The sequence below is a fragment of the Paenibacillus sp. FSL H7-0918 genome (assembly GCF_038007025.1).
GTDB classification, from domain to species: Bacteria; Bacillota; Bacilli; order Paenibacillales; family Paenibacillaceae; genus Paenibacillus_AQ; species Paenibacillus_AQ odorifer.
Genome location: NZ_JBBOWJ010000004.1, coordinates 461,374 through 519,044 on the forward strand (window position 1 = coordinate 461,374; position 57,671 = coordinate 519,044).

Sequence of the window (57,671 nt, forward strand, 5' to 3'; positions counted from 1 at the left end):
GTAATCATAACCTTTATAAGAACTATTTAATGGATGAAGAATAACGGTAAGTTTAAGTCCTGCTGCATGTGCTTTTTGTGATAGGTTTTTCACAAAAGCATTGTAATCCGCTTGCACCTTCGCCTTATCACCGGTTAGACCTAGGCCCTCCAGATCCAGGGTAATGCCTTGGAATCCTTTTTGCGTTGCAAGATCTACGATTCCAGTAATTGTCTGTTCTTGAAGCTGCTTATCTTCCAGGTTCTTAGTTAACTCTGATGCGGTGTCTCCAGAGAAGACCATCAGATAAGGAGCTGTTCCACCTGCCGCTGCATTCGTGACAATTGATTCTGGTGTTACGTCACCAGCCGCCTGAGGCCATTTGAAATCAGTCCCCGTTGTGGTGAATTGCCCGCTTTTATCAATCCCACTCCAACCGAAGGCCACAGCATCAAAATTAGGAAGTAAGGAAATCTCACTATAAGAACTCAGCGCATAGAAACCAAGAGTGTACAGCTCAGTCTTCGGCGAAGTAATAGATACGGTCTTCGTGGATTGATTCCAAGCTACACCCGCACCAAACTGCTGGCCAAAGAAGCTAAGGGGAATCATCGTTGTATCCCGGATCGTCTGCGGAGCAACTCCTAACTTCACAACCGCGCCGTTAACACCTGCATTTTTGCTGCCAAGGGTCAGGGTTACCACTTTGGTCCCTGCAGTATCTGTTTTGGTAGCCGTAATTTTCTTCTGCGCTTGATTCCACTCGACATTAATTCCCAAAGCTTCAGATATAGCTCGGAATGGCACCATCGTTGTTCCGCTCATCACAACAGGTTCTACTGGAAATGGTAGTGGATAACCATCCAGCACAATACTAACTCCACCAGCTGTGGCTGCCTGTGTAGTATTTTGGAATAACGCCGTGGTGCCTCCTAGCGAAATAGCCATACATAATACTAATTTACCGATTCGCTTATTCATGAATGTTAAGTCTCCCTCTTCTATGATATGCAGTCTAATCTTGTAAACTCTTATATGTCCTCTACCATTTTACCAAAGATTATCCAATTGTAAAATTAATAGATTGTCATCTATGAGCTGCGAAATTATTTGTCATATTAGAAGAGGTCGGCAAAATTACATAAACACGCTCAAAAAGGTTCCCACTGCTCGTTCAACATCTACATCCACTGCAACTTGTATGGGTTTACCCACTTTTGGCTGAGCCCGCAAGTCCGCTACGACCATTCCCGATGTAAACTCACCTTTGTGCTCCACACGAACATTCATCTCTTTGTAGGTTACTAGATCTGGTTGCAACGCAACCATAAGTGCGAGTGGATCATGCAGCGGTGCGCTGTTGATCAAAAAGTTCGCTTCACGATAGAAATTAAAATAATGAGTAAGCGATTGTTCCATAAACGAAATGATCGCTTTATTTTCTTCACGTCCAAAACGTTTTAATAAATCGATATGCTCTTGTGTAATCCGCGTCTTAAGCGTAACGTCTAGACCCACCATCATAACAGGAAGCCCAGATGTAAATACATGATCAGCAGCTTCCGGATCCCCGGCAATATTCGCTTCCGCAACCGGTGTTCTATTGCCGGGACTGAAGATCGTACCGCCCATCACCACTACTTTTTTCAAAGTATTCTTAATACCAGGGTCCATATCAAGCGCCATTGAAAGGTTGGTTAGATGTGCCAGTGTGACTAATACAATCTCTCCGGGATTCTCATTAGCCATCCGAACAATAAACTCAGATGCAGTTTCGCTAATGGGACGCTGGCTGGATGGAGCAATTTCCACATTGCCAATACCGTTCTCACCATGCACATGAGTGGCGTAGCCTGAGTGTTCACGAACAAGCGCCTTGGATGCTCCGATCGCTACAGGAATCTCATAACCGGGCTTAGCAAGCTCAATTAGCCGCAGTGAATTGTCCGCCGCCTTTTCGACCTCAATATTTCCAAAAACGGTTGTAATTCCTTCTACAATTACGTTTGGAGCACGTAAGGCATATAGAATCGCCAGTGCATCGTCAATACCTGTATCTGCATCAATAATAATTCGTGTTTTGCTCATTTATGTTCTCTCCCATTATGTTTTTTTCATAAAAGCTATCATATCACGGCCAACGAGGGTCGCTCAATTTTTATTCAATTCCTGTTCTTTAAAGGCTTCAATAAACCGCTCAGGATCGCACTCTATCAAATAAGCATACACGCCCTTACTCGTGTGGAGATAGAACATGCCGCCCATATCCCCCATTGAGCGATAAGACATATCGAAAATATCTTTTAGCGGGAATTCCCGATGACGTGTTACAATTCTATCTTGATACAGATACATTAGCCGATTGGAAGCAACACTTCGTTGTTCTCCATCCCTAATTTCTCGTTGTATCTTATAATACGGAAGCTGAGCTACCCATTTCATTTGCAGTCCTCCTGCTTGTCGTAATGGACTCCATTTTATTATTCTTTTTACCCTATTGCAAAATAAAGAAGCTTAACGATCCCATTAGCGGAATCATCAAGCTTCAGTAATCACCGTTTATTTCGTTGTATAAGCTGCGGCTGCCTTGCAAAAGCGTTCCAATGCCTCAACTAATGTGGATCTCGGACAGGCCAGATTAATCCGCAGATGGCCTTTGCCTTCTGTTCCAAAAACAGAACCTTCATTAAAAGCCACTTTAGCCTCTTTGTACATCAGCTGCTTCAGACCGTCTATTTCCAAGTTCAGTTCGCGGCAATCCACCCAGAGCAGGTAGGTTCCTTGCGGCTGCATCACATGAACCTGTGGTAAATGCTCCGCCAAATAGCTGACCGTATAATCCACATTATCTGATACATATTGTAACAGCTCATCCAGCCATTCTTCTCCGTCATTGTAAGCGGCTTGTACCGCTCCTTGCGCGAAGAAACTAGCCATATGTAAGCTCAAGGCTTTCATTTTTTGATCAAATTTACGTTTCAATTCCGGATTCGAGGATACGATAAAAGAGGATTGAAGCCCCGGAAGATTGAAGGTTTTGGTCGCGGCAAGGGTGGTTAACGTAATATTGGCAATTTCCTCAGACAAGGATGCAAAAGGAATATGCTCATAACCTGGAAGCGCCAAATCACAATGGATCTCATCAGAGATAACTGTCACTCCGTGACGCAAGCACAGTTCACCGAGCTTCAACAGCTCTTCTCTTTCCCATACTCTACCGCCTGGATTATGCGGACTGCATAACAGCAGCAGCTTCGCTCCACCCAACATCAACCCTTCCAATTGCTCATAATCCATCTCAAAGCGCCCATTACGGACGATAAGCGGATTCTTGGCAACCTTCCGGTCATTCATCTGGATGACATCATAAAAGGGATAATAAACTGGCGATTGTAAAATAACCTCGTCCCCAGGCTCAGTAAACAGTTCAACAGAGAGGCTTAAGGAAGTTACAATTCCGGGAGAATCTGAAATCCACTCCGGTTTGATCTGCCAATCATGCCGTCTTTTAAACCATGACGTGATGGCTTCTTTATAAGTATCACTAGGTACACTGTAACCGTAAACTCCTTGTTCTGCGCGGCGCAGAATGGCTTCCTTCACTGCGGGAGGACTTTCAAAATCCATGTCTGCCACCCAAAGCGGCATAATATCCTTCTCACCAAACAACTTCTCGGATTGGTCCCATTTGTAAGAGCTAGTATTACGGCGGTCAATTACGCGATCGAAATCATACTTCAACTAAAGTCACCTCATCCTTATAAACTTATCTTTTATTGTATCATGAGGAAACCGATATGGCATCTTAAGATAGAATCAAAAGAATTCACATAAATAGATGATGAATTTTAAGTTGTTAGACGATAGAAAAACAATAGAATGTTAGCATCACCTTGATTAAAAAATGAACTTGTTCGATTGCTGCTTTTTTGAAAGCCAGTAAATACTCTGAGTAAAGAGGAAGACCTTCGTTCGTCCTCCTCTTTACAATAATCATAAGTAAAATCACCAATATTAAGATGACCAACTTATCTATACGAAATACACCTTGTTACGCTAATTGTGTAATAACGAGATGTGCTGAAACAGATCTTGTTCCTCCAGCGAGAGGAGTAATAGTAAGTGCAGTAGAGTTACCAGCAGGATTCCGAACGGTCAGGATGGTGTTAATGACCGTTGTTTGCACTATAGCCATTTCTACGATTTGCGATGTACCTGTTGCGCGTCCAACTACGGTATAAGCGAGATCTGCGCCATTAAGAGTCAAGATGAGTTGTCCCGCTTCGGTTACACTAACCTGAAACAACACCTGATAAGTCCCTATTGCCGCTAAATTAAAAGAACTAGGACCTGTTCGTGCTATTGTTGTCCCGCTAGTAGGTCCGTTTTGAGGAAAACTTACGTCTGTGCCCGGTGCTACAGTTGCTGCATTATCAGGAGGCATTAGGGCAAAAAAATCAGCAAAACCTAATACGCCTCCTGTTGCCCCGGTTGCGCCCGTTGCTCCTGCTGCTCCCGGTGCTCCGGTTGCTCCCACGGCTCCTGCTGCCCCCGGTGCTCCTGCTGCTCCCGGCGCCCCGGTTGCTCCCGTTGCTCCTGCTGCTCCCGGTGCTCCTGCTGCTCCCGGTGCTCCGGCCGCTCCCGGTGCTCCTGTTGCTCCAGCTACTCCCGGCGCTCCCGGCGCTCCCGGTGCTCCTGTTGCTCCGGTTGCTCCCGGTGCTCCTGGTGCTCCCGGCGCTCCGGTTGCTCCCGGTGCTCCTGGTGCTCCCGGCGCTCCGGTTGCTCCTACAAAACCTTGTGGTCCTATAGCTCCTGCAGGACCCGGTAAACCTTGCGATCCCTGAGGACCTACAACTCCTTGGGCACCCGGAACGCCTTGCGCACCCTGAGGACCAACGGGGCCCGCTACACCCTGAGGACCAATCGCTCCCGCTGGCCCGGGTTCACCTTGAGGTCCTTGGGGTCCCGGAGGGCCGCCTGCAGGTCCTTGAGGTCCTTCAGCTCCTTGGAGTCCTCGTGCTCCTTGAGCTCCGGGAATGCCTTGGGCCCCTTGTATTCCTTGGAGTCCTTGTGCTCCTTGTGGCCCTTGCGGTCCTGTAGCACCAACGACTGTGGGAGTAGTAACATTCACTTCTGGTGGAGGACAGGTTACTTTTACAATCTTCTTAATAACCTTTCGGCGATGTTCTTTTCTTTTTCTTTTCGAAGGAAATACAGTGGCGACTTTTTTCTTATGACACTTTTTATCGTCTGGACAACTCAATGCGTACACCTCCCTATAAAGATAGTTCAGTGTACGCATCTTATTAATTTTAGACATGGACCAATAACTAGTTTCTATTAGACTGGAACCTATTTTTATAAAAAAAGGCTAATAAAATAGGAGGTGGCCCTTAAGCACATTACAATGTCCACACCATTTTAATTTACTTTTCGTATTTTATGATTAGGACAACTGACACTTCCCTATTAGCCCAAATCATAGATTTGGGTCTTTTTTTATGAGCATATAAAAAAACAACCCCCAAACCACGGGAGCTGCTAATCATCAACTATTATATTGTATCAACAGGCTTACGAATGGTGTTGCCTACCTTCGTAAGAATATCCGCCATTGATGCCGAATCATTCACGTCATAATCATCAATGTTCAGTCGGAGCACTGGGCAAGCTGTAAACTCATTGATCCATTTCGAATATCTGCCATGCATATGCTCCCAGTAGGACACGTCCGTTTGAATTTCCATTTCACGGCCACGTTCATTAATTCGCGCTAAAATAGAAGGAAGACTGCCTTCAATATAAATCAGTACATCAGGGTGCGGGAAATAGGGTGTCATAACCATAGCTTCATACAAGCTTGTATAGGTTTCATAGTCTGTCTTAGACATCGTGCCTTGATCCGCATGCATTTTAGCAAAAATACCAGTGTCCTCATAAATCGAGCGATCTTGAACAAAACCACCGCCCATTTCGAACATTTTCTTCTGTTCTTTAAAACGTTCGGCTAGGAAATAAATCTGTAGATGAAAACTCCATCTCTCAAAATCATGATAGAATTTTTCAAGATAAGGATTATGATCAACTTGCTCCAGCGAGGTTTGAAAATTCAACCTTTTAGCCAAAGCACCTGTTAAAGTGGATTTCCCCACCCCCACGGTTCCTGCCACGGTAATTATGGCGTTATCTGGGATGTTATATGGATTCATTTCATTAGCTCCTTTAGGTGAGAGGCAATTTCGACGAAGTGTTCTGGGTTCTCCACGAAATCGACTGCATTTCCATCTATGGTAATAATAACGGTAGACGGCTCTTGAATCGCTAGAGAGGCCATCGCATCATCATAATCTTCTATCAATTGCTGCAAATACGCAGTATCCATATCCCCTTCAAAAGGGCGTCCGCGTTTGGCAATTCTTTTTAACAAGGTATCGAGATCCGCTTTTATATAGAGAATAATATTTGGCTTCGGCAGGTCATCCGTCAGCACATGATAGATTTGTCGATACTTTTCTCGTTTCGTTCCCTTCAGCGTTCGTTCCCCAAAGATAAGGTTCTTATAAATATGATAATCCGAGATCACCGGTTTACCTTTATCTATGTATTGAGTTACTGTATCTTCAAGCTGCTTGTACCGATTACAGAGAAAAAACATCTCCAGTTGAAAGCTCCAGTCATCCATGTTCTGATAAAATTTAGCTAGAAACGGATTTTCATCAACAATCTCCTTAATAATCGGTAAGTTTAATTCCTCTGCAAGCATCGAAGCTAATGTTGTTTTTCCAGCCCCGATCGGGCCTTCCACTGCAATAAACGGTGCATGTTTCATTGATGCTGACTTCCTCCTCAGATACGGACCCTTCAATAACTATTTTTAAAAACAGACTAAATTATTGTATCACATGAGACCTTACTTGTGAGCGGCTAATTATGAAGAAACTTTTCCAGTAATACAAGTATCCAACTGTAAGATAAACCCAATATCAAGAGAAGGATCCCTATGAAAAAACGGTTCGATATCTATCTTCTCCCCACGAGCATGAATCGGACCGAGGAGATTCTATTTCCAAAAAATCGGCTGTTTCAGCATATGATCGGACTCAGTTGCAGCTATTCTACCAAATGCGCCCTAATTATAGTCATTATCCGACCAATAAGAGCTATATAGTCCATAACCTTAGCTAAACGAGCTTATAAACACCAATAGTTGTCATACGGTCCTTTAGCATCACTTCTCTTTTCCTAGATGTAATCACGCTTTCAAAGGACTGGAACTATAGCAAAAAAGGTGTCCCTGAAGGGACACCTTTTTAGATCATTCTATTAAGATAAACGTCCGCTGAAATCTTCGAAAGCGAACTGTTTGATTACTTTAATTCCTTCTTCGTCATTGTAGCTGACGATAGCTGGCAGATTCACGCCGTTAAACATATGGTTCTTCACCATAGAATAATGCGCCATATCTAGGAATACGAGTCTATCGCCGTATTTCAAAGGCTCCTTGAAGGAATAATCTCCAATAACATCTCCGGCTAGGCAAGTCATTCCACCTAATCTGTACGTATAAGGATATTCCCCAGGTTGTCCAGCATCGATAATGTTCGGACGGTATGGCATAGCCAGTACATCTGGCATGTGGCATTCAGCCGAAGTATCGAGAATCGCAATGTCCATTCCGTTATGCATAACATCCAGAACGGTAGCTACCAAATATCCAGTATTAAGCGCAACGGCCTCACCTGGCTCCAGATAGATTTCCACACCGTAAGTCTCTTTCATATGCAAAATGCAGCGGACAAGGGTCTCCAGATCATAATCGGGACGTGTAATATGATGACCGCCACCAAAATTAAGCCATTTCATCCCTTTGAGATAAGGTCCGAACTTCTCTTCGACTACCTTGAGCGTACGCTCCAGTGTGTCTGAATTTTGTTCGCACATGGTATGGAAGTGTAATCCATCAATCCCCTCAAGCTCTTCAGGTCTAAAGTTAGGGAGAGTTACTCCCATTCTGGAATAATTGTAGCATGGATCATACAGCGGAACTTCGATCTCGGAATACTCCGGATTCACTCGAATGCCGCAGCTGATATGCTTCGGTGCATTTTTCACACGATCCTTGAATCGATTCCACTGGTCAAAAGAATTGAACACAATGTGATCGGAGTATTCAAGAAGCTCATCGAATTCACTGTCCACATAAGCTGGTGCGTAGACATGAACCTCTTTGCCCATTTTTTCATAGCCAAGTCTGGCTTCGAATAAGGAGCTGGAAGTTACGCCATGCAAGTACTTGCCAACTAGCGGATACAAGGAATGCATAGAGAAGCCTTTTTGCGCGAGCAAAATCTTAGCTCCTGTACGTTCTTGTACAGAATTCATAATCTCAAGATTGCGGGTAAGCAATCTTTCATCTACAAGGTAACATGGTGACGGGACAACGCTGATATCAATATCCATCAATCGCGCCTTAGTCTAGCAGCGTTGGCGAGAAATCTTCTTGCCAAGGCAGACCATGTTTATTCAAAGCTTCCATGAATGGATCTGGATCGAACTCTTCTACGTTGTACACGCCTGGTTTCTTCCAGATTCCTTTTATAATTAACATTGCTCCGATCATTGCAGGAACGCCTGTAGTATAGGAAATGGCTTGGGAGCCAACCTCTGCATAACATTCTTCATGATCGCAAACGTTGTATACATAATAAGTTTTTGGCTTACCGTCTTTAGTACCTTGGATGATACATCCAATGTTAGTTTTACCTTTTGTTCTTGGTCCCAGGGAAGCTGGGTCAGGCAGCATTGCCTTCAAGAATTGCAAAGGAACGATCTCTTTACCTTCGTACATGATAGGCTCGATAGAAGTCATACCCACATTCTCAAGCACTTTCAAGTGAGTCAGGTAGTTCTGTGAGAAAGTCATCCAGAATCGGATCTTTTTCACGCCCTTGATGTTAACAGCCAAGGATTCCAGCTCTTCATGGTACAAAAGATAAATATCTTTAGGTCCAATTTCCGGAAGATCGTAAACTTTCTTCTCAGAAAGTGGTGCAGTTTCAATCCACTCGCCATTCTCGAAATAACGGCCATTAGCTGTAATTTCACGAATATTGATTTCAGGATTAAAGTTTGTAGCGAATGGATATCCATGATCGCCAGCGTTGGCGTCAACAATATCAATGGTATGGATCTCGTCAAAATAGTGCTTTTGCGCGTAAGCCGTGAATACGCCAGTTACTCCTGGGTCAAATCCACTGCCGAGCAAAGCGGTAAGGCCAGCTTTCTCAAATCTTTCTTTGTAAGCCCACTGCCAGGAATATTCGAATTTCGCTGTATCTTGTGGTTCATAATTGGCAGTATCCACATAGTGCACTCCTGTTGCCAGGCACGCATCCATGATCGTCAGGTCCTGATATGGGAGAGCGACATTAATAACGACATCCGGCTCAAAGCTCTTGATCAGTTCAATGACTTCGTCCGTGTTATCTGCATCGAGCTGAGCAGTAGAAATCTTCGTGCGGCCTCCGGCTAATTTATCTTTCAGAGCGTCACATTTCGCGACAGTTCTGCTAGCAATGCAGATCTCTTCAAATACATCCGGGTTCTGGCAGCATTTATGAACAACAACACTTGCTACGCCGCCAGCGCCAATAATTAACGCTTTTCCCAAAATAAAAACCTCCTAAAATTCCATTTGCAAAATCAACAAGGCTGATTATACATAATATTTTTGAATAAATCAATAAAAACCGACAAAAAATGATGTGTTTTGTGTAAAATCTCTAAGAAATCTTGTTAATACTCTTAAATGCTCATATTTCCTCGATTATCCACGTGTATAGATCAGGTGTTTTGCTGGAACAGAGTGGATTTTCAGAAACTAGGGCAACTAGATTATTCTATCACAAGAGGGTTATACTTCATACGATTTATTTTAAAATCAATGAAAAATCTCACCACCCTTTCAACTCCGCCTAAAGAAGTTCGGTTTCCACACATTCCAATCAACAGCACTGCAGCAAATACAAAGAGGCCGTAATATATACTCTTACCCGTTTTTGTCCCAATATTAATCGTTGTTGCTATGCCCATCCGTTTCGCGCCCATAATTGAACGATCATTGGGATAATTATAAGTTGTCCCATTTTTCCAATATTCATCATCATCCATATAAAGAATCCTCGAAAAGATTCCCGCACACATTCTTCAAAATCGCGTACGCTTTGTTTACGGTCATTGCATATCCCCCTAAATCTTCTGCCTTCCACGCAAAAAAGCTGAGCTCCCCTGAAGGAGAGTTCAGCCTAAAGCTTCTAATATATAGTCAACTTATTTATTGGAATTTATTCGAACGGCATAAGCATCTGCATCCCATTCTACCTGCGCCCCCAACATTTCACTTATCAATCTGAGGGGTACATAAACGCTATCATTAATGAAGACCGGTTTTTGATCTGTTGCGATAATCTTTCCATTAACAGTCGTTTGTCCAGTTACCGAATTCAAGATCAGCGTTGTAGATCCCTTCTCAGCAACCACAGCTCTCGATGGAACATCCCAACGAACATTAACTCCCATCTGCTCGAAGACTCCTCTTAAAGGAACATATGTCGAATTATTGATTAGTAACGGCGGCATAGTCAGTTCCATTTCATTCCCATTCAACAACACTTGAATAGATTTTTTCACCAGCTGAGGCGTACTCACCTCGATCTCTCTGACCCCTAGACCCGTCTGTCCAAATTCATTTGCCCCCCAGGCAAGGACATGACCATCTTTTAAGAGTACATAATGATTTCTGCTCCCTTTAGAAATGGAAACTGCATTCTGGATGCCTTTAGACTGTGTAACATTAATCTTGTTCTTATCGCCAACCGTCCACTGCCACACGGTTCCATCCGCCTTCACTGCGGAATCTGTTGTCAGCGAAATGACGTCTGTAAGTCCTGGAACCTGAACAGGCTTTAGAGCTTCTCCCAGATATGGATCTATGTAATTATTCCAAATCCATACTGTACCATCCCATCTCAATGCCGCCCCATAAAGTCCATAGGCTCCATCCATATCAACCGCTCTATATTCTCCGCTTCCTTTAATAAGCGTAGGCTTTAAGATTACGCCCTTCTGAGTTCCCAGCGGTTGCTGTGATCCCCACACCCATACCTCTCCGCCGTTACCAAGAGCCACTGAATTATTCGATCCCGCTGCTATAGACAGGACGGAGGGTAGTCCCTTCACCTGCACCGGGGTTAGCTTGTTTTTCCGCGAATCGTCACCGAGTTCTCCTTGTTCATTGCCTCCCCACGCCCAGACCGTTCCATCTTTAAGAAGAGCTAAGCTAAAGGTGCCCCCTGCAGAAACAGCTTTCACATCTGTTAGCCCTTGCACTTGAACAGGCTCTGCAAGAATCTTAGAGGACTGTGTTCCAATGCCAAGTTGTCCATGCTCGTTCCCCCCTACCGCCCACACTGTTCCATCGTCCTTCAACATCAAGTTATGGCGATAACCACCTGAGATTTGCTTTACATGATCGATATGCATTTTGACAGGAGTATACGCTGGTGTGGTCGCCCCATTACCAATAGAGCCATACCCACCACCCCACGCCCAGGCTGTTCCATCCGCAGTGACGGCATACGCACTTCTGTCACCAGCGTCCAGTTGGGTGATGCCAGACAATAATTTCTTTTCTTCAAGTGAATTCACATTATCTGCTGCTGCCACTAAAGGTGAGACCATAGTCAGGCAAAGAACAGTCCCGACAACAACTCTACAAATCCGACTTACCTGCACTTTTGACATCAAACTTTGTTTAAACACTTGAGATCACTCCTTTTATTAAAAAATAGATAACGCAACAACTCACGGTCCCGTTCCAAAACCTCCAATCTTCCAGCCGTTAGCGTGTTTGGTCAACACTGCGAAGCGAGTCTCCCGGCCATCTGGGGTATTGAAGACGGGATTTAGTGATTTCATATACAGATCGACCACAATATTTAACGTTGTGCGGTCACCGATGTCTTTAATTTCTGAGCCAGTATCATAATCCATCACTTTATAAGAGGTAGGCTTAGCCTCAACAATACTTTCACTGAGAGCATTTTCACCACCAAAACCCGGGTTATAGAGTTGATGCGCTTGACGGTTAACCGTCAATGCAGTGAGGAAGGCATTAGGATTCAAACATGCGCGGGCACGGGTATGATTACCATCCTGAATAGCCTGAAAAAAAGCATCCAGCAGCTCGAAATGGTCTAATGAGGCTAAGTCACTATTCTCTCCTTCCTCAGCAAACAAACCTTCTCTCTCCGTCCACTCCTCAAATGTAAGTCCTGTAATGTCAGTCAAGCTACGCTTCTTAATAGACGGGCCGATACTTTGAATATTAAATTCCAGCCACGCACCAACGGTATTCCCTGATTGCACAAGCAAAACGAGGTTGGAGGGATAAGAAAATTCTTTTTGTTCGCCAGAACCAGGTAAACCATCGACTAAGGAATACCGCTGCACCTCTACCGTGGTCCCCTTCAGCAGTGTCAAATCCAATCCTGCATCTTTAGAGAACTCATTCGCTAATTGCCAGTAAAGTCCCACTGGATACTCCCCCAGCTTAACCCCCCAGTTCTGCGGTACCTCAACTGCAAATGCCTCCGGATGGCTCTGAACTTTATAATCCAGTGTTTGCAAAAAGTCTTCGGGAATCATAGTTACTTGAGCAGATGTTGGCGTTACCTGTGGTACAGACGTTGAAGCTATAGAGGCAGTAGGTTCCACACCTATGGAGTTCTCCCCTTGATTACATCCAGAGTTTAAGAGTACAAAAAAACAAATCGTTACCATCGTTACAAACTGCCGCTTAGTCATCTGATTCCCGCCTCTCTAATCACTCCTCTATATTTAGACCGAGGAATATTATACAAAGTTGCGGGATACTGGAAATTATTAAAATCATTTTATACGCATAGGACCCTGTAGTTTGGGATTGGCGTTGATTTTACCTACTTATGCGGCATAAATCGCCTGTTGCTTCGCTCTAGGGCTCTCGTCCACCTTTTGACACTTGTTAACTTCGAGAGCATAATAAGCTTCGGCATATTGCAACGGATTTCCATGAAATACAGGTATATGCAGGACCTTGGTGTAATTGCATCAGAGAGGATGATAACGAGTGAAAAAAGATTTTGATATAAAAAATAAACCCTTCCTAGTCTTTAGCTTCGTCCTGCTGCTAAAATGCGCAGTGGCCTGGTTCGTAGTTTTTAGCGACGGTCCTAACTGGAGCATGCTGCTGACAGAGATCCCATTTTTCTTTATCGTATTTGGACTCATAGAATGGATGGCTTCCAAACGAAAGTTTCTGTATTACATGATAGCCAACCTATTGATTTCAGTCATATATTTTGCCGTGCTAATGTATTACAAATATTACGGTGTAATTGCTACTTATCATGCCTTAGAACAAGCAGATAAAGTAACTAAGGTGGGAGAAAGCACATACTCATTGCTGGACCCTTACTACTTGTTCATTTTTGTGGATATTGTAGTTTTCATGTTTTTTATGTTCCGTCCGAAATATATTGCGATCTGGAAAGAAAGAGGTATGAACCGCCGCATGAACCGGACTGCTTTGTTTGGAATCATCAGTGTTTCTTTGGCGGTCTGTGTCTTTAATGTTTGGCCAAATCATGCCAGTATGAACGAGAACAAAAAAGCGGAGAGTATGGGGATTCTTAATTACGAGGTCTATACTATTTTTGCCGATACAAGGGAAACAGAAGAAATAATCGACAGCAAAGAAATCACGCAACCATCCATTAACGAGACCAAAGGGATTACAGAACCTGTCTCACCGAAGTACTGGGCGGCAGCTCAAGGTAAGAATCTAATCGTGGTACAAATGGAATCTTTTCAGAACTTTTTGCTGGGCCTGAGCATTGACGGGCAGGAAGTAACACCCAATCTAAATAAGCTTTTGAAAAGCGAACATTATTTCAATAACTTCTATACTAATGCCGGGCAAGGAACAACTTCGGATGCTGAATTTGTAGTGAATACTTCGTTGTACGTTCCTCACCACGAAGTAGCCACTTCATCCAATTATATGGATAAGGCGCTTCCGAGCCTGCCTAAGTTAATGAAAGCTAATGGATATAACACAGCAACCTTTCACACCAATAGCGTAGAATTCTGGAACCGCAAAACCCTATACAAAGTTCTAGACTTTGATAAGTATTATGATCAAGCGTTCTATGGGGATGATGATCATATCGCATTCGGTGCTTCAGATGAGGTACTCTATGCCAAGACTGTTCCAGAATTAGTCAAAATGGATGCTAAAGATGATCCTTTTTACGCGATGGTCATTTCTATGAGTGCTCATCACCCTTATAAAATGCCAGAGTTAAAAAATAAAATGACACTGCCTAAACGGTATGAAGGCAGCCTAGTTGGCAACTATATTCTAGCTCAAAATTACGCAGATTATGCAATGGGACAATTCCTGGATCAATTAAAGTCCAGTGGTCTATGGGATGATAGCGTCATTGTCTTTTACGGTGACCATCAGGGTGTATCGCTATATTCCCTTGATGGCAACGAGAAATCGTTAATGGAAGAAATGGTCGGCCACGAATATGGTTATACCGATATGTTCAATGTTCCTTTCATCGTTCATGCCCCTGGTGTAGGTGAACCTGCCGTGTACAGCCAAACTGGCGGCCAAATCGACATTATGCCAACTGTAGCTAACCTGTTAGGGATTTCAATGAAAGACCAGCTCCACTTCGGAGAAGACCTGATGAACCAACAGACCAACATGCTGCCTGTCAGACACTTTTTGCCTACCGGCTCTTTCATTAATGACACAAGCATGTATTTAACTGGTGTCGATTACGACGATGGAGACAACTTTAATCTAATCGATGGCTCTGAAACAGAGGGCGGTTCGACAAAAGAACAATTTGACGCCGTTCAGCGGCTTCTAAATATGTCAAACAGCTACATTCAACAACTGCCGGATTTACCTTCTACGGATGATGCAAAGTAACTATAAAAAGAATGCCCCTCAGCCAAATAGCTGAGGGGCATTTTTGTTTTTTTTATAAGAATCTAAAACTTAATTAAGCTTCAACATCCTATCGATAATCACTGCTGCTTGAGCACGGTTGGCAATGTTTTTAGGACCGAAGGTATCCGCAGTCAGACCTTGCACAATACCTTCCTGAGTTAGTAATGCCACCGCTTCTTTACCGTAAGCAGCGATTGTTGCCTGATCTTTAAAGTTAGCCAAAGCGGCATTTGTATCACTTACCGACTTGCCTTTAAATTTCTTAAGTGCATTGGATACAATGATTGCCATTTCCTCGCGTGTAATCGCACGGTTAGGATCAAACTTTCCATTGCCTACACCGTTAATCAATCCGTTCTTGACCCCGGATGCAATGTATCCGTAAGACCAGTCAGAAGCTTTCACGTCACTGAAGGCAGCGGATGATTTCACATCAAGCAGATCAAAAGCTCGCACGATCATGGTAATAAACTCGGCACGCGTCACCTCTTTAAGCGGAGCAAAGGTATTATCGCTCACCCCTTGCAGAATCCCTTTTGCCGCCAGCTCTTTAATCGCCGATGCTGCCCACGCCACCTTACCTAGATCCGTGAAGTTAGAACCTATTGGGGCTGGTGTCGCAGACGGCTGCACAGTTGGAGTTGGAGTTGGAGCTGGCGTTGGTGTTGCAGACGGCTGCACGGTCGGTGCAGGTGTTGATGTTACAGATGGCTGCCACGGTGTCGAAGGTATTGTTGGCTCTTGTTCATTCACCCCGTTATCCATACCATCCTCTTCGGTCGCCGCTGGAGCAGCAGCATAGATTGAATTGGCAAGCAATCTGAATTGATTTTGCGGATGATATTTATTCATCAGATCATTCGCAAATAACGTCACATGAATGTTGTCTGTATTGTAAGTAAGCGCCAATACTTGGTCTTGTGCAGCCTCGTTATTCGGCCACCAGCCTGCTTTGAAAAAGTCAGCTCCTGATCCGTATTTCGCCAAGATCTCTGCGCCTTCAGGCACTTTTGTAATATAAGCCGCGGAAACCGTGTAGAGGTATTCGCTATCGGCATAAGGCGCTGTAATTACATTGTCCTGAGAGACCTCAGCCTTAAACAATCCCTCATGAGCATCTTCTTTGCCATCCTTATTGACCGGAGTTGAATAGTCCAGTCCAGGGAGGACCTTAAGCCCTTTAACAGTTTTCAGCATCGTTCTTCCATAACCGATAAATGGTTTACCTGTAGCAATCAGATTCGTTCCCGAATTGATTAGAACATCTGCTGCCACTGTATCCGTAGTTACGTTAAATCCAAGATCCTTCAGCATAAATGCAGTCGCTCCTGCAATAGCTACCTTAGGAGCCTTAAGCAATTTACCCGTTCTGTTCTCTGAAGCACTAAACGGCACAATATCCAGCAGATATTTAGACGATACCGTTCTAAGGTTGGATCTGGATACAAGGAAACTTCCCTTCTCGTAACCCGTCCCCCCATTCTCCAGCAGTGTCACTGCCTTATGATTGGCTAGCAGCTCATTCACAGCTTTTATCGCATCATTGTTGCTGTTTTTAATCACATAATTTTGCTCGAACGGAGATTGATCCAGATTCGTACTAGGGATCGTTACACTGCTAACCTGTTCTGTTTTCCCAGTGAATGCTCCAACAGAACGGCTAATATATCGGTCAAAACCACGCATAGCCGAGAAATTCTGTACCGTATCTGAATACATCTCATTAAAATCCGAGACATCTAGTCCATCATACAAGACAAGATTCGCATAACCTCTTTTGGCTTGATGCATATTCACCACATAGGTTCCAGCCGGATAGACTACAGAATCTACAGTTACACTGGCTGTTGTCCGTTCTACTTTCACATTGTTACGCAGTAGGTACTGAACCATTTTGTAGGTTTCCAGATCATTTTTTTGCAAATCTTTTGCAACCGGAAGAATGTAATACTCAGGGAAGAAATTCGTATTCTCATCTACCCCTGGACGTCCAATGGACTCATTCTGTGCATTGATTAGATAATCTTTAACAGCAGCATTAGTATTCTCATTTTGGATACCCCGTTTGAAGATTTCCAATTGATTCAGGAACAGTTCCTGCTTGTTGTTGATCACATAATCGGTTGCCCCCAAAGCCGCATAATAAAAGGCATCCAGTGAATCTTCATTCAATTCAGGCACTTCAATCGTATGCCCAAGTGCTCCTTGATGCATGGCATATACAGCTGTGTAGGCTGGTGAAGCATCATCCCAACCTGTTGCATTCGTTCCTTTATAGTTCGGATCCTGTTGTGTTTTTTCGTATTCTTCATAAGGGATATGGTAGGAATCATATTTAGTATTAGCAATTCCCGCCTTCCCCATGGCATTTGCTTGCTCAAGCATACTTGGCATTACAAGATCATATTCAATGTTAGGATCATGAGGTGGTGTGCAAGGCTCAATCAAGAAGCCACTTACAAATCCATGCATGTCCAAAAAGGTAAGCGGCGTCCACTTAGCAATTTGTGCAGTTACCGCTTGTGTCTCAGGCTGGGTCTGGTAAGAGTTGTCCCGATTTGGATCAAGCAGTGTTGAAGTTTGACGCGTGTTTAACGCGCGACCGTCAGGATTCTCTACATAATCAAGCAGGAAAATCACATGGTCAAGCGCTTCGTCGATGTTCAGAACTACCTTTTTCGGATTTCCATTCTCATCAGTGGTATCATAGGTGACAATTTGCTGTGTCATCAGCGTATCCAAAAACTTAATGATTACATCGACACCATTGGCTTCATCGGCATGAATGTTGTTCAACCAGATAGGTACCTTATAATCCTGCAGATCCCCGTCGTTAATTTTCTTTTGCAGGGCTTCAGGATCATTCATCATAAGCGGTAAGGTCTCGTTCAAATATTGATCTACTGAGGACTTATCCTTAGCAACAATAGAGAAATGAATGGCACGACCTTGAGTTGAGGTCCCAATTTGCTGATACTCTACATATCGATCATATTTATTATTGCTTTCAGCAGTAATCCTATCGATCGCCGGTTTAATCTCATCATATGTATGATAGGTTTCATATGGATTTAGTTTGACTTGCTGCTCTACCAGCACATCTCCAGCAGGTAATGTCCCGATTAGATTATAAATTCCCACTCGTTTGACGTACTCTGCACGTATACCCGTTAATGAAAGATTCTCTCCGTACAGCAAATCAAAATGAATTAAAGCCTTTACTTTTGAACCTGAGATCGGCTCATAGGTCACTGTTACGAAAGGATTACCTGAATAATCTTTCGCATCTTTATTCCATTTCTTCCACTCTGCCAGCGGCTTCATCTCTTCCGCCGTTCTGCCAAAATTCCAGATGATATCTTGAGGCGATGCCCCATCAGGAAGATCTAAAGTCAATTCTAATGTTCTAGCTTCCGTCATAGAAGCTTTGTATACTTCTGTGGAAACTGTCGCCGCTATTTGTTCATAGACAGCAGTCGCTACCGTAGTTTGTTCTGAAGAAAGCACCGCTGGATCAGCTGTGTTCTCCGTAGAAACCGGAGCAACAACCGCCTGCGGGTTAATTTCGGTTGCAACTTCACCTGCATATGCAGCTGGAAGCAGACCCGACATCATAAGTGTAAAAGCTAGTAATAAAGATAGTATTCTCTTGGACATTTTTTACCTCCTATAATTTTGTCTACTTTCACCCCAAATTGAATGAATATACACTTATATGAATCTGTATTCATAACATAATATAGTATTCTATTAATTTTGGGAACAAAAATAATAGAAAAAATAATATTTTTATACGACTCGCCTAAGTAAGCGCATTCATTTTGTGCAAGAGCCCTACACTACCGCAACAAAAAAAGCGCCCGGATAACCGGACGCTTTGAATTACAATGAATATATTAAACGGTTTCTGGAAAAGAAGCTTCACTTACCTCTTGTACAGGTACAAGTTCACTGCTACCCTCTTGCTCTACAGGTGCGTTAACCAGCATATACACACGGGACTCGTAAGGCCGTAATGCGACAGTCTCAATCGGCTCCGCAGGATCAACCTCATAGTTATGCAAGAGCAATTCACTAGTATCAAACTCCAAATCAAATGGAAGGTCAAACAGCGCTTCCTCTGCTGTCAGGTTAGACATGACCAGCAGTTTTTCATTTCCAAGCGTCCGCGTATAAGCATAAATACGTTCGTCTTCAGGCAAAATGAGATCATAAGTCCCGTAAACAGTAACGGGATTAGCAGCCCGAAGAGCGATAAGCTTTTTGTAATGATGATAGATGGAATAAGGGTCCTGCTTCGCCCGCTCCACATTGATTTCCGTATAATTCGGATTCACCTTCATCCATGGCTTGCCGCTGCTGAAACCAGCGTTTTCAGAGTCGCTCCATTGCATTGGTGTTCTAGAGTTGTCCCGACCGTTCTTCCAGATTACCTCCATGACTTCCTCATGTGATTTACCGGTTTCAGTCTCCAAACGATACAAGTTCTTCATCGCCACATCATCGTAATCATCCATTGATTCAAATCTTACATTGGTCATCCCAATTTCTTGACCTTGATAAATAAATGGTGTTCCCTGCATCAGGAAATACATCGTAGCCAACGATTTAGCTGACTCTTTCCAATACTGGCCATCATTTCCCCAAGTAGAAACTGAACGCGGCTGGTCGTGATTTTCGATGAACAATGCGTTCCAGCCTCTGCCCTCAAGACCTTTTTGCCAACGGGAGAGCGCTGATTTTAACTGCAGAACATCCAATCCACCTGTCACACTCTTATTCCAAAGAGCTAAATGCTCGAATTGAAAAATCATATTAAATTTGCCTTGCTCTTCACCCACCCACGACTCCGCCTGATCAACATTTACACCACTCGCTTCGCCAACTGTCATGATGTCATATCGGTCAAACGTCTCCTGCTTGAGCTCCTGCAAGAAATCGTGAATCCCTTCACGGTTCATGTGCCCATCGCCAGACGGAACATACGGAAGATTCTGTGGATTCGGCAGATCGGGATGTCCGGTGATTTTTTTAATATGTGAAATGGCATCCACCCGGAAGCCGTCGATTCCTTTGTCCAGCCACCAGTTGACCATGCTATACAATTCACGGCGCACCTCAGGATTCTCCCAGTTGAGGTCTGGCTGTCTTTTGGAAAATACATGCATAAAATATTGCTCTGTGGCGGGATCAAGCTCCCAAATCGAACCGCTGAAAATACTCTCCCAGTTATTCGGCTCCTTCCCGTCCTTGGGATCACTCCAAATATAATAATCCCGCTTCGGATTATCCTTGCTTGAACGTGCTTCAACAAACCATGGATGTTCGTCCGAAGTATGATTAATCACTAGATCCAGAATCAGCTTCATGCCTCGTGCATGAACCTCGTGCAGCAGCTGATCAAAGTCGGCCATGCTGCCGAACTCCGCCATAATATCCTGATAATCCGAAATATCATAACCATTATCATCATTTGGGGATTTATAAATAGGACAGATCCAAATGACATTGATGCCAAGCTCCTGCAAATAATCAAGTTTAGAAATGACTCCCTGCAGATCGCCTACACCATCACCATTGCTGTCCATAAAGCTCCGTGGGTAAATTTGATACGCTGTGGCTTCTTTCCACCATGTTCTGTTCAATGCATGCAGCTCCTTCGTATTCATATACCCTTCACAGGAAAATATTTTCCCGAAATTCATTAGAATTAATAATTCAGTTATTTTTTTTAGCAAAAATTCAACTTTATCGTGCAAAACAAGCTTTTTTCAAGGAAATAATTTTCCTACAGCGATCATTATAGGACCTTTTATTTCCTAGGTCAACAACAATCTTTTGGATTCTTGAAGCTATCCGTGATATGCTTGCGAGAGTTGAAACACCAAGTGAATCATATGGAAAGTTATGGTGATCTTCTTGAAGGTAAAGATAAAAGATATAGCCCAAATGGCGAACGTTTCGATCTCTACGGTGTCCAGGGTAATCAATAACAGCAAACCAGTTAACGATGATGTCCGCAAACGAGTACTGGAAGCTATTAAACAAACCAACTACCGTTCGAATGTCATCGGCCTTGAAACGGACAAAGCTAATACACAGCTGATCGGTGTGATCATTCCGCAGAATAGCAACACTGTACTGGATGACTTCAATGTTGGCATTCGCGATCTCGCGGATTTGTATGGATACGACATTATGGTCGGATTAACGGACGGCAGTGCAGAAAGTGAACAACATTATTTGAAGATGTTCCAGCGGATGGGGACAGAAGGAAATATATTTGTGGGTTCTATTCCAAACCATGAACATTTGGAGATCATCCGCAGCTCAAATACACCTTGCGTGCTTGTCGGGCAACAATCGCAGGTGGATACGATTCCTTCTGTTCATTTGGACAATATAACTGCCTCTTATGAAGCTGTTACTTATCTGATTCAAAAAGGTCATCGCAAAATCGCTATGATTCGCGGCTCGGGAGATAATGCGGTGGGTGGGGATCGGTATAAAGGCTATCTACAAGCCCTTATGGATGCAGGCATAACCTTAAGAAAAGAATGGGTAGTAGAAAGTGCGATGGCCGTCGAAGATGGTAGCGACGCCATGCGCCGAATTATGGATAGCGGGGAGTTACCTACTGCGGTTTTTTGCTCTACAGATTGGATGGCAGTTGGAGCCATGAATCATTTAACCGATAACGGTCTACGGGTGCCAGCTGATGTCGCCGTGTTCGGATTTGATAACAGCTTCATTGCCTCTATCGTTCGACCTAAGCTTTCCTCGGTTGAATACTCTGGAACGGAGATTGGGATGACCGCCACCCGAACCTTAATCAAGCTGATTAAAGGGGAGACCGTTGTGCCGCATCATGCAAATGTGGCTCATTATTTGGCTATTCGGGAAAGTACGGGTTAGGAGCTGTGGAGCTCCTAACCCTTTTTTATACAGATGATGTTGTTGATGTTATTGTGTGAATCCTACTTTGGCTCGTTCACGCGTTTTGGTATCTAGAGAGATGGAACAGATCGAGCTGATTGGAATATAAAACTCTTCAAAATCCGTCCGGTATTTGACGAAATTTTCACTTACCGTTTCCAGCACTCCTTTTGTAGCGTTGGAGCCATCCACAAAATAGATTGTTACCTCTTTTCCCTGCAAAACCTCCAGCATAGCCTTCTTCACTCCTTCGTCTTAGAGATTTGTGATGACCTTATCGATAATTCCGTATTCAACCGCCTCATCGGCTGACATGAAATAATCTCGATCCATATCTTGCAGTACCTTCTCTACCGTCTGCCCAGTTCGGTCCGCTGTAATTTGCACAAGCACTTCCCTTGCCTTCAAAATACGTTTGGCACTGATCGCAATGTCACTAGCTTGCCCCTGCGCCCCACCATGCGGCTGATGAATCATAATCTCGCTATTCGGCAAGGCATAACGTTTCCCTTTGGCCCCAGCCAATAACAACAAAGAACCAAAGGAAGCCGCCATTCCTGTACAAATGGTATTCACCGGCGGTTTAATAAGCTGCATCGTGTCATAAATACTGAAGCCTGCGGTGATAGAGCCACCTGGACAATTAATATACATGTGTATATCTTTATCCGGATCTTCTGCTGATAAAAACAATAACTGGGCAACAATACTGTTAGCCAGCTGATCCTCAATTTCCGCACCTACGAACACTATCCGGTCCTTCAACAGCCGCGAATAAATATCGTAAGATCTTTCACCTTGATTCGTTTGTTCGACTACATAAGGAACGTACGCCATCCGTATTCGACCTCCATCTGTTTTAGAGTTTTGAAATCTACCCTGTAAACGGATTAGTATGGGGATAGGATACGTTAGGCGTGAGAATTTTTATTTTTTAAAATTGCGTATCTTAATTTCCTACTCATTCGTTTATTATTAGAAGTAATCGAAATCACCTTACTGGAAAAGGAGTTATGCAGAGTGATCATCCTTGAGAAGCTTAGCACCGGAGATGCGCCGGATGAAAGTAACACCAGGTCTTTGCAGATAGCTCTGAAGCGATATTGTCTTGCATTGACACAATCCCCGTGGGATGCCGATGATTTAGCTCAGGATACATGGGTCAAGGCCCTAGGTTATATGAAGACTTCGGACTCAACGAGCGCAAATAATGGGAACAGTCCAATGAATGAAGTTAAACAAAATAAAGAAACCATTGAAAATGATAAAGCTAACGGAGCTAACGGAGCTAATGGAGCTAATCAAAAACTTGAAACTAATCAAACTAATCAAATGAACTATATGGTTTCTACGGCTGCAAAGGCTGTAACGCCATCTAAGACTGCAACGTCTGCTAATTCTGCAACGTCTGCCAAGGCTGTAACGCCATCTAAGACTGCACCGTCTACAAAATCTGCAATGCATTCTACGATTCCTACAAATTCTACTCATCATACCCGTTCTACAAATCACCCAAATCCTGAGGCATTGCTTTTTCGGATTGCCCGAAACACATGGATTGATATCATGCGGCGAAAAGCCACCTTGTCACGAGTGTTGGAGCTGGATCAGTCCCCCACTGAGGCCTCTGCGGAGTATGGTTCATTTGAGATCGAAGCTGCTTTTCAAGCACTACAGGGTCATTTGTCTCCGCTGCAACAGGCGGTGTTCCTGCTTCGAGATGTATTGGGACACTCTGCAATGGAAGCTGCCGACATTCTCGATACCACAGAAGGGGCAATAAAAGCCGCTCTGCACCGAGCCCGGCAAGCCCTCCCTCTCGTAAGACAAGAGCTGCTTCAGGCCGATGGTCCTTCCTTACCACAGGACACAGCCATGCAGATCGTCTTGAGCCGCCTTGCAGCCGCGTATGAACATGGGGAAATTGACGAGCTGATCGAGCTTGTATTTGCGGACGAAAGCCAGGAACCTGTAATGGCGGTATCGAGCCAAAGCTTACAAGGCTTCCAGACCTTCCAAGCTGGTGGATTCAGTTCAAACAGCTGGAACTATACCACGCCAGGAATGTGTATGGTGGCGTAGTTTTTCGTTAAGCTGGATTTCGGGCAGCTAAGTGTCTCATTACGTTAAAAACGAACAGATATGATTGTGATTAGTGCGCTTAATGTGTAATTAACATTTGGGCTGTTTGTGGTAACTAGCTTCAAACGTTGCATATTGTGCAACAGAATCCGCCGTCCTGGCCGCAAAAATTGAATCTGCTGCACTCTCTGCAATAGATTCTGGTGAAAAGTTAGTTTAATGCCACTTGCTCATCCATTGATTGTATAGAGTGCAATAGGATCAAATTTTCTCCACTCTAATACGAATTCTATTGCACGAAGTACAATCAAACTAACTCTTTCTCTTTAGTCCAATTCGTATCACTCAAAACTCAATACATTGCTGCTGATCTGGCTGATCCCGCCGCTTATCTACAATGAGTCAGAAGCTTTATATAAACCAATAAACAGTCGTTTTAATAACCATTAATAGCAATCAAGGAGTGAGGTTGATGAGGAAGATTCTTATTTTAGGCGGCACACGCTTTTTTGGGAAACGTTTGGTCGAGCGTCTGCTTGAGGATTCTAAGAACGAAGTCACCATATTAACGCGCGGGGAAACAAGCGATCCTTTTGGCGATCTCGTTCACCGGATACAGGTAGATCGGTCTCAACCGGAGGCCTTCGCTCAAGCATTAGGTGATACGAGTTGGGATGTGGTTTACGATAATATTTGTTTTTCACCTGATGAAGCGGATCAGGCGCGCCGTATTTTTGACGGCAAAACCACGCGTTACATACTGACTTCAAGTTTATCTGTCTATGATTTCAGTGAGCAAGCGCTGACGGAAGAGATATTCGATCCTGAAACGTACCCAATTCGTTATGGAGGACGAAAGGATTTCACCTATCAGGAGGGGAAAAGACTTGCGGAAGCTGTCCTTATCCAACAAGCTACGTTCCCGGTAGCCGCTGTCCGCTTTCCTATTGTTCTGGGAACTGACGATTATACACGAAGACTCCATTTTCATATTGAACATGTACGTAACGAACTGCCCATCGGGATTCCGAATCCAGATGCAAATATCTGTTTTATTCGTTCGGACGAAGCCGCTGATTTTCTGTATTGGCTCGGCAACTCGACGTTGACGGGTCCTCTCAACGCTTGCTCAGACGGTACCGTTAGTATTAAAGACCTTATCTCGCTGATTGAAAAAGAGACCGGAAAACAAGCCGTCATTCAAAGCGAAACAGCGGAAGCGCATAATTCTCCATTCGGGATCACACAATCCTGGTTTATGGATACAGCTAAAGCTCAATCGGAGGGATACAAGTTTCTCACTCTAAGCGACTGGCTCCCAGAGTTAGTTAGCACCCTAAATCAAACGTACGTGGACTAATTACTAACTATGTTACTACGATAAAAAGCTGGCTTTTCGTGGACACTCCCACGAATGAGCCAGCTTCTTTATGCAACAAATCACAATTACGCGATGAGTTAATTGCACTCTATACAACTATTTTCAGGTATGTGTATTCCCATCTGGTTTTAGTTGTATTTCATGCAATTATATCCCCACTAAACCACCGTTATCGTCATTTCGCCTCGAAATAACTGCACTAAATACAACTAAACCCTAATCAAGCTAAATACAAACTTTTTTAGTTGTATAAAATACACTTAAAATCAAAACGGCAGGTAGAACCTCACTAAGCGCTAAACTTTAGCCTCTCATCTCTAAACTCTATTCTATAAACTCTAATCTCTAGACCCTACTCCCTACTCACTACTCCCTTCTCCCTACTCCCTACTCACTACTCCCTTCTCCCTACTCACTACTCTTTACTCACTGCTCCCTACTCACTACTCACTACTCACTACTCACTACTCACTACTCTACTCCCTACTCCACCTTACGCTACGAATGCCATTTCCCGCTGAGCTAAGCAGAGATTGTCAGATAAGCCCCCTCTTTAGAACCGTCTGCATTTGGTGTACCACCATCATTTGGAGTACCGCTATCATCTGGAGGATCACCAGCACCTAATGTATCATCTCCTAATGCGTCTCCTAATGTGTCCCCAGCTTCTGGATTGCCAGCATGCTTTGTATCCCTGTCACCTTCATATCTGACCCCATCGTCCCCATCCGAATCAATCTTAAAAATGTTGATTTCTTTGAATAAATTCTGCGAAATTTCATTAATCTCAATGGCTTGACGGGCTATATCACGGATAGCATGATCCTGCTGTACGCTGGAGGCGTTCACCTCTTGCACCCCTGCCGCAGTTTCCTCGGCGATGGCCGCGACGGCATGCACAGACTCTGCGAGTCTACGGTTCATAGTCTGAGTCATATCCACTTTGTCGTGAATTTGCCCAATCTGTTTACTAATCTCCACAATAGATTGATCAATCGCTACAAAAGAGGACAACGTTTCGGCCACTTTATGATCCTGTTCCTCAAGATTTCCTTTGGTCACCAGCATATATTGCTGGAATTCATCCATCCCGGATTGCAGCTCGCTAATAATCTGACTGATATGTACGGAGGACTCTTTGGTTTGCACAGATAATTGTCTTACTTCATCAGCGATGACAGCGAACCCTTTTCCGTAGGCACCTGCCCGGGCTGCTTCAATTGCTGCGTTAAGTGAGAGGATATTGGTCTGATTAGATATATCTGTTATGGATTTAGTGATGCGCGAGATGTCCTTTGATTGATCACTCAGTTTGGTTAAAGCCAGATATACTTTATTAACAGATTCTCGCGAATGCTCAGACACCTCCCGGAGGGCGATGACGGATTCAGATCCTTTGCGAGTATTGTGATTAGCCGTTTGACTGGTAGCCAGCATAACCTCGGTATACTCCGTGATCTCATTCACTTCACGTTCCAGCTCCTGAATCAGGCCAGCGCTCTGCTCAGATTGTCCTGCCTGCTGTTCTGCGCCTACCGAGATTTCCTGTATAGTGCTTACGATATCTTGATTCGTATGCGCCGTTATAGATGAAGATTCTTGAAAAGAATGCGAATAAGTTGCCAGCGAAGAGGCTACTGACTGGGTATGCTGAAGCATTTCCCGGACCCGCTCCACCATATGATCAAAATGATGACTCAAACTGCCCAACTCATCGTTGTAAGGTGAATTAATCTGCTGACGCAAATCTCCTTCGGCAATTTTTCGCAGAGCCACTTGCAGTTTATGAATAGGATTGAGGAAGGAACGTATGAGCATAACCGCAATCACTAATGTGAAAATAAACACTAGCACAGCTGCGTAAGCAACTATAGAGGTGGTCAGATTAAGCAGATCAAAAGAATAATCCTGTGCTTTTTCTGCATTTTCTGCTGCTGCCGTATACAACTTTTCATTAGTCACTAGCATGACTTCACTCAACGCTGTAGCCTTCGTATGTAATTCATCGATTTGTTCCAGCACACTCATGGGATCAAGCTGCTCGTCTTCTATGGTCTTTACCAATTCGTCAAAATATCCCGTATATTCCCCAATCTGACTATGTAATTGTTCTAACTCTTTAAATGCCGGCGAATCTGCCGCAAAATTCACCGTCGCCAACTCTTTAGTCAGCTTTGTTTGCTTGTCCTTAAAAGGTTGGACGAATTCCAAATCACTCGAACCCGCTAACGAAGATTCTACCGCATTCATTTCCTGCAGCAGCTGCGTAATTATAGACACGGTAATTCGTTTTTCCATCTCAGCTTTTTGCGTTTCCATAGAAATCTCCACTTGGCTGATTTTATGGTTTTGATAAAACGCTACTCCCAAAAAGAAAAGAACAACGGCGGAAAAACTCAAAATCAACTTCCATTTCATAGTTAGATGCATAGACCTAGCTTTCAACAATATCATCCTCCGTATAAAGCCTCATATTGCAATAGGTACATTCTACCAATATCTTGATTGTAGAAGCTGGACGTTAAATACTGGACAATGTTTTGTATGAGAAATGTAAATTATCTCGAATACCCAATCATTAATTCTCCTTGCAATTGACGTAACGTTAAATGCTAAAATAATCCACATAAGGCGCCTTATCAAACTATGAAATGGGAGTTGTCTATGAGCGGATTTGTTACCATTGATAAGCTTTCTGCGCAATTCGGACTGACGAGTCGGACTCTGCGTCACTGGGAAGCTCAAGGATTGTATGAAAGTAAGCGGGATAGCAGCTCTGGCTGGCGGATTTATGATGAAAAAGCGATACTCGCCATTCGGGTTACCTCATTATTAAGAAAGCTGGATATTAGCATCAAGGATATTGGAACCGTGCTTAAAAATATGTCCGTTCAGTCCATGTACGAAGCGCTCAGCCAGCAAGCGGCTTCTATTCACAATCAAAAAACAGAACTAACAAATAGAGAAGGTGAAATCCATCTCTTTTTACAGTGGATATCCGCCCATCTCGAGGAACCCATTACAAATCAATTATTATCTGAACTAAACGAAAAGTCATGCAGTCCATCGGATGGTATGACTGAAACTGAGGAGGTTATATCTATGCCAACTATTAATCACTCTACCCCTATTCATGTAAGATTCATTACTCTTCCAGCTATGAGATTTGCCTACAATGTTGCGGTTAGTACCTCACCAGAAGATGAATCTATGATCCCAGTTAATGAATGGCTGGAAGCTAGTCAACTATTAGGCACAGCACGGCTGTTTGGCGGCAATACGAACCCGCATCCAAGTGGTGAGAATAAACCTTACGGATATGGATTCTGTGCCTCAATTCCGGAAAATGTGATGATACCAGCTCACCTAAAGGAAATGCGCCTCGACGGCGGCCTCTATGCTTTGACAGAAAGTACTGATGATATCTACGGCTCATGGCAAGCCCTAATGGGGTATCTGGATAATCATCCTGATTATCAAGCGGATCACAATTCCAGATTATGTCTGGAGGAGCATATCCGTAACGATAGTCCCAAAGGTAGCGGAAATGAGTATGCCCTAAATCTACTCGAACCTGTAAAAAAGAGAGTTCACGCGCTTGCGTAAACGAGCGAGCCATAGATAAACGTTTCTCATCTAAAAAAAACGCTCTCTTCTGCTTATTCGGGCAGACGGAGAGCGTTTTGTTGTATATTGCTTCTATTGATTTATTCCCTACGCAGACACAGCTGGAGTAATTTTCACAAAAATAAATCGTGTAAGCGGCCCAACTAAAATGATTTGCAGTGGAAGTGCAAAAATAAAATTTTTACCTATGGCAGACAGATAAGCTCTTGGTAGTTCAGCAGAAAATCCAACATGGAGAACTGCGCCATAGAAGGACATGAACAATACCATTCCGGTCACCATAAAAAAGGATATGAACATGATTTTTTTGATCATCGGATCATTTTCTTTAACCAGCTTATGCGCGATCCCCTTCGCAACCTTGCCTACAACAAATACATCTAGAATGAGTGCAACTATAAATGCAGGCAAGTAGCCGACAATCACATCCTTAACTAACGTGCCTGACCAACCCTCCATTAGTGCTACATTGTAAATACTCATCCCCAGTACCATCAAAAAACACATGATGAACGTAAATAAAAATGCTTCTTTTTTGTTTCTTCCCATCTTCAAGCTCCTTTTATCTCTGTATTGTCAACTTGGATTACAATAACACAAATTCTCAAATCAAGTCAACCAAGTTGACAATAATCGCAAATGACTTATACTGGGATAAACGAGACATCATTTAGGAGTGTTCTAATGAATAAGCAGCTGCAAAAAATGAACCTGATTGATTTACTCAGTGAGAAGCATCTAGCTTTACGTAAAATAGTGACAGACAAAGACCCGGATCAAATCAATAAGACCGAATCCCACATTCTTGCAGTTCTTGAGGCCCGAGAAATGTTATCGATCTCAGAAATCAGTAGAATAATTCACATTTCAAGACAGGGCACGCATAAAAGCATTCAAGGCATGTTATCCCGTGGTTATGTTGAAGCCGTTGAAGTCGAAGGAAATCAGCGTGACAAAAATATTGTCCTCACTCCAAAGGGTATAGAATGCAATAACAGAATGATGATCACCAAAATTGAATTAGAGCAGCAGATCGCTGCCAAGCTGGGAGTAACAAATGTAGAGCTTCTTAAATCTTTGCTAAAAGAAGATTGGCTCTAATCTCCAGCAAAAAAAGCCGCAGAGTTGTTTACTCTGCGGCTTTAAAAAGATTGAATTATTTTCCGGGAAATTGTCGTTAATTAGCTTTCAAAGCACTGTTTGCCGCGCTCTCTCCACCTAGACGACCTGAGGTAAAGGAATAACCAATTCCGACCCCATTGCCCACATAGGTATCGTTGAATAATACGCCTTCCGATTCAAGCCCTACAGCAAACAATCCTTTTACTGGTGTACGTTTCTCATTTAGCACTTGGAACTTAGTGTTTACCAGCAAGCCACCCACAGAACCCAAGTTGTTGATTTCAGCGACGATGGCATAATACGGTCCTTCTTCGCCCATTGGCTCTAAATAATCAGCAGCTTTACCAAATTCAGTATCCACACCAGTTTTTGTAGCTTCTTTATAACTATTGTAATTTTCTACAAACACATCTACATCCATACCTGCATTTGTTGCTAATTCTTCGATTGTATTTCCTTTGAAGCCATCTCCGTTTTCTACCATAGAATCAAACACCTTTTCTGCATTTACCCATGGATTCTCTAACGTGAATTGATCTGCAAATTCGGCATAAAATTCTGGTGGCATTCCTGGCAGGCTTGGTGCGTTAACACCTTTCATCCCCTTGGACTGAAGAGCAGCCAATTGAGATTTTGATACGATAACCATATGATAAGCACCATTAAATGCACTCGTATTAGCTGCTGCGACCGATGTTAATGTAGCTGCTTCATCTCTGAAACGTGCTCCGGAAGAACCGACATTCATGAAGTTAGGCAGATACGTCAACATCAGCGGATAACTTGCTTCAAAAGGCTCATATTGTGTTTTTAGTCCTTGTGTTGCTCTGGCTAATGTTTGGTGCAGCATTTGTCCACCGAAGTTATCAGGAACCTTGGCTCCTGCTTCCCAAGCCATCTTCAGACCTTCCCCAACATTCTGACCTAGTCCTCCGTTAACCCCTTCAAAACCAAAAGCTTCTTTAACCATTTCCGAATTTGCGGCATAACCGCCTGTTGCCATTACGACACTTTTGGCTGTGATTTCAAGAGTAGTCCCGTCCGATTTCTCAGCCACAATACCTGTAACTTCTCCTGCTTCATTGGTAATCAGCTTTTTGGCAGTGGTTTCGGTGATCACTTGTCCACCTTTTTGTTCAACCGATTCAGCCAACATTTTCCGAAGGGTCTCTTCCCGGGTTTCATAAGCTGGCAGTACATGCAGCTGCTCTCCGAAGAAGTTTAGGAAGCTGGTTTTATACCCTTTTTCTGCTAACCAATCATAAGTTTCGCCGGATTTCGTTACGTATTGTCTAATCGCTGCAGCGTCAACTCTCCAGTGATTGTTGACAATCCAATCGGCAATTTCTTTTTCCACATTTACTTTAAGATTATTGTCAGTAGCTGCGGAAGAATTATAGAACTTACCGGCCCAGGATAGATTACTTGCTCCCCCGATAACTCCTGTTTTTTCGATAATAATAACCTTGGCACCTTTATCAGCAGCGGTTACCGCTGCGGACACACCAGATGCACCGGCGCCTACTACCACTACGTCTGATTCAAGCCTTTCCGTTTTACCTTCACCTGTTTTTTGCACGCCACCGGCTTTGAGGACTTCCAGATTTCCTCCACCTTTGGTTACGGCATCTTCAACTGCCGCGAGCATTGCTTCACTGGAAAGACTCGCACCACTAACAGCATCTACTGCCAAGGTTTGTCCTTCCAGAATTTGATCTTTTATTTTTTCAAGTGCATTATCGCCTAGACCACCCGTTTCTGACTGGCTTACGATCTTAATATCTTTAATTTTATCTGGCTCATCCATAGTGACTTCTACTTTAATCACGCCCTCTTTGCCTTCCGCTTCCCCTGCGAATGTACCGGCTTTAAAAGATGATGATGACGAATTTGCCGACTCCCCATTTCCTTTGCATCCGCTCAGCATGGAAACGATCAGCACCATACAAAAAGTTAACATGAGCATTTTCTTGGTGAAATTTCTGTTGCGCATTCTCTTCTCCCCCAGTATCTAATATCTTATAGCTCGCCAAGAACGTGATATTTTTCACATTCATATCTATACATATCTACCGAACGTTGCCAAGCTATATACCGAAGTATAAACATTGGTGCAGCACCAAGGTCAATGTCCAATTTTTGTCCAAAAAGAAAAAACACCCGCTCTTAGAGCAGGTGTTTATAAAAATAAACTTATACAATTGGAATATTCACTTCCAAATATGAGCGGTTATTGCCTTCTATTTTTTCAGTAAGCATTAATTTACCCACCACATCACCCGCTATGGTATAACCATTTGCTTCGATGTAATCTATCATAAACTGCAAAGATTTCTTCGTGATATAATGTCCATCCGTAGATAACATGATAGCAGAGATACAGGTACTCGGGCTAATATACTCTACATATTCATCGATATCCATTGCAAATTTCTGCACTTCCTCCTCGGGTAAGGTAAGCCCCCAGCTATAGTCAAAGTTATTATCACCGGATAACGCCCCCGCGTCCTCAATCTTAAAAGAATAAAACGCATAAGGAAGCCTATCCATCCAAGTGTTGACGAGGCTTTTTACGATATCATTTTTTAATAATGCATTTTTATCCGTTTGCTTAAGCCTGTACATGCCTGGCAGTTGTTTAAGTTTACATATATATAATGAGGACTCTATTTCCTTAAGCTCTTTATGAATTTCATTCATCTTGTTTAGCAGCATCGTCTTTTGCTTAATCTCTTCTTCTAAACTCTGCTGAGACTGCTGCATCAATCCCATAACTTGCTCAATAGAGGAATCCTTCATCAGAAGTGCCACTTCGGGCAATGGAATTTCCATACTGCGATACCATCTGCTCATTAACAGATCCCTTGCATCTAAATCATTAAAATATCTATAATTATTGCTGTTATCTTTTGTAGGCCTAACAATATCATGTTTCTCGTATAATCTCAGCGTATCCGCAGTTACCCCGAGAATGGAAGCAAATTCACCTATGCAATACTTCACTTGAAGTCCCTCCATTCATTTCATGCATATCCTACCACACTAAATGATAAAGAGAAGGATGCTGTTTGGATATGAAGTAACTCATTTCATACTCAGGGTGTACATGCTAACTACGCTAGCGCAAGTAAGTGAACTAACATAAATCCAACTAAAGATAACATAACCGAACCTATAAGTCCCGCAGCAAAAGACTTCATTCCAAGCCGTCTAAATGCCGCCAAATCAACGTTTAATCCAAGCCCTGCCATCGCCATAGCGATTAACATATAAGTAATCGTAACGATCCCATTGGCTACTGATGCGGAGACGATTCCTAACGAATTCACACCACTGACAACTAAAAATCCTAGAATAAACCAAGGGATTGGAATGCTTTTCCACGAAGCTTTAGCCGCTCCACCTTGCACTTTTCTTTCTTCACGATTGGACCAAATCCCAATTAAAATAGCCACCGGCACAAGTAAAGCCACCCGGGTCAATTTAACGATGACCGCCATATCAACGGCAGCATTTCCACCAGCATCCGCAGCCGCGATAACGTGAGCAATTTCATGTAAAGTCGCTCCTGAGAATACCCCATAACCTAAATCTGATAAGCCGAGAAAAGGATATAAAAATGTGTACAGCAGTGTAAATATTGTGCCTAATATAGCTACTATAGCTGCACCAATAGCAGTTTCGTCATCTTTGGCTTTTATCTGTGGAGCGATGGCAACCACAGCTGCCGCACCGCAAATCGCAGTTCCGCAGGCAGTTAAGATACTGAGGCGCTTATCTACTTTGAACAGTCGAGCCAGTCCGTATACAACGGAGATCGCAAATATAATGACGATGACTGCCAAAAGAAATACCCGAGGTCCTGCCGCAACGATATCCTTTAGATTAAGCCGCATACCGAGCAAGATAATCCCAAGACGAAGCAGTTTTTTACTGGAAAAATCGGTGCCATGTGTGATGCTATTTGGCACTCCTATCGTAGCTCGCCAAATAATCCCGATTAAGATGGCAATGACCAATTGCCCCATAATAGATAGGAATGGAAAACCCGCTAAAAATTTTGCCAATAATGCGATAACTAAGGTTAGCCCTATCCCTAATGCAAACCCAACCTTTTTGTTGTGATCTGGTTGATACAAACCTTCTGATTGACCCATGTCGTATACACTCCTTGATGAATCTCTAGATGATGCTGTATAAATACATCCCATGACTCAACAATAATACGACACCGCCCGGAAGTTAAATACCAATATCCTATCCGTAAGATTAGGAATACTTATGCTTAATTTTAGACAAAAAAGCTCCTTCGCGTGAAACATAAATGCCGTAGCATCTGCCTCACCAAAGGAGCAATTATAATCGTTAGTGATATTTAAGCTTCCAGCTTCTGTAGTCGAGTCCCTTTTGGAAGTACAGAAGTTATATATTCGTGTACCGGATGTTGCCCTTCCTCTTCCGCAAGTACAGTTACAATTCCTTGATCTGTACCGGTTCGAATCAGCCGCCCCATCCCTTGTTTGAGTCTTAACAGCATGTAAGGCAAATCCACATCTTCAAAGGGAGTGGAGGTTTCCGCCCGTTTTGCCATAAACACTGGATCAAGCGGAGGATACGGCAGCGACCATATGATCACATTAGATAATGAAGGTCCAGGGATGTCTAGCCCCTCCCATAAGGTGACCGCACATAACACGCTATGCTCATCCCGTTGGAACGCCGAAATCAAATAGCTGATTTCTTGATCCCCTTCATATAAAAATGAATATGAACTGCTTTCCGGTCGTAATGAGTTAAGCTGCTTGAATTGCAGAAGCTCTTCACGAGTACGGAACAGTAGCAGCGCTCTACCTTCAGTCCGCTGAATAAGCTTCAGGGAAATTTCCATTTTCTCAGCAAAATCCCCACTCTGAAGCTCTGGCACATAGACATTCATCTGGTGCTCATAGTCATAAGGTGAGTCTACAGAGAAGGATAAAAAATCTTGTATCCCAAGACTGTCCTTCAAGTATTGGAATGATTTATCCACAGACAATGTAGCCGATGAGAATACGATTGGCATTTTTTGCGTGAACAGGCTGTCTTGAAGTACCTCTTTGACATTTCGTGGCATGACCGACAGCGTTAGACCATCGCTTTCTTCTGTCGCCCAGCAGATTAGAGCCCCTGAATCCTCAAACAATCGCAAAGCGATCTCTATGGTCTCCAAACGTTCCTCCACAATTCGCAGTTGGTATTCATCAATCGTGTAGAGTCCGCTCTCGAATACTAATTCTTCTTCGATAGCAGCAATTACACTCCGCATCCGGTGTACCTCACGAATCAATGAAGCATTCAGCGCAATGCTTTTCCGATCTGATCCCGGTATGTTTCGGCATTGACGGCGAATCGCTTTGAACATTTGCTCACTTTGCATGATCGCTTCATCAATCAGAACCGCCAGCGTTTCACGGATTTCATTCTGTAGCAGGCGAGAAATCAATTCTTCAAAGACGACATGCTTCATCTTATAGCCAAGCGCCTTCATGGCCGCTGATTCTAATAAATGTCCTTCATCGAAAACAACCGCACAGTGATCCGGAAGCAAAGGGATTTGCCCTTCCCGCTTACGCGCTTCATAGGTCCAAATATGCTCCATGTAATAATCGTGGGAACAAATGATCAGATCACTTGATTTCCGGTAATGATCACGGGACAAGGTCTGCCCGCAGCGGTGACGCATATCGCAAGTAAAGCAGTCCTGAAACGTATCCCAGTTAATCTTGTTCCATTGTTCGTCATTCAGATCAGGGTAATCTCTGCGGTCTCCATAAGCATGGAATTGCTGCATCGGTGCATGTGAATGTACAAAATCAGGTAATGTACTGTACAAGCTCTCCAGTGGTAAGCTTTCATCATCATGGTTCCGAGCCTGATCCAGCTTTTTCAGACACATATATTTATCCGGAGATTTCGCTAGTCTAGCATCAATATTCATGTTCAGATGCTTCGCAAGCTTGGCGATATCGCCTTCCGGTTTCACAAGCTGCTCAATCAAGGACTCGTCCGCACATGCAATAATCGCAGGTTTGCCCATATAACGCGCGTAACAAATGCTATACAACAAATACACTAATGTCTTGCCTGTTCCGACCCCTGCCTCAGCAAAAATCGTCTTTTTCTCGGCAAAAGCCCGCTCTACCTGAAAGGCCATGTATATCTGTTCATCACGTACTTCAAATCCAGCCTCAGGAAGAATTTCATAGAATACATCTCCGACCCATTCCCCTACTTGCTCCATAAAAGGTTTGGTCCGATCATATTCAAAAGGATACTGTTTCGCCAACAAGCCTACCTCCAATATTTGATCAGGCATCTCTACCATGCCATGAAAAATAGAATCAACGGAAAAACTCTATTATCTCATACGTTTGGAGGAATTACAAAAAATAATTAGAGACAACTAAAGATCTGATTATTAACGAAGATACTCATTTTCGTAAATATCATTAATCCTTTCCAAAACATTCCGGGCTTGATCCTTAAATTTCAAATCCGCAACCTGGCCTTTCCGAAGAAATACCCCCGTCTCCCCACGGTGTTCTCCCAGAGCACCCTCATACAATTGGTCGGCGCCGTGGGTAGGCGGAGAGAAAAACAGCTTCATCAACGGTTTAACTATTAGAGGCAGTCCAGAATTTTTTCCTTTTCGCAGCGTGTTATTGCTACCCGGATCAACACTGCGAATCATGATGCCCTCATTAGCAAGCTGCGGCGCAGCGGCCTGTGTCCATAACGATAATGCCAGCTTTGAGGTGGCGTAAGGACCAAGCAGCTTGCGGAAGGTGGTGGGACGCTCCAGGATTTCAATCGTAAACTCTTTCGTAAACTTAAGCGCGGAGGATGAGGTGTTGATCACCGTTTTTAAGCGTCCTTTTTGTAGGCTATCCTTCAATTCCATTAAAATAATATACGGCACAATGGTCATCAACTCATAGTGCTTTTCGCGCCCCTGTGTCGAATAGCTCAGTTCAGGGAAGCTCCCGCCGGCATTGTTGAACAAAATATCGATCCGCTGCTCCTTGCCTTTGATCTCTTCCAGTGTCCCTCTCAAGCTGGCAAAATCCGCGAGATCGGTTGTTTTATAAATACGAAGCCAGCCGTTTTTGATGGCTTTTTGGATGTTCACATCATCGGCTGGAAAACCGGAACGGTTCAAAGCAACCACCTGCCAATCCTCCGCTAGCAATTTTCGAGTTAATTCCAATCCAATCCCGGCGTTAGCGCCTGTAATCAATGCGATATTTTCACGTTGCTGTGTGCTCATTGTAAATCTCCTCCTGAATTCGGGATATCTTCTTCTTATAACGCACATTTTATTAATTGGAGTCGACTCCAAGTCAAGGCGTAATAAAAAGATTTTGTCCCAGAGATAAGGTCTTGACTTGGAGTCAGCTCCAAGTTGTATAATGCACACACAAAGCAATCTCCAGGAGGTACAGTATGAAGGCAGAGCAAACGTTTACGATAAAAGAAACCGCCGTGCAAACCGGAATATCCGAGGATACGATCCGCTATTACGAAAAGATCGCGCTGCTTCCCCGGGCAGACCGGAAGGACAACGGGCATCGCGTTTACCGGCAGGAAGACATAGATACAATCCTGCTGCTATCCTGCCTCAAGAAAACAGGCATGCCCTTGCAGGAAATGCAGCCATTTTTGGCGGTCTCCGCCGACGCTGATCCCGCGGATTATCCTGAACTGGTGGAGCATTTAAGAAACCATCGAGAAAACATCGTCAGCCAAATCTCCTCGCTGCAGCAGGTTGTCGATTTTATTGATATGAAGCTGGAACAAGGGAAATATCGCCGAGACTGCTCAGATAAAAGCGAGGACCAATCGAAATCAAAAAACATCTCCCCTGTTGAGATGAGTTATTTTTCTGGATCAGCAAAAATGAATAATTAATGAATTGGAGTTTTTAGGATGAAAGCAATGATCATAAAAAAATACGGGAATTCCCCTCTTCAACTAGCCGATATCCCAACACCCGCAGTGGGTGATTACGATGTATTGGCAGAGATCCACGCAGCAAGTATTAATCCTATCGATTTCAAAGTGCGGGATGGCAAAGTACGTACGCTGTTGAAATACAACATGCCCCTAGTTTTAGGAAATGATTTTTCAGGGATTGTCATCCAAGTAGGAAAGAATGTTAAAAAATTCAAGATAGGTGATGAGATTTACGGACGGCCCAGAAAAGATAGAATTGGAACCTTCGCAGAATATATCTCCGTACATGAAGAGGATATAGCTCTCAAACCTCACAATCTTTCCTTTGAGGAAGCTGCATCCATCCCATTAGTCGGGCTTACTTCTTATCAAGCATTACATGATATATTACAGCTAACGGCAGGACAAAAGGTATTGATTCAAGCGGGAGCGGGCGGTGTTGGCACCTTTGCTATCCAACTTGCCAAAGCGATGGGGATATACGTGGCTACTACTACAAGCGATGCTGGAGCAGAATTGGTCAAGTCACTTGGAGCCGATCAAATTATCAATTATAAAACCGAAGCATTTGATAAGATTTCACAAAATTATGATGGAGTATTCGATACCATTGGCGGTGAAACATTAGAAAAAGCTTTTAAAACAGTCAAACAGGGAGGACAAATTGTATCGGTTTCAGGGTTGCCTAATGCACGCTTCGGAAAAGAGTATGGAGCTGGGTTCATAAAAACTAATATTTTTCGCTTGATTACCCGGAAGCTGAGTAAATTAGAGGCAAAGTACAAGGTTAAATACAGCTTTCTGTTCATGAAACCAAGTGGCAGTCAATTAGAAATCATTTCAGAGCTTATTGAATCCGGACAAATAAAACCTGTTATTGATCAAGTGTTTCCTTTTGTAGAGGCGCAGAAAGCGATGGAGTATTCCGAATCGGGCAGAGCTAAAGGAAAGATCATATTAAAAATAAAGTGATACAACACATAAATAAAACGGCAGTCTAAGACTTTATGCTTCTGTCTAGACTACCGTTTTTTATTTGTGTACGCATTAATTAAAGTATCTATTTCCAAAAATCCGTTCCAGCAAAAACAAACTCTTTATCCAGCGTCTCGTCGCCATCTTCAAAGCAATCTGCCCAAGACACACGTTGCTTACTCAAGAGAATTGCATCCTTCACGCCATATTCCTGATAACTAACGGTTTGTTCATTAGCGGTGTTGTCCCAGTTATCCCAGCCAAGTGGATGAATATGTGCACCCAACTGGCAATCTACAAATACGGTTTTAGCATACTCACGCCATGGACGGCCCAGAAACACCGGAGCAATATCAGGAGCTGCTGTTAAAAAGCAATTTTTAAAAATATAACCATACGATTGTCCCTCAGGTGTGGAGGCAGCCGTAATATAACCTGCTTGATTCTCACTATGACACAAGCTGCGAATTTCACATCTGTCAAAATATGCTGTAGCCCCACCAAATATAAAGTCCACTGTTCCCTCTATATAGCAATGCTGATACAACTGCCGATATTGGGCATGGTGTTCTCTCAGTGGTATACCTCCAAACGTAGATCGCTCTTTGGGTGCAGGTGGCAAAGGTCCCGTGAACAACGTGTCCTGATACCCTTTTAAAGTACAATTTCTGAATACGGTTTGATCACAATTAGCATACACAGCTACGGCCTGCCCGATATTTTCACCCTGCCCTGCATTATTGGTAATCACCAGATTCTCCAAGACCAGATGGCTCCCGCCCAGAAATAACGTTGGTGTAGAGAATGTATTGATTTCTTCGCCCGCTTCATCACGCTCTTTCGCGTAACGATTCATAACAATCTCCACGTAGCCAATCCCTATGATCGTAAGATTAGAACGATAAATCCGCACTGCCTCTTTATAGACCCCTGACAAAATATAAAGCGTATCCGCTTGACCGGATGGCCCCTGCTCTAGTGAATCTATCGCCTCTTGAATCGTGTGATAAGCGCAAAAGGATTCTTTTCCTACAACAAGCATAGTGGATTCTTTTCCTCTCAATAAATTGATGACTCTCTCTTATGGACTGACATTCTGTTCTTCAGGTGACACTGTAGCTTGTTCTACTAATTTTTCCGGCTTCTTCGTGTTTTTTGATCGACAATTTATGATCTCTACAGCTTCTCCATTTTCAATGTAAAAAGCAGGCCCTTCATGGTTCTCAATCGTCACCTGATGAAATTGAATATCTCTTGCATTCCCGAGGAAAAATCCGCGATTATTCATGTTTTCAATCCCTGTCATCATGTCTGGATGGCCGGGAATTGCATTCTTCGCCATGGAGATGTCCACATTGGTAAACGTAATCTCGGATACATACTGCTCGGCAAGCCCGTATAAGAAACCCGCTGCGGCATGAACATTACGTGCGGTAATATTGGCAAAATGAATGCGTCTAAAACACGGCGTTTCCTCTGTAATCGGATAAGGATTTTTATCCCACACATATTTTTCTTTCCCGCGTGGTCCACAGAAATAATATAGATTTAGAGTAAACGGACAAATAACATCCTCCATTACAATATTGCTGATCCGAATATCTTCAATCGTTCCCCCGCGTCCCCGTCTTGATTTCATCCGGATTCCACGATCGGTTTGTTTAAACACACAATTACTAATCGTGACATTACGAATATCTCCACTCATTTCACTACCGAGTACGACACCCCCGTGTCCATGTACCATAGTGCAGTTGGTGATCGTGATATTCTCACAAGGAACTCGTTCTTTGGTGTCCTCAGTTCCTGCCTTGATCGCAATGCAGTCATCACCGACATCAATATTGCAATTGCTAATTCGCACATTGGTGCAAGACTCTGGATTAATGCCATCTGTATTCGGAGAGTCGGCCGGGTTCAGAATGGAAATATTATCAATAGTCACATTGTAACAGCCTATCGGATTAACGGTCCAGCTTGGAGAATTGACCAGCGCGATATCTTTAAGGGTTACCCGCTGACAGCTGTCCAAGCCGATTAGAGTCGGCCGGGGATACTGCAGCTCTTCCCGGCGGTTCCGAAACTTCTCCCACCAGAGTTCACCATTTCCGTTAATCATTCCGCTGCCAGTGATTGATACATTAACTAACTCTCTTCCATAAATACAAGGTGAATGAACCTGCTGCTTCACTCCTTCCCATCTGCATTCCACTGCAGGGTAATCCTCCGGGTTCGTACTGAATGAAAGAATGGCACCAGGATTTAAATTCAATTCGATATTGCTTTTCATATGAATTGCACCGGTTAAGAACGTACCAGCCGGTACATAAACGGTTCCTCCACCGGCTTTATTTGCCGCTTCAATCGCACGCGTTATCGCTTCCGTCGCTAACTTTTTACTATTCTTAAGCGCTCCAAAATCCTCAATATTGTAGATCAACATTCATATCCCCCCTGTTCTATATCAGATCCAGCCTCTTAATTGTTCATATTCCACACAAGCCTGTAGGAAAGCACCCACACCTTTTTGGTCGTTAGTGACAATAGGCTCGCTAATGTAATAAGCGAAAGTACCGTCACGTTGGTCCACTCCACCTAATCCGGCTACTTGGCAATTCTTATTTAAATTGACCCATTCTTCTTTGGTTTCTAGTACAAACTCCGAGATAAGTCCTTGTTGAGCCAGATCTAATGTTTCGTACCATCCAGCGTTTAACACGCCTAATCGGATACCTTTAGCCATGGCATACACGATCATACTTGAAGCAGAGGCCTCAAGATAATTTCCTTTGCGTTCCCCTAGATTCATCACTTGATACCAGACCCCGGATTCCTTATCCTGATATGTCTTCACCGCAGTTAAGGTATCATTTAGTATTCGTACCAGCTCTGGATAATCTGAGTGCTCACTAGGCAGCAATTCCAGAACATCAACTAAAGCCATGAGATACCAGCCAAGTGAACGGGCCCAAAAGTTAGGCGAAAGTCCTGTTTCAGGGTCGCACCAAGGTTGAATACGCTGCTCATCCCATGCATGATATAGCAGACCTGTTACCGGATCTTTCGTATGCTTCTCACACAAGATAAATTGTTTGGTTACATCCTCAAGTCCCTGCCCTTCTTCAAAAGCTAGCAAGTAGGCTAAATAAAAAGGAGCGCCCATATAAAGTCCATCTAACCAAATCTGATAGGGATATATATTTTTATGCCAAAAAGCACCTTCCGAGGTTCGCGGATGGGTCTCAAGTTGCTTTCTAAGTAAAGCAGCCGCTTTTTTGTATTTTTCTTGCTTCGTTTCTTTATATAGAGTCAATAATAATTTTCCGTTGTTAATATGATCGATATTATACTCCTCTAGGTGGTAGCCCTTGACACTGCCATCTTCCTGAATAAAGTAGTCCATATTATCTTGAATGAACTGCAGATACTTCGAATCACCGGTCTGCTTCCAAAGCCATTCAAAACCGTTCAATACCACGCCATAATCGTAGGTCCAGCTTCCTTTGTAGCCTTTATCTTCATAAAGCTTCGGTGTCCGCGCCATAATAGAGTCTGCCGTTTGAATTGCCCACTGTGATTTCTTCATCCCAACCCCCAAAATATTTATAAATTTAAGAGCTCAAAAACTAAAAATAGGTTCAGCCGATTTAAGGATTCTTTGCACATAAAATAATACGACTTGATTCTCCGAAATCTCAGAGAATCAAGTCATTGTTTAGTAAGGATACGGAGCGATTCACTCTTGAAGCATTGACTGTATTTCAACACAAGCCATCACCAATGCGCCCACACCATGCAGATCATTTTTAACCTTAGGCCGAGTCACGTAACTCTCGTAATCTCCAGCTGAGGTACCGATACAAATGTCCGGCAGAACTAATCGGTTATGCTCATCCCACTGGATTACTTTGGTTAACCCTTCATATCCTTTTTTAGCGGCAGCTGTAGCGATAGTCACATCACTTACAACGCCATGCTTCACGGCTTTGGCAATCGTATAGACGAACAAACATGACCCTGAAGTCTCCAGCCAATTATCTGGCTCATGTCCCTTATCTACGACTTGATACCAAAGTCCACTTTTTTGATCTTGGTAACGAATAAGTGCATCCACAAAATCTCTCAGCGTAGTAGAAAGCTCTGTCCGGGCTGAATCATGGGAAGGTAACAGATCCAGAAATTGCGATAAGGCGAGACCATACCATCCTAATGATCGGCTCCAGAACTCCGGTGAACAACCCGTCTCCGGATTCGACCAAGGCATCCGCCGGCTCTCATCCCAGGCATGGTATAACAAACCCGTTGTCTCATCCTTCATATGCTTGCGCATTAACATTTCCTGATGAAGGACCGTTTCACGCAAGCTTGGTTCATCGTAGACATTCGCATATTTCAAGGAGAATACGCCTGCCATATAAAGTCCATCCAACCACATTTGGTTGGCGTACTTATCCTTGTGCCAATACCCGCCCTCAGAGGTTTTATTTAGTGTGAGCAGTAAATTCCTTAGCTTCTCTGCTGCAATACGATACTTTAGTTTGCCTGTCCGTTCATAAAGAGTGAATAGTAGCTGTCCTGCTTGAACCGCATCCAGCTCATCACGTGCAAAATAAAAGTTCCCGTATTCATCCACCAAATCATCTACATATTCCTGAATATAGTTGATATAACGGTCTTCTTGATAAGCATTCCACAAAAGCTCCATGCCACACAGAAATACACCCTGATGATAGTGCCATCGATGCACGGGGGGAAGCTCTCCCGCCCTGTAAGTATCCATTAGTGAATCGCAAGCTTTTTTTGCCCACTCTATCGGCGTTGTAGGTATCTGTACAGTCATCTCGAAGCTCCTCCCCTAAGTATAGTCTCTCTCTTTCTTGCTAGCCCTTCATAGAACCCAACATGGCACCTTTGGCAAAATGCTTTTGCAGGAACGGATACACACAAACTATTGGTAAGGTAGCTACAACGATAACAGCCATTTTAATTGATTGATCTGGCGGTGGAACAGCAGCATCCAGTGTAGCGCTGTGATCCATACCGCTGGCAAGGACGACAATTTGTCTGAGCAGAACCTGTATTGGCCATTTCGCACTATCATTCAAATACAGAATCGCATTCATGTAGGTATTCCAATACGTTACCGCATAGAACAATCCGATAGTCGCTAACGCAGGTAAGGATAGTGGCAATACAATCCGAAATAATATTCCAAAATCATTACAACCATCAATTTTGGCCGATTCCTCCAAACCTTCAGGTATATTTTGGAAAAAGTTTCTCAAAATGATCATATTAAAGGCACTAATCGCTGACGGTAGAATCAGTGAGGCGTACGTGTCAATTAGTCCTAATTCCTTCACCACGAGGAACGTTGGAATCATCCCACCATGAAAAAGCATGGTGAACACAACCATGAAGTTAACCACTTTACGACCATCCAGATCTTTTCTGGTAAGAGCGTAGGCCATCAAAGAAGTTATAAACAAACTAAAAATAGAACCAATTGCCGTGACACCAATGGAAACACCCATGGCTTTAAATATTGTATTCGTCGAAAAGATGAACTTGTACGCTTCCAGACTCCATACCTTTGGAATCAGTACAAATTTGCTAGAAGCTAGTTCTGCACTCGTTGTGAAAGAGCCTGCTACAACGTGAACAAGGGGAAGCACAGTAATTAAAGCAATGATCGCAAGCAGCGTAAAGTTTATAGCAGAAAAGATTCTACCACTGATTGTTTTATCTTCTACCATTTCGATTCCTCCCACAAAATATCAATAAACGCCTTCTTCTCCCATTTTCTTGGATAATTTATTCACCATCATCACCATTACAAAGCCTACAATCGATTTAAAGAATCCAATAGCTGTACTGTAACTAAACTGGCCCTGTCTCAAACCAGCAGTATATACATACGTATCGATAATTTCCGCAACTTCTCGATTCATGGAGTTAAGTAGCAGATATACATGTTCAAATCCAAGATCAAGAACGGAACCAATTTTCAGAATAAATAATGTAATAATTACGCCTCTAATCGCTGGAAGAGTGATATGCCAGACTTGTCTAAGTCTTCCAGCTCCGTCCATACGCGATGCTTCATAAAGCCCTGGGTCAATCGCAGCTATGGAAGCTAGATAAATAATCGTTCCCCAACCTGCTTCTCTCCAAATCACCTGAATAATATACATGGGCCTGAACCACCCTGGATTAAGCAGGAAATTGATTGGTTCAAAGCCAAAATAGACAAGCAGCTCGTTGATAATCCCTCCATCCATCGTGACCATTACATAAGAAATGGAGACGATGATAACCAATGACAGAAAATGGGGCAAATAGAAGATCGTCTGAAAGGTTCTTTTGAAAAAGCTGCCTTGAAGTTCATTTAACATCAGGGCAAGAATAATCGGCATCGGGAAATAGATAAGAATATTTAATCCGAAAAGAATAAGTGTGTTCACTAATATATTTAAGAAATCCGGCTCTGTGAACAACCTGCTGAAATGCTTCATCCCTACCCAGTCACTACCGTTGATCCCTTGATAGGGTTTGTAATCCTGAAATGAGATAATTAATCCGTACATTGGAAGATATTTAAAAATCAAAAAATACAGTACTCCCGGAGTTAGCATGACGTAGAGCCATTTATTTCTCCACAGCCGCTTTTTCAGTTCGCTGCTGCTTTTATAAATTTCAGGCTTAGGATTCATTTGAGGAGCTGAGCTGGGCTGTGCGGTGACTTCCTGCATGATATTCTTCCTTTCTCCTTCTTTATTCAAACACGATATTTCTGAACCCAGTGAGGAATAGAAAAGGTTGTTGAAACAAGATCAACAACCTTTTCAGCTACAATTTGTCGCTTAACTATTCGAGTACGGGTTACTATTTTTTGTATAAGGCGTTGTATTCTTCAATAATCTTATCTCCACCACGGCTCTTCCAGTTCTCTACTTCCTTCTCAAATCCAGCCTTGTCAATCTGACCATAAATATATTTATAGGTTGCATCTGTAATAATCTGTTGAAGCTCTACGCCTTTTTCTGTATAGGTAGCCGAATCCATAGCAGCTGTTGGATCCGCTACACCAACTTTGACATTCTCAAGAACCAATTGATCTGCATGAATTCTTCCTGGCAGCGTGTTATAGTTCTCGTACATTCCATTGGTTTCAGCTTCGCCGATAACACTGTCCTTATATCCCTTTACTTCACGTTCAATCAATTCTTTGTCGTCAGTAGCTTTTGCTTTACCGTCTTCAACGGTATAGTGAGTACCTTCAATTCCCCAATACATCAAATTAGCTACTTCTGGGGTCATCATTTGATCAAAGAAAGCAAGAATCTTCTTCAGCTCTGCCTCATCCTTGACAGCAGATTTCGGGAACAAGACAACATTGTTATAGCCTGGAATCATCCATTGAGCATATTTTCCATCTGGACTTGCAACCATACTATGCGCATCCAAAACAGCGTCAGGGTTATTCTTAATAGTATCTTTATTGAGGGAATCAATATCTTGCATGGAGCCCCCAATATAGAGTCCACCCTTTCCTGCCTTAAACATATTTACTGCATCCGTTTTACTGGTGGCAGCGAAATCTTGATTAATGTATCCGCCATCACGAGCTTTTTTGAAAAAATCCATTGTGTCGAAATATTCATCGAAGGTAAATTCAGGCGCTAATTTGCCATCCTTCTCACCCCAGGTATTCGGTGTTCCGAACCAAGACGAAACAGTTTTGAAAGCTCCATAGGTCAACTCATTACGGTCAATAATACCGGTAGTATCTTTCTTTCCATTACCGTCTGGATCTTGTTCTGTGAAGGCTTTAGCCATTTCAAATAATTCATCTACATTAGCTGGTGCAGCAAGTCCTAATTTATCTGCCCAGTCTTTGCGGTAAATGATCCCTTGGCGTGCAAGTGGACGCCCGATATATAGGGTATAAAGCTTGTCATCTACTTTCGTGTTATTAAGAATTTCTGGTTTCAATTTGCTCAAATTCGGAAATTCGCTTAATAGTGGACCGATTTCCCAGAATTGTCCGTCTTTTATCGCTTCTTTCATCTGAATGAAGGTTGTCTGATTCTTCAAATATGTTACTTGCGGCAATGAACCCGTTGCAAAAGATGAATTCAGTTTTTCTTCATAAGTATCAGCCGGAAAAAATTGATAAGTCAGCTTCGTGTTGGTCAATTTCTCAAGTTCATTCTTAATCGTATCAGGCGGAGTCTCTGATGTATTCAATGGAAGCATGATTTTGATTTCTGTAGGTTCCTCTTTAGGTGCTTCAGTCTCTTCCACCTTCGTAGTGTTCTCTGCACTTGTAGTTGGGGCTGCTGCTTCTTCTTTGTTATTGTTGTTACCACCGCATCCAGCTAACAATGTGCTGAATGTTAACAGTGCTGTTAACAACATGGTGAAGGATTTCTTCTTCATACCATTTTGACCTCCATAATTTGTATTGGTTACGAGTTCCACGTTACATCGTCGGCAAGGTTACGAAAACAATCATTTCCCCATAACGGCGCGTTCTGAAAGGGATCTGAGCAAATGATTATCGGGATATCGCAGCACAAAAAAAATCCACCGCATTATCCGCAGTGGATCAAAACCTTTTTAACCTATTTACTTTTCTGTCCCAAACTCAGCCTCAGCATATTCCTTAATAATAAGATTGCCTCCACGAGCTCTCCATTTCTCAACCTCTTGCTGGAATCCCTCGACGGTAATGTTACCTAATATATAGTTATATGTAGCATCCACAATGATTGTAGATAATTCCATATTCTTCTCATCAAAAGTAGATGAGCTCAGAGAAACTGTCGGGTCATCAACCAGAAAAGATTCATTATCTTTACTCAGCTGATCTGCTAGAGAGGTTAATTGCTCCTTCTGAGCCACTTCCATAATGTTTTTATTACTAATGTCCGCAATCATTAAAGCATATAGCGGATTCACTTCCTGTACCCGCAGTTGTGAGGTTTCCTCGGGAAGGATAATTTTGCCGCCTTCAAGCTTATAATGCCGCCCCTCAAAGCCATACATCATTATATTGGCTACATCTTTATCCATGGTCCGATCAAAAAATCCAAGCACCTGCCGAAGCTCCTCCTCTGTGGCAATGGACTTTTTGGAAAAGAGATACAGTCCGTTGTAATTGGGGATAGACCACACTTTATATCCATCAGGCCCCTCGATACGATTGATCAGCGTAAGTTCAGCCTTTGGATTGTATGCTTGAGCTTCAATTGACAACCGCTGCACATCAGTCATGCTGCCAATAAACACACCAGCGATACCGTTAATGAATTTATCGCGTTGAACCTCTTTACTGGTAAGAGCAAAGTCCTGATTTATGATTTTTTCATCATATAATTTCTTCATAAAATTCATTGTGTTCATATACTCCGCTGTTACGAATTCCGGAACAAATTGATGATTCTCTAGCTTCCAATTATTTGGTGTGCCAAAATAAGAGCTTAGTGTCTTAAATACACCATAAACAAGATCATTACGATCGACTAATCCAAGGGTATCTTGTTTGCCATTCTGATCCGGATCGTTATATGTAAATTGCCTCATTACTTCATATAGGTCATCTAAGGTCTGTGGATTGCTTAAATGAAGAGTGTCCAGCCAATCCTTACGTATTATGACACCCTGTCTGGAGGAAGGGCGTTCTGTATACAGGCCGTAGATCTTACCATCAACAGCTGTCTGCTTAAGAATAGCGGGGTCCAGTGCTTTAAGATTGGGGAACTCCTGAAGATATGGGCCGATCTCCCAAAATGCTTCAGAACGGATGGCGTTTTTCACCAGATTATAGTCTGAGAACTTCACAAAGGTGACTTTTCCCAAGGAATTAGTGGTCAACGCTGTGTTCATTTTATCGGTATAAACACCCTCAGGCACCCACGTGATATCAAGCTCCACCCCTGTTAATCTTTCAATCTCAGCCATAATCTTTTTTGAAGGCTGCTGTGGAAAATGAAGGGGTGCCAAGATGGAGATGCTCGGGCGAGCTTCTTGCAGTACAGAACCAGCTGACTTTCCATCACTGCAAGCGCTTAACATAGGGAAAACAAGCATGAAAAATAAGCAGCAACAAAACGTTGCCCTTCTACACATAAATTGTCTAAACATTTCTACAGCCTCCTAAGGTATTGTAAGGATTTTCACCCTACAGCTTGAAGATTTTCCATTTTGTAGTCATAATTAGGGTTAATGATTATTGCAGAACGAGATGATTATTGTTATTTTCCACCAGGTTTCATACACTAAGAACAAGTGTCTACTTCTACATAAGTAAAGGTGCTGAGTCCCGTGAGACCATTAAGCTTTTTAAGTAAATTAACGATTTTTGCCTTTGTAATTAGCACGTTGCCGGTGATATTCATCGGTTCTTTTTCCTATTTCACATCATCTAATGAGATCCAAAAGAACGTAAACAACAGTAAAATGGAACTTATATTACAAATCACCTCAAATGTAGAACATAAGTTAACAACTGTCAATCAAACATTAAACCAAGTGATCAACTCTAGTGTATTAAAAAAAGCACTAAATAACCCTTTAAATGAAACCGATTTCATTTTATATAATGATTTAAGAAACGAAATCCGCAATATGCAATCCTTCGATACGAAACTTGAGGATGTCATCCTGCTCAATCAGCAGCAGAACTGGATGATCAAAAATTCAGGCGTCTACCGTCTGAATGAATACAAAAACCACGCGCAACTCTCTAATCTAATGAATATAGCTGACGATACTTCATGGATTTTGAATCCATCGTCCTTATTTTATAGCGAGGAGAGCATTAACGTCACTGGCTGCAATTACAGCATCAGTCTTATCAAAAAGCTTCCCACCAATAAGCTGCAAAAATATGGGCTTGCCCTAGCTAATATTCCGGTCTGCAGTCTTCAGGATTTCATTAATTCAGATGTGCAGCCACTCGATGACATTATCGTTCTGGATCAAGCTGGCCGTTTCCTGCTCCACCCGGATACCAGCTTAATCGGAAAACCTAAAGAGCAAGGCGGATTTAAAGAAGTCCCTTTAATCTCTGATCCTTCTAAACAATCCGGACAGTTCAAGACTGTGATCAACAAAAAGAATTACTCCGTCACTTTCATGCGTTCTCAGTTAAATGGCTGGGTTTATCTATCGGTTACTTCCATGGAAAGCTTGACGAAGGAGTCCAATAAAATTGGTATGTTTACGATAATCGTGTGTACCTTTATGCTCTTGTTCTCCATTCTTCTGGCCTGGATCGGCTCCAGGCGTATGTACACCCCTATCGAAAGACTGCTTAATCAGATGGGCCAACGCAAACCGGATATTAAATCGAGACATCGCAATGAATTTCAGATTATAGGAGAACAAGTTCATTCTTTGTTCCAATCCAAATCACAGCTGGAAAAAGAAGTCCGGCAACACTTTCAGCAGGTTCGTACGTTTTTTCTGATCAATGCCTTCCACGGCAATGTTAAGAAACGTGATTTGCTCGAAGAATTAGGGCAATTCGGCTACCAAACCCAGCTTGAAGAATGGAAAACCATGGCAGTAATTACGTTGTCTATTGATTATGCCGAGGATTCCAGCTATGAGAAAAAAGATCTCAGCCTCTTATTGTTCGCTGCCCACAATATGATCGAAGAATTAATCTGTCCTGAACAACGGCTGGCTCCAGTGATCATGGACCATGCGGTAGTCGTATTATTGGGCAGTCCAGACTGCGATACCCAGTCTTTTCATAAGACACTGTATTCGTTAACGGAGAAGCTGCAGCAAGAAATAAATAATTATCTAAAGGTGCAGGTGAGTATCGGGCTGAGCCTGCCCTTCAACGCCTTCGATAAACTAGCCATCGCCTACAGAGAAGGTCTTGAAGCACTGAAGCATCGCATTAAGCTTGGCAAAGGCGTTATTATTCAATATGAGAACATTAACTCCGGCAAACATTATCTGAACTTGAACTACCCTACGCATAAAGAAAACGATCTAATGGATGCGATCAAGCTGGCTGAAACGGATAAAGCCAAGGAACTGATTCATTTGCTTTTTAAATCTATCTTTGCCCTTGAGCTTTCACCACAGGAATATCAAATCCCGTTGACCCGCTTACTCAATAACTTGCTCATTATGATGCAGGAATCGGGTATTAGCTTAAATCAGATCTATCATGCTAATGGCTCTATTTTTGAGGAATTACATGACCTTCATACCGTGGCTGAGATTGAGGATTGGTTCTGGAGCATGGTCATTTACCCGATGATCAAAATTTTTATCAGCAGGCAAAATGCCCAATACCAAAACATCTCTGAGAAAATCATTGATCTGATCCAACATGAATATGATACGGATCTAACCTTGGAAGAATGCGCTTCTCGACTGCATTACAACGCCAACTATATCAGCAGTGTCTTCCGTAAGGAGACCCAATACTATTTCAGCGAATATTTAACGATGTACCGATTTAAAATGGCAAAAAAATGGCTGCAGGAAACCGATATGCCGATCAAAGATATCGCAGCCAAATTAAGATACAACAATTCTCAGAATTTCATTCGATCTTTCCGTAAACAGGAAGGGATGACCCCTGGACAGTACCGGGATAACAATACAGGCGCTAAATCCAAACCAACATTTGACGAATCTATGTAAAAATCACAAAATAATCGTTCAAGGCCGAATCTAAAAAAAAAAGAGTCTCTCTTTTTTTCGGAAAATATGTTAACGTGTGCATATAACCATTTAGGGAGGAATTTGAACGCAATGTTGAACTTTCGTCTAAATACTAACCGTGTAGAACAAGATACGATTTCTCAGGAAACCTCACTACTCACCCTCTATCCGCTCGAGACGGATCACCCCCGTCCTTTTATATTGGTATTGCCTGGTGGAGGTTATCAGCACTTAGCCAAACATGAAGGAGAACCTGTGGCTCAATGGCTAAACAGTCTAGGTATTCATGCAGGTGTACTAGATTATCAGGTCGGAGATTTCAACGTCTCTTCTTTGTTAAATGATGTTGAGGAAGCTCTCAAATGGATTAGGGAAGCACCCAAAGCTTGGAATGTGATCTCAGACAAAGTAGGGATGATTGGATTCTCGGCAGGAGGACACTTAGCTTCTATCTTTTCTACCACTAGAGCAGAGAAACCAAACCTTCTTCTATTAGGTTACCCTGTAATCACTTTCCAAGAGCCCCATTCGCACAAGGGAAGCCGGCTACATTTTCTTGGAGACGACCCATCACAAGCGGAGCTTGACTCCTTTTCCTCAGAAGCCCAGGTGGATTCACTCACACCTCCAACCTTTATCTGGACAACAGCGAACGATGCCAGCGTTCCCGTGGAGAATAGTCTGTTGTTCGCCTCTGCCCTGTCTAATCAGGGAATTCCTTTTGAATTACATATCTTTGAAGAAGGACGGCATGGTTTAGGGCTTGCAAAAGAACACCCTCATTGCCAGCAATGGCTTTCCCTTGCTGAGAATTGGTTAAGGGAACGCCAATACGTTAAAGGAGAAGAAGACCTTATGAGACAACAACTATTTATTGCAGGCGATTCCACTGCGGCCATTAAAGGCGCTGGAGAAAAACCTATGACCGGCTGGGGAGAATACCTGCAAAGTTATTTTCGGACTTCTATTCAAATCCAGAATCGTGCAATTAATGGTCGAAGCACCAAATCGTTCATAACAGACGGCCGCCTCGATGCTATCAGAAAAGACTTCCAACCCGGCGACTACCTGTTTATTCAATTTGGACATAACGATGAGAAAAAAGATGATCCATTACGTTACACCGATCCTGAAACCGAATATCGCCAAAATCTCATTCAATATATAGATGCTGCTAGGCAGCTAGGGGGGACTCCGGTTCTGTTAACCTCTGTAAGTCGCCGCCGCTTTAACGCCGATGGAGAGCTGGACCCGTTTGCTGTAGGTGCTTATCCCGAGGTAATGAGACAAGTGGCTGAAGAAACGCACACTCCGCTACTTGATATTTTCCCAGCCTCGCAAGCGCTCTATCGTTCATTAGGCGAAGAGGAATCCAAGAAGTTATTCATGCATTTGCCAGCGAAAACACATCCCAATTACCCAAATGGGGTTACGGATGATACTCATTTCTCAGATGAAGGTGCCCGGGAAATTGCTAAACTTGTGGTTCAAGCTCTTAAACAAAATACAGCCTCATCTCTATCAAACTTACAACAACTTTTATAAGGAGTGATCAAAGATGTCTCTAATTAAAGAAGTTATTACGGAGTACTATCGTATCCCTTTGCCAGAAATCATGGAGGATGCTAAACATGGCTTGCATACTCATTTTGAAGTTCCCATTGTCAAAATTAGAACGGATGACGGTCGTGAAGGTGTAGGTTATACCTATACTGGCGGATTTGGCGGCAAAGCGATCTGCTCACTAATTGCTAATGAATTAACACATATCTTAGTTGGCAAAGACGCCAGCTGTGTGGAAAGTATCTGGGAGCAGATGAACTGGGGAATACATTATGTTGCTCGCGGGGGCTTGGCTAGCTTCGCCATTGCGGCATGTGACATTGCGTTATGGGATTTACGTGCAAAGAAAGCAGATGAACCTCTCTACAAACTTCTGGGTGGCGCAAGCAATGAGGTCAAATGTTATGGTGGAGCGATTGATTTAAACTTCCCATTAGAAAAGCTCCTGCGCAACAATCAAAAATACTTAGATATGGGCCTCCAGGCTGTCAAAATTAAACTAGGCCAAAAAACATTAGCTGAAGATGTGGAACGAGTGGCTGCGGTACGCCAATTGGTCGGCCCGGATGTAGCCTTTATGGTCGATGCCAATATGAGCTGGAGTGTGGAAAAAGCGATAAAAGCCGCACGTGAATTTTTGAAATACGACATTCTCTTTTTAGAAGAACCAACGATTCCGGAAGATTATGCCGGCTATGCACGGATTGCTGAAGAAACAGGAATGGCCGTTGCAGGCGGAGAGAACTTGCGCACATTAACCGAATTCCATCACATGCTGCAATATGGTCATGTTGATTTTCCTCAACCTGATGCTTCCAATATAGGCGGAATTACGGGCTGGTTAAAGGTAGCTCACTTAACACAAGCCTATAACCTTTGCGTTTCCACACATGGAATGCAGGAATTGCACGTTAGTTTGTTAGCAGCTATGCCAAATGCAGGTTATCTCGAAATGCATAGCTTCCCTATCGATCAATACACTACACGTCCGCTAGTGATTAATAAAGACAATGGGATGGCAGTTGCGCCAGAAGTAACGGGCACTGGTGTTACCTTTGACTGGGACAAATTAGCACCTCACAAACAACAATACTAATAGGAGCGATCGGTCATATGAGCATTCCCCTTCAACTAGGTGTTCGAGCACATGATTTCACACAAGTTCCATTGCAAGAGTTAATTGAGAAGATTAAGTCCTATCATTTCACTCATATCCAGTTCGCACTTAAGAAATCTTTTCCTGATAGTGCCCCTAGCCTGACGGCTATAAGCCCTGGAACAGCCAGCTATTATGGCAATGCCTTTAGACAGGCAGGTATTCAGATTGCGGTTCTGGGCTGCTATGTAAATATTGTAGACACCGATCCTCACAAACGGGCGCAAGCGTTAGCCGCATTTAATACCCATCTGCGCTTGGCCCGGGATTTCGGCGCTAGTCTGGTAGGTACGGAAACCGGAAGTGTGGGACTTGGGTATACCACAGATAATTTTACAGAAGAAGCCTTCCAAGAGGTGGTGGCATCAGTTAAGGCCATGGTGGCGGAGGCCGAACGTTTTGGTGTGACGGTAGGAATCGAAGCAGGACTTCATCATCCGCTGTACACCTCGCCCTTAACCCGCCGACTTCTGGATGAAGTCCCTTCTAACAATCTTCAGGTCATATTGGATTGCGCAAATCTAATGTCGCCTACAAATTACTTGCATCAAGAAGCTATTATTACGGAGGCTTTGAAGCTTCTAGGAAATCGAATTGCTGTCATTCATTTAAAAGACTTTATCGTCCAAGAAGGAGCCATAAAAATAGTCCCTGTAGGTCAAGGGTGGCTAGAGTTTGAGCCGATCCTTCGTTATATGAAATATGAACGTCCTCATATTCAAGGAATCCTGGAAAGCACTCCTGAGTCACATTTAGGAGAAAGCATTACCTTTTTGCAACAGATATACGAATCCTTGTAGGGCTTCATCCCATTAAAACTAATAAATCCACTGCACACCTCTTTATCTTACCTGGTGCAGTGGATTTTTATATTCTGTTTAACATCCGTTTGACCTCCATCAAATAATCGCCTGTTATGATCAGGGCATCAAGAGTACCTGGGAGGGGTTCCATGCGTCTTGCTTTATTCACGGACACATTTCTTCCGCAAACCAACGGAGTTTCACGTACGCTTCAACGATTAACCACCCATTTGAAAGAGCGCGGTATTGAACATCTGCTTTTCTCACCAAAATCTGCTCCTGAAGACAGTTATGCCGATCCCATACGTCCCATTACCAGCATCCCCTTTTTCTTATACCCTGAATGTAGACTCGCACTGCCCAATATGTCCTCTATCCAATCAGAGCTGAAAGCTTTTCGTCCCGATCTGCTTCATATGGCAACTCCGTTCAATATCGGTCTCTGCGGCCTTCGTTATGCGCGCAAACATGATCTGCCCCATGTCGCCTCCTATCATACCCATTTTGACCGTTATCTTGAATATTACCGGATGAAAAAAATCGCTCCGCTCTATTGGAAATACATGAAGTGGTTTCACCGCTCCTGTGATGCCACCTTTGCACCATCCTACGAAACCCTCGATTCCCTCCAAGCTCAAGGCTTTCATCGCCTGAAGCTATGGTCCAGAGGCATCGACTGCCAGCAGTATACCCCCAAAAAACGCAGCCATGAGGTCCGTGAGCGCTACGGAATTACCGCACCGTTACTGCTTCTATATGTGGGAAGAATCGCCCCTGAAAAAGATATACAGACGCTTGCTCTCGCCATGCAGCAATTGCCCGAATCTACGCAATCTCAGGTTCATTGGCTGGTCGTTGGAGACGGTCCCCTTCTGCCGGAAATGCGGGCACAGGCGCCGCATAATGTCACGTTTACAGGCTATAAACATGGTGACGAGCTTGCCCAATTATATGCCTCCGCAGATCTGTTCATCTTCCCTTCCAGTACAGAAACCTTCGGTAATGTTGTCTTAGAGGCTATGGCCTCAGGACTGCCTGTCCTCGCAGTAAATGAAGGTGGGGTGAAGGATCTGGTCACACCCGGCCGCACAGGAATGATTGTCGAGCCCCGCTGCCCGGATGCTTTTATTCGTGAGATTTGTGCATATGTAGAGCACCCTCAAAAGCTAGCTGCTATGGGGCATGAAGGCCGACAGCTGGCACTCGGCCGCTCTTGGGAGAATATTTTTGATGGACTCATCCGCGATTATGAAGAGATCATTGAGAATAGGCGTTATGATCTTATACCGGCTTTACTACCATTAATATAATAATGACGATAGTAAGTACATGAACTGCCGCTTCTAGCGGAGCGATCTTGTTCATAGCGGTAGTGTAACCATCAGGAATTTCTTCCCCTTCGCTGGTCATTACGAGCTGGGTTAGCTTTTTCAATCGGGGCTCAACCATTCCAATAATAATCACTTCGATCACGATAAAAAATAATAACGACAGATTTAACCACAACACCGACAAGCCCATTTTATCTATGATCATTAACAAAATACCTGTAACGATCAGGGTGATCCCACCTGTCTTAGGGAATCTGTTTATTTTCTTCATAAGACCAAATACAAAACGAAGCTGACTACCTGTCTTGGCTGAGCTTGTCAGTATTGGCAGCACAAAAGCTGGTCCAATTCCCACTATGGATGCTATAACATGTATAACTACCACAAGCTTTGAGATCATATGCGTCAAATCCATATTTACAATCCCCCCTATCATTCGTTGTTTAGATTCATATGAGGCTGTTAGGAGAATTAGTCTTGCAGAATCCTTTAAACCTTAGATAATCTAAAAAAAGCGCCTAGCCGGATATTACCGACTTAGGCGCTTTTTCAACAAATATTCAGTTATTTTACCGTAACTTTCATGATCGCACTCTCATTTACCCCTTGATCATTCAACAGCTCAGCCCGGTATTCATAGACGCCTGGAGAACGGTTAGTAATAGAAGTAGAAGCCGTTTGTGCGTTTGGGGTGTCCGCTGTTAAAGTCTGAGTATCGATCAGTATTCCGTTCTCATACAAGCGATACTCTTTGCCGTTCATCCCCCACCATAAATTCATAGTCACTTTATACTCTCCATCACCATCCCAGTTGTCATTGGACAACACCGGCTTAGCTGGTGCAGCATCCTTCACGATAACCACATGAGCAGCAGACACCGTTGTGCCAAAAGAATTGGTCAGCTCAGCCGTATAGGTGTAGGTTCCGTTTTCTTTTCCGGTAATATTAGTCACTGCAGTC

At 43.2% G+C, this 57,671-nt stretch carries 46 protein-coding genes (2 of these 46 only partly in view); 13 read left to right on the plus strand and 33 right to left on the minus strand.

Features of this window, described 5'->3' with window-relative positions; translation table 11 throughout:
* The 12 genes from MHI15_RS27080 to MHI15_RS27135 all read right to left on the minus strand — a co-directional run.
* Positions 1–960: the 5' portion of a stalk domain-containing protein gene (locus tag MHI15_RS27080; RefSeq protein ID WP_445668015.1), read on the minus strand. It extends 294 nt beyond the left edge of the window; 960 of the gene's 1,254 nt are visible here — the first part of the coding sequence; the start codon lies at positions 958–960; the stop codon falls past the left edge of the window.
* A 156-nt stretch (positions 961–1,116) separates the two neighbouring features.
* Positions 1,117–2,067: a nucleoside hydrolase gene (locus MHI15_RS27085; protein ID WP_076125028.1), complete on the minus strand. Its 951-nt coding sequence runs from the start codon at positions 2,065–2,067 to the stop codon at positions 1,117–1,119.
* Between the two features lie 63 nt (positions 2,068–2,130).
* Complete coding sequence (locus MHI15_RS27090) at positions 2,131–2,421, minus strand: hypothetical protein (protein WP_036679330.1); 291 nt, start codon at positions 2,419–2,421, stop codon at positions 2,131–2,133.
* A 117-nt stretch (positions 2,422–2,538) separates the two neighbouring features.
* Positions 2,539–3,720 (minus strand): MalY/PatB family protein, encoded by a 1,182-nt coding sequence (locus tag MHI15_RS27095; protein WP_076125027.1) that lies wholly within the window; start codon positions 3,718–3,720, stop codon positions 2,539–2,541.
* 310 nt (positions 3,721–4,030) lie between these two features.
* The gene (locus MHI15_RS27100; protein WP_341165112.1) at positions 4,031–5,242 is read right to left on the minus strand and encodes a collagen-like protein; all 1,212 of its coding nucleotides are present in this window, start codon (positions 5,240–5,242) and stop codon (positions 4,031–4,033) included.
* A 292-nt stretch (positions 5,243–5,534) separates the two neighbouring features.
* Positions 5,535–6,188 (minus strand): deoxynucleoside kinase, encoded by a 654-nt coding sequence (locus MHI15_RS27105; RefSeq protein ID WP_076125023.1) that lies wholly within the window; start codon positions 6,186–6,188, stop codon positions 5,535–5,537.
* A complete protein-coding gene (locus MHI15_RS27110; RefSeq protein ID WP_076278612.1) occupies positions 6,185–6,808 on the minus strand; it encodes a deoxynucleoside kinase in 624 nt (207 codons plus the stop codon). The genes MHI15_RS27105 and MHI15_RS27110 overlap by 4 nt, the downstream gene beginning before the upstream one ends.
* 494 nt (positions 6,809–7,302) lie before the next feature.
* Complete coding sequence (gene nspC, locus MHI15_RS27115; protein ID WP_076125019.1) at positions 7,303–8,439, minus strand: carboxynorspermidine decarboxylase; 1,137 nt, start codon at positions 8,437–8,439, stop codon at positions 7,303–7,305.
* A gap of 10 nt (positions 8,440–8,449) precedes the next feature.
* Positions 8,450–9,649, minus strand: coding sequence for a saccharopine dehydrogenase family protein (locus MHI15_RS27120; protein ID WP_036679313.1), 1,200 nt, complete (start codon positions 9,647–9,649; stop codon positions 8,450–8,452).
* Positions 9,650–9,873: 224 nt separating this feature from the next.
* A complete protein-coding gene (locus tag MHI15_RS27125) occupies positions 9,874–10,149 on the minus strand; it encodes a hypothetical protein (protein WP_076308277.1) in 276 nt (91 codons plus the stop codon).
* Between the two features lie 159 nt (positions 10,150–10,308).
* The gene (locus MHI15_RS27130) at positions 10,309–11,799 is read right to left on the minus strand and encodes a stalk domain-containing protein (RefSeq protein WP_341165113.1); all 1,491 of its coding nucleotides are present in this window, start codon (positions 11,797–11,799) and stop codon (positions 10,309–10,311) included.
* Between the two features lie 42 nt (positions 11,800–11,841).
* Positions 11,842–12,843, minus strand: a complete 1,002-nt coding sequence (locus tag MHI15_RS27135) for a DUF4830 domain-containing protein (RefSeq protein WP_341165114.1) — start codon at positions 12,841–12,843, stop codon at positions 11,842–11,844.
* Between the two features lie 304 nt (positions 12,844–13,147).
* Here MHI15_RS27135 and MHI15_RS27140 point away from each other — a divergent pair, with 304 nt between their 5' ends.
* Positions 13,148–15,025 (plus strand): LTA synthase family protein, encoded by a 1,878-nt coding sequence (locus MHI15_RS27140; RefSeq protein WP_341165115.1) that lies wholly within the window; start codon positions 13,148–13,150, stop codon positions 15,023–15,025.
* A gap of 69 nt (positions 15,026–15,094) precedes the next feature.
* Here the strand turns inward: MHI15_RS27140 and MHI15_RS27145 are convergent, their stop codons facing one another.
* The gene (locus MHI15_RS27145) at positions 15,095–18,703 is read right to left on the minus strand and encodes a M14 family metallopeptidase (RefSeq protein ID WP_340917658.1); all 3,609 of its coding nucleotides are present in this window, start codon (positions 18,701–18,703) and stop codon (positions 15,095–15,097) included.
* 239 nt (positions 18,704–18,942) lie between these two features.
* Positions 18,943–20,691, minus strand: a complete 1,749-nt coding sequence (locus MHI15_RS27150; protein ID WP_341165116.1) for a glycoside hydrolase family 13 protein — start codon at positions 20,689–20,691, stop codon at positions 18,943–18,945.
* A 262-nt stretch (positions 20,692–20,953) separates the two neighbouring features.
* Here MHI15_RS27150 and MHI15_RS27155 point away from each other — a divergent pair, with 262 nt between their 5' ends.
* Entirely contained in the window at positions 20,954–21,961 is a 1,008-nt protein-coding gene (locus MHI15_RS27155; protein ID WP_248549291.1) for a LacI family DNA-binding transcriptional regulator, read from the plus strand.
* Between the two features lie 48 nt (positions 21,962–22,009).
* Here the strand turns inward: MHI15_RS27155 and MHI15_RS27160 are convergent, their stop codons facing one another.
* Both MHI15_RS27160 and clpP read right to left on the minus strand, forming a co-directional pair.
* Positions 22,010–22,216 (minus strand): hypothetical protein, encoded by a 207-nt coding sequence (locus tag MHI15_RS27160; RefSeq protein ID WP_036679303.1) that lies wholly within the window; start codon positions 22,214–22,216, stop codon positions 22,010–22,012.
* 21 nt (positions 22,217–22,237) lie between these two features.
* Positions 22,238–22,819 carry an ATP-dependent Clp endopeptidase proteolytic subunit ClpP gene (gene clpP / locus MHI15_RS27165; RefSeq protein WP_036679301.1) on the minus strand — a complete coding sequence of 194 codons (582 nt, stop codon included), beginning with the start codon at positions 22,817–22,819 and terminating at the stop codon, positions 22,238–22,240.
* Between the two features lie 183 nt (positions 22,820–23,002).
* Between clpP and MHI15_RS27175 the strand changes: the two genes are divergently transcribed.
* Complete coding sequence (locus tag MHI15_RS27175; RefSeq protein WP_445668016.1) at positions 23,003–24,064, plus strand: sigma factor-like helix-turn-helix DNA-binding protein; 1,062 nt, start codon at positions 23,003–23,005, stop codon at positions 24,062–24,064.
* Between the two features lie 472 nt (positions 24,065–24,536).
* Complete coding sequence (locus MHI15_RS27180) at positions 24,537–25,424, plus strand: NAD-dependent epimerase/dehydratase family protein (protein ID WP_341165117.1); 888 nt, start codon at positions 24,537–24,539, stop codon at positions 25,422–25,424.
* Between the two features lie 543 nt (positions 25,425–25,967).
* Here MHI15_RS27180 and MHI15_RS27185 read toward each other — a convergent pair.
* Positions 25,968–27,863 carry a methyl-accepting chemotaxis protein gene (locus tag MHI15_RS27185; protein ID WP_341165118.1) on the minus strand — a complete coding sequence of 632 codons (1,896 nt, stop codon included), beginning with the start codon at positions 27,861–27,863 and terminating at the stop codon, positions 25,968–25,970.
* 246 nt (positions 27,864–28,109) lie between these two features.
* Between MHI15_RS27185 and MHI15_RS27190 the strand changes: the two genes are divergently transcribed.
* Positions 28,110–29,051 carry a MerR family transcriptional regulator gene (locus tag MHI15_RS27190; protein ID WP_076281000.1) on the plus strand — a complete coding sequence of 314 codons (942 nt, stop codon included), beginning with the start codon at positions 28,110–28,112 and terminating at the stop codon, positions 29,049–29,051.
* Positions 29,052–29,159: 108 nt separating this feature from the next.
* On the opposite strand, the gene MHI15_RS27195 is transcribed toward MHI15_RS27190, so the two are convergent.
* On the minus strand, positions 29,160–29,621 hold the full coding sequence (locus tag MHI15_RS27195) for a DUF2798 domain-containing protein (RefSeq protein WP_076218537.1): 462 nt from the start codon (positions 29,619–29,621) through the stop codon (positions 29,160–29,162).
* Between the two features lie 135 nt (positions 29,622–29,756).
* On the opposite strand from MHI15_RS27195, the gene MHI15_RS27200 reads away from it, so the two are divergent.
* Positions 29,757–30,173 carry a MarR family winged helix-turn-helix transcriptional regulator gene (locus MHI15_RS27200; protein ID WP_038569750.1) on the plus strand — a complete coding sequence of 139 codons (417 nt, stop codon included), beginning with the start codon at positions 29,757–29,759 and terminating at the stop codon, positions 30,171–30,173.
* Between the two features lie 76 nt (positions 30,174–30,249).
* Here the strand turns inward: MHI15_RS27200 and MHI15_RS27205 are convergent, their stop codons facing one another.
* The 5 genes from MHI15_RS27205 to MHI15_RS27225 form a co-directional block, all read right to left on the minus strand.
* Complete coding sequence (locus MHI15_RS27205; protein WP_340975523.1) at positions 30,250–32,187, minus strand: FAD-dependent oxidoreductase; 1,938 nt, start codon at positions 32,185–32,187, stop codon at positions 30,250–30,252.
* Positions 32,188–32,387: 200 nt separating this feature from the next.
* The gene (locus MHI15_RS27210) at positions 32,388–33,197 is read right to left on the minus strand and encodes a MerR family transcriptional regulator (protein WP_341165119.1); all 810 of its coding nucleotides are present in this window, start codon (positions 33,195–33,197) and stop codon (positions 32,388–32,390) included.
* Positions 33,198–33,307: 110 nt separating this feature from the next.
* Positions 33,308–34,351, minus strand: a complete 1,044-nt coding sequence (locus MHI15_RS27215; RefSeq protein WP_341165120.1) for a YeiH family protein — start codon at positions 34,349–34,351, stop codon at positions 33,308–33,310.
* Positions 34,352–34,569: 218 nt separating this feature from the next.
* A complete protein-coding gene (locus tag MHI15_RS27220) occupies positions 34,570–36,474 on the minus strand; it encodes an ATP-dependent DNA helicase (protein WP_370510779.1) in 1,905 nt (634 codons plus the stop codon).
* A gap of 177 nt (positions 36,475–36,651) precedes the next feature.
* Entirely contained in the window at positions 36,652–37,500 is an 849-nt protein-coding gene (locus MHI15_RS27225) for an SDR family NAD(P)-dependent oxidoreductase (RefSeq protein WP_076278600.1), read from the minus strand.
* Positions 37,501–37,676: 176 nt separating this feature from the next.
* On the opposite strand from MHI15_RS27225, the gene MHI15_RS27230 reads away from it, so the two are divergent.
* Positions 37,677–38,141, plus strand: coding sequence for a MerR family transcriptional regulator (locus MHI15_RS27230; protein WP_341165121.1), 465 nt, complete (start codon positions 37,677–37,679; stop codon positions 38,139–38,141).
* An 18-nt stretch (positions 38,142–38,159) separates the two neighbouring features.
* Positions 38,160–39,158 carry an NADP-dependent oxidoreductase gene (locus tag MHI15_RS27235; protein ID WP_076191243.1) on the plus strand — a complete coding sequence of 333 codons (999 nt, stop codon included), beginning with the start codon at positions 38,160–38,162 and terminating at the stop codon, positions 39,156–39,158.
* Between the two features lie 88 nt (positions 39,159–39,246).
* On the opposite strand, the gene MHI15_RS27240 is transcribed toward MHI15_RS27235, so the two are convergent.
* The 8 genes from MHI15_RS27240 to MHI15_RS27275 all read right to left on the minus strand — a co-directional run bounded on the left by MHI15_RS27240 (position 39,247) and on the right by MHI15_RS27275 (position 49,310).
* Positions 39,247–40,203: a pectinesterase family protein gene (locus MHI15_RS27240; protein ID WP_076218533.1), complete on the minus strand. Its 957-nt coding sequence runs from the start codon at positions 40,201–40,203 to the stop codon at positions 39,247–39,249.
* Positions 40,204–40,242: 39 nt separating this feature from the next.
* Entirely contained in the window at positions 40,243–41,604 is a 1,362-nt protein-coding gene (locus MHI15_RS27245; RefSeq protein ID WP_339190406.1) for a glycoside hydrolase family 28 protein, read from the minus strand.
* A gap of 21 nt (positions 41,605–41,625) precedes the next feature.
* On the minus strand, positions 41,626–42,747 hold the full coding sequence (locus MHI15_RS27250; protein ID WP_076218531.1) for a glycoside hydrolase family 88/105 protein: 1,122 nt from the start codon (positions 42,745–42,747) through the stop codon (positions 41,626–41,628).
* Between the two features lie 150 nt (positions 42,748–42,897).
* Positions 42,898–44,001, minus strand: a complete 1,104-nt coding sequence (locus MHI15_RS27255; protein ID WP_341165122.1) for a glycoside hydrolase family 88/105 protein — start codon at positions 43,999–44,001, stop codon at positions 42,898–42,900.
* A gap of 40 nt (positions 44,002–44,041) precedes the next feature.
* Positions 44,042–44,917 (minus strand): carbohydrate ABC transporter permease, encoded by an 876-nt coding sequence (locus MHI15_RS27260; protein WP_036679255.1) that lies wholly within the window; start codon positions 44,915–44,917, stop codon positions 44,042–44,044.
* A 21-nt stretch (positions 44,918–44,938) separates the two neighbouring features.
* A complete protein-coding gene (locus MHI15_RS27265; protein WP_036679252.1) occupies positions 44,939–45,913 on the minus strand; it encodes an ABC transporter permease in 975 nt (324 codons plus the stop codon).
* 133 nt (positions 45,914–46,046) lie between these two features.
* A complete protein-coding gene (locus MHI15_RS27270; RefSeq protein WP_076191234.1) occupies positions 46,047–47,603 on the minus strand; it encodes an extracellular solute-binding protein in 1,557 nt (518 codons plus the stop codon).
* Between the two features lie 189 nt (positions 47,604–47,792).
* Positions 47,793–49,310 (minus strand): extracellular solute-binding protein, encoded by a 1,518-nt coding sequence (locus MHI15_RS27275; RefSeq protein WP_341165123.1) that lies wholly within the window; start codon positions 49,308–49,310, stop codon positions 47,793–47,795.
* A 180-nt stretch (positions 49,311–49,490) separates the two neighbouring features.
* Here MHI15_RS27275 and MHI15_RS27280 point away from each other — a divergent pair, with 180 nt between their 5' ends.
* The 5 genes from MHI15_RS27280 to MHI15_RS27300 all read left to right on the plus strand — a co-directional run bounded on the left by MHI15_RS27280 (position 49,491) and on the right by MHI15_RS27300 (position 56,689).
* Positions 49,491–51,836 carry a helix-turn-helix domain-containing protein gene (locus MHI15_RS27280; protein WP_076218529.1) on the plus strand — a complete coding sequence of 782 codons (2,346 nt, stop codon included), beginning with the start codon at positions 49,491–49,493 and terminating at the stop codon, positions 51,834–51,836.
* A 111-nt stretch (positions 51,837–51,947) separates the two neighbouring features.
* A complete protein-coding gene (locus tag MHI15_RS27285) occupies positions 51,948–53,402 on the plus strand; it encodes a GDSL-type esterase/lipase family protein (RefSeq protein ID WP_341165124.1) in 1,455 nt (484 codons plus the stop codon).
* Positions 53,403–53,415: 13 nt separating this feature from the next.
* The gene (locus MHI15_RS27290) at positions 53,416–54,516 is read left to right on the plus strand and encodes a mandelate racemase/muconate lactonizing enzyme family protein (RefSeq protein WP_341165125.1); all 1,101 of its coding nucleotides are present in this window, start codon (positions 53,416–53,418) and stop codon (positions 54,514–54,516) included.
* A gap of 17 nt (positions 54,517–54,533) precedes the next feature.
* Complete coding sequence (locus MHI15_RS27295; RefSeq protein WP_248549303.1) at positions 54,534–55,376, plus strand: sugar phosphate isomerase/epimerase family protein; 843 nt, start codon at positions 54,534–54,536, stop codon at positions 55,374–55,376.
* A gap of 152 nt (positions 55,377–55,528) precedes the next feature.
* Entirely contained in the window at positions 55,529–56,689 is a 1,161-nt protein-coding gene (locus tag MHI15_RS27300) for a glycosyltransferase family 4 protein (RefSeq protein ID WP_076304401.1), read from the plus strand.
* Here the strand turns inward: MHI15_RS27300 and MHI15_RS27305 are convergent.
* Both MHI15_RS27305 and MHI15_RS27310 read right to left on the minus strand, forming a co-directional pair.
* On the minus strand, positions 56,661–57,125 hold the full coding sequence (locus MHI15_RS27305) for a DUF2269 family protein (RefSeq protein ID WP_232061246.1): 465 nt from the start codon (positions 57,123–57,125) through the stop codon (positions 56,661–56,663). The genes MHI15_RS27300 and MHI15_RS27305 overlap by 29 nt on opposite strands.
* 149 nt (positions 57,126–57,274) lie before the next feature.
* Positions 57,275–57,671, minus strand: partial view of a rhamnogalacturonan lyase family protein gene (locus tag MHI15_RS27310; protein WP_341165126.1) — the 3' portion only. The gene runs 5,792 nt beyond the window's last position; 397 of the gene's 6,189 nt are visible here — the last part of the coding sequence; its start codon lies off the right edge, out of view; its stop codon occupies positions 57,275–57,277.

Bases quoted from the DNA above. Each gene is read 5' to 3' on its own strand.
- MHI15_RS27220 (WP_370510779.1), bottom strand. From the start codon at position 36,474: ATGGAGCAAGTAGGGGAATGGGTCGGAGATGTATTCTATGAAATTCTT.
- MHI15_RS27275 (WP_341165123.1), bottom strand. From the start codon at position 49,310: ATGTTTAGACAATTTATGTGTAGAAGGGCAACGTTTTGTTGCTGCTTA.
- MHI15_RS27235 (WP_076191243.1), top strand. From the start codon at position 38,160: ATGAAAGCAATGATCATAAAAAAATACGGGAATTCCCCTCTTCAACTA.
- MHI15_RS27270 (WP_076191234.1), bottom strand. From the start codon at position 47,603: ATGAAGAAGAAATCCTTCACCATGTTGTTAACAGCACTGTTAACATTC.
- MHI15_RS27085 (WP_076125028.1), bottom strand. From the start codon at position 2,067: ATGAGCAAAACACGAATTATTATTGATGCAGATACAGGTATTGACGAT.
- MHI15_RS27265 (WP_036679252.1), bottom strand. From the start codon at position 45,913: ATGCAGGAAGTCACCGCACAGCCCAGCTCAGCTCCTCAAATGAATCCT.
- MHI15_RS27215 (WP_341165120.1), bottom strand. From the start codon at position 34,351: ATGGGTCAATCAGAAGGTTTGTATCAACCAGATCACAACAAAAAGGTT.
- MHI15_RS27290 (WP_341165125.1), top strand. From the start codon at position 53,416: ATGTCTCTAATTAAAGAAGTTATTACGGAGTACTATCGTATCCCTTTG.
- MHI15_RS27185 (WP_341165118.1), bottom strand. From the start codon at position 27,863: ATGAAATGGAAGTTGATTTTGAGTTTTTCCGCCGTTGTTCTTTTCTTT.
- MHI15_RS27200 (WP_038569750.1), top strand. From the start codon at position 29,757: ATGAATAAGCAGCTGCAAAAAATGAACCTGATTGATTTACTCAGTGAG.
- MHI15_RS27155 (WP_248549291.1), top strand. From the start codon at position 20,954: ATGGTGATCTTCTTGAAGGTAAAGATAAAAGATATAGCCCAAATGGCG.
- MHI15_RS27285 (WP_341165124.1), top strand. From the start codon at position 51,948: ATGTTGAACTTTCGTCTAAATACTAACCGTGTAGAACAAGATACGATT.
- MHI15_RS27255 (WP_341165122.1), bottom strand. From the start codon at position 44,001: ATGACTGTACAGATACCTACAACGCCGATAGAGTGGGCAAAAAAAGCT.
- MHI15_RS27135 (WP_341165114.1), bottom strand. From the start codon at position 12,843: ATGACTAAGCGGCAGTTTGTAACGATGGTAACGATTTGTTTTTTTGTA.
- MHI15_RS27250 (WP_076218531.1), bottom strand. From the start codon at position 42,747: ATGAAGAAATCACAGTGGGCAATTCAAACGGCAGACTCTATTATGGCG.
- MHI15_RS27225 (WP_076278600.1), bottom strand. From the start codon at position 37,500: ATGAGCACACAGCAACGTGAAAATATCGCATTGATTACAGGCGCTAAC.
- MHI15_RS27145 (WP_340917658.1), bottom strand. From the start codon at position 18,703: ATGTCCAAGAGAATACTATCTTTATTACTAGCTTTTACACTTATGATG.
- MHI15_RS27305 (WP_232061246.1), bottom strand. From the start codon at position 57,125: ATGGATTTGACGCATATGATCTCAAAGCTTGTGGTAGTTATACATGTT.
- nspC (WP_076125019.1), bottom strand. From the start codon at position 8,439: ATGGATATTGATATCAGCGTTGTCCCGTCACCATGTTACCTTGTAGAT.
- MHI15_RS27205 (WP_340975523.1), bottom strand. From the start codon at position 32,187: ATGCGCAACAGAAATTTCACCAAGAAAATGCTCATGTTAACTTTTTGT.
- MHI15_RS27180 (WP_341165117.1), top strand. From the start codon at position 24,537: ATGAGGAAGATTCTTATTTTAGGCGGCACACGCTTTTTTGGGAAACGT.
- MHI15_RS27245 (WP_339190406.1), bottom strand. From the start codon at position 41,604: ATGTTGATCTACAATATTGAGGATTTTGGAGCGCTTAAGAATAGTAAA.
- MHI15_RS27190 (WP_076281000.1), top strand. From the start codon at position 28,110: ATGAGCGGATTTGTTACCATTGATAAGCTTTCTGCGCAATTCGGACTG.
- MHI15_RS27300 (WP_076304401.1), top strand. From the start codon at position 55,529: ATGCGTCTTGCTTTATTCACGGACACATTTCTTCCGCAAACCAACGGA.
- MHI15_RS27090 (WP_036679330.1), bottom strand. From the start codon at position 2,421: ATGAAATGGGTAGCTCAGCTTCCGTATTATAAGATACAACGAGAAATT.
- MHI15_RS27260 (WP_036679255.1), bottom strand. From the start codon at position 44,917: ATGGTAGAAGATAAAACAATCAGTGGTAGAATCTTTTCTGCTATAAAC.
- MHI15_RS27110 (WP_076278612.1), bottom strand. From the start codon at position 6,808: ATGAAACATGCACCGTTTATTGCAGTGGAAGGCCCGATCGGGGCTGGA.
- MHI15_RS27125 (WP_076308277.1), bottom strand. From the start codon at position 10,149: ATGGATGATGATGAATATTGGAAAAATGGGACAACTTATAATTATCCC.
- MHI15_RS27105 (WP_076125023.1), bottom strand. From the start codon at position 6,188: ATGAATCCATATAACATCCCAGATAACGCCATAATTACCGTGGCAGGA.
- MHI15_RS27240 (WP_076218533.1), bottom strand. From the start codon at position 40,203: ATGCTTGTTGTAGGAAAAGAATCCTTTTGCGCTTATCACACGATTCAA.
- MHI15_RS27160 (WP_036679303.1), bottom strand. From the start codon at position 22,216: ATGCTGGAGGTTTTGCAGGGAAAAGAGGTAACAATCTATTTTGTGGAT.
- MHI15_RS27295 (WP_248549303.1), top strand. From the start codon at position 54,534: ATGAGCATTCCCCTTCAACTAGGTGTTCGAGCACATGATTTCACACAA.
- MHI15_RS27195 (WP_076218537.1), bottom strand. From the start codon at position 29,621: ATGGGAAGAAACAAAAAAGAAGCATTTTTATTTACGTTCATCATGTGT.
- clpP (WP_036679301.1), bottom strand. From the start codon at position 22,819: ATGGCGTACGTTCCTTATGTAGTCGAACAAACGAATCAAGGTGAAAGA.
- MHI15_RS27230 (WP_341165121.1), top strand. From the start codon at position 37,677: ATGAAGGCAGAGCAAACGTTTACGATAAAAGAAACCGCCGTGCAAACC.